Raw genomic sequence first — 56,751 nt, 5'->3', positions numbered from 1 at the left:
TTTTGAGATTGTTAAACCTTTATCTTTTCCGTAAGAGTAAAACTCATAAATAAGCTCACTTGTAGAACTTGATGTCGTATCAACCCACGTAACGTCCCCGTATGGATCTTCATTTGGGTGATGATCAATTTTAATAAGCTTCTTTCCTTTCATATAACGCTGATCACAAACACGCTCTTGGTTCGCTGTATCACAAACGATAACAAGCGCATTTTCATAAGTCTCATCATCAATTTCATCCATTACTCGTAAATACGATAAAGAAGGTTCATTGTATCCAACCATATAAATCTTTTTCTCTGGGAACGATTCTTGAAGAATGGTTCCTAACCCACATTGTGAACCTAATGCATCTGGATCTGGGCGCACATGACGGTGAATAATAATCGTATCAAACTCTTTAATCGCTGTTAAAATTTGTTCGTGCATATGTATAGTCTCCTTTTTATTGATTTCTACCTCTGTAATCAATTTTCTCACTTTATCCTTCATTATAACTGAAAATAATTTATCCATGTGGACAATTGCTTTATAATAATAGTTAGAAAGTTTCGATAATGTTTTTTATTTTCACTTATCATGGGGCTGAAACAGAATCTGACCGCTTCTATGCTCGGGCGGACACTCTCTCCCACCTAAAAAGATGGGGTTTCAGTTCAGTTTTATTCAGTTTATTTTCCCGCCATATCAGTCTCGGCTATGAAAACAAAAGGGATTCTCCACTCGTTCCCTCCCTTTGTTTTCACTTGGCATGGGGCTAAAACAGGCACTGACCGCTTCTATGCTTGGGCGGACACTCTCTCCCACCTAAAAAGATGAGGTTTTATTTTTAAATTTACCTAAATACAAAATAACGGAGGATCATATCATGCCAGTATTAGTCTTTTGTATTATCATCTCATTTATGTTGTATCTCTTCTATAAAACAAAATATTTTCGTACAAATCGTCCGATGGAAAAAGGATGGCTTGCTGGAAAATCCGCAATGGCGCTCGGTGTATTCGTTGCGCTATTTGGTGCAAACCAATTTTTCTTAGAACTCTCTACCGCACGTATTATCGTTGGCGTGTTATTTATCTTATTTGGTGGTGCAAGTATTTTTAATGGATTCCGTCAGTATAAACATTTCTCACCTCTTGCAGTCGAAGAAGCAGAAGCGTATAAAACAATGTAAAAAGCATCAGCATTTATGCTGATGCTTTTTACATTGTTTTATTTTTAAAATCATATATGCAACAAATGCAGGTGGAATATTAAAAGGACTTCCTTGCACGTGAAAATGTAATTGTTCTTCTTCAAAAGACATATTTTTATACAACTCTTGTTGTGAAAGCTTTGTTCGTTGTTTTTGCTCGTTTAGCCCTTCAATGTAAAGATACTGAATAGGTATCATGGCAAGAAAATAAAACAATGCAACACCACCAAAAAAGAGCAACTCTGATGACATAGTGAACACCATCCTTTTTTCTTTTATATACAAATTATCTGATAATTAGATTATACTACATTTCAATTACCAAATGAAGGGAATTATATATATATATATATCCATTTTTAATATCCCAACATATAAGTCGCTGCTATGAAGAACAAAAGGTCATTTTCTCCTTTTGGTTTCACTTGGCATGGGGCTGAAACAGGATCTGACCGCTTCTACGCATGGCAAGATCCTCTCTTCCACCTAAAAAGATAGGCTTTCTTTCGGTTTTTCAATTTGTATTTATACATAAAAAAAGCTGAATGAACCTCCCTATAAAAAAGGATTCTTCATTCAGCTCTTTTCCATACTTATCGATCAATCAGCTGTACCATTAACAGTGCTTTCCCAACAACCTCTCCTCCGTGACGCACTTCCACATCTACCTTTCCAAATTTACGACCGATTTCTAACACCTTTGGATGTACAGAAACAACATTGTCAATTTGAACCGGCTTTACAAAATAAATTGTTAAATTCTCGACAATCGAATCACTTTTTTTCTGCGCACGGATGGCGCGATTTGTTGCTTCTGTGACAACGGTTGTAAATACACCATATGATAATGTTCCAAATGAACTCGTCATTTGTGGTGTCACAGAAAATTGATAACTGTGTTCGTTCTTTGCTTCTTTCGGAGTCACAAATTGATTTGTGACGATATCCTCAATCGTTTCTCCAACTTGCGGTTGACGTTGAATCATTTGCAATGCTTGAAGTACATCTTGACGGCTAATAATCCCTTGCAATCGGTTGCCTTCATCGACAACAGGAAGAAGTTCAATCCCTTCCCATACCATCATGCGCGCTGCCGCTGCAACAGACATTTTCCCATTCACTGTAATCGGTTGCTTTGTCATCACTTTTTCAATTGGTGTTTCTTTTGCGATGCCAATCATATCTTTTGAAGTAACAATCCCTAATACCTTTTTATTTTCATCTACAATTGGATAACGCCCATGCATTGTTTCTTTATTATACGCATGCCATTGCGCTACTTTATCACTAGGTTTTAAATATAACGTTTCTTCAATTGGCGTTAAAATATCTTCAACGAGTACGATTTCCTTTTTGATAAGCTGATCATAAATGGCACGGTTAATAAGCGTTGCCACAGTAAATGTATCATAGCTACTTGAAATAATCGGCAACTTTAATTCATCTGCTAACTTTTTCACATGATCTTCTGTATCAAATCCACCTGTAATTAATACTGCAGCTCCTGCTTCTAATGCTAGTTGATGTGCATTCGTACGGTTACCGATAATTAGCAAGTTTCCTGCTTCTGTATAGCGCATCATCGCTTCTAATTTCATGGCCCCAATCACGAATTTATTTAATGTTTTATGTAATCCTTCTCTTCCGCCAAGCACTTGGCCATCGACGATATTGACCACTTCGGCATATGTTAGTTTTTCAATATTTTCCTTTTTCTTTTGTTCAATTCGGATTGTTCCGACACGTTCAATTGTACTAACATACCCTTTATTCTCTGCATCTTTAATCGCACGATAGGCCGTTCCTTCACTTACACTCAAATCTTTTGCAATTTGGCGCACAGAAATTTTATGCCCTACCGGCAGGCTATTAATATGTTCTAAAATTTGATTATGTTTGGTAGCCAAATGGTTTCACCATACTTTCTTTTCCCTAAATTCTTCATGTGTTGTATTTTTAGTATACTATATTTCCGAAACTGTTACACTGTACTTTTATGTATCTGTACTATTTTTTTTATAACAAAATGACTCTTACATTCCATCGGTCACATTCTTACAACAGTGTAATGCTATTGTCATCTCATTCGATAGTCTGTCCATCATTTCAAATGTACAATAAAGACAAGAAATCAAACAAAGGAGCGAATGAAAATGAAAAAATTTTTAGAAATTGTAGGTGCTGTATTTTTAGCTTTCGTTGATGGAAAAAAGGTTGCAGTGGAATTAAATGAAGCACCAGAACAAATATTACCAGAAAAAGTAAAAGAAACACCAAAACAAGCACCGACTTTCAAACCTATTTTACACACATAAAAAACCCTTCACTTGTCTTTTCAAATGAAGGGTTTTTTTATAGTGTAATGCTTTCTCCAGCTTCTAATACCTTACCTGTACTACATGTTAGTTTTTGGACAAAAAGGTGCGGATTTTGCTGGATGACTGGGAATGTATTATAGTGCATTGGCACAACCGTTTTTGCTCCAATCCATTCCGCAGCTAACACTGCATCCTCTGGTCCCATTGTAAAATTATCACCAATTGGTAAAAATGCTACATCGATATTATTAAGAGAACCGATTAACTTCATATCGGAAAATAAAGCAGTATCTCCCGCATGATACACTGTTTTTTCTTCTGCCGTAAATAAAATTCCAGCTGGCATTCCTGTATATGTAATCGTCTGATTTTCTTCATCAATATAACTTGACCCATGGAATGCTTGTGTAAATTTCACTTTTCCAAAATCAAACACATGTGAACCACCGATATGCATCGGATGTGTATTCACACCTTGCCATCCTAAAAATGTTGCGAGTTCAAACGGTGCCACAACAACCGCATTATTTCTCTTCGCAAGCGCTACTGTATCGCCGACATGATCACCATGACCGTGCGATAAAATAATCGCATCTACCTTGACATCTTCAGCCTTTAAATCTGTTTTCGGATTACCTGTTAAAAACGGATCAATTAAAATAACCTTTCCATTCGTTTCAATCTTTACAACTGAATGCCCGTGATAAGATACTTTCATTATTACATTCCTCCCTTATTCACATTCACACCTTTTATTCTACATGATTTCATAATTCCCTGTCTTTTCAAACAACGATTTACTTGTCATAACGCTTTCATCCGATGTAAAGTTATATATGTAACTCAAATCTCGGAGGTGCAAATCTATGAATACTAGATTAGAAAACTTAATGCAATGGCTACAAGAACAAAACGTGGAAGCTGCATTTTTAACTTCTACACCAAACGTCTTCTATATGACAAACTTCCATTGTGAACCACACGAAAGACTACTCGGTCTATTTGTATTCCAAGAAAAAGAACCGATTTTAATCTGTCCTAAAATGGAAGAAGGTCAAGCTAGAAACGCTGGCTGGGCACATGAAATTATCGGATTTACTGATACAGACAAACCATGGGATATGATTGCAAAAGCAATCGCAGATCGCGGCATTGATGTAAATGCAGTGGCAATTGAAAAAGAACATTTAAATGTAGAGCGCTATGAAGAATTAACAAAATTATTCCCGAAAGCATCTTTCAAATCCGCTGAAGAAAAAGTACGCGAACTTCGTTTAATTAAAGACGAAAAAGAACTTTCTATTTTACGCCAAGCAGCTCACATGGCAGACTACGCTGTTGAAATCGGTGTAAATGCAATTGAAGAAAATCGTAGCGAATTAGAAGTGTTAGCAATCATCGAACATGAAATGAAGAAAAAAGGCATACATAAAATGTCCTTTGACACAATGGTATTAGCAGGCGCAAACTCTGCACTGCCACACGGTATTCCAGGCGGAAACAAAATGAAGCGCGGTGACTTCGTACTGTTTGACTTAGGTGTAATCATTGATGGTTACTGCTCTGACATTACACGTACAGTCGCATTTGGCGATATTTTAGAAGAACAAACACGCATTTACAACACTGTACTAGCTGGCCAATTACAAGCGGTTGAAGCTTGTAAACCAGGTGTTACACTTGGCGAAATTGACAATGCTGCTCGCTCTGTTATCGCAGATGCAGGTTACGGAGAATTCTTCCCGCACCGCCTTGGTCATGGACTTGGAATTAGCGTACACGAATATCCAGATGTAAAAGAAGGCAACGAATCTTCATTAAAAGAAGGTATGGTCTTCACAATTGAACCAGGTATTTACGTACCAAACGTAGGTGGCGTTCGTATTGAAGATGATATTTATATCACAAAAGACGGATCAGAAATTTTAACAAAATTCCCGAAAGAATTACAGTTTGTGAAATAAGAAAAAGGTAGCGACTGCGCTACCTTTTTTAAATATCATTTTTCTCTACTATCTCAAACTTATTAACAGTCATTTTCCCTGGATAACTTTCAAGTATCTGAGAAGACCATACTCTTATTTTATATCCTGATTTCAACTGTTTATATGCATTTTTATCACCCAAACGTAGAATCGTATCCGCTGGGATGTTCATGTGTTTTTGTTGATCCACATACCTCTGCAACTCTTTTTTCGTGTCGAATTTTTTATTGCTAGCGAAATATACAGTCGTATTTTTCACTATAACGTATCCTTCCATAGCACCTTGTTCTGTTTGTTGTTGCACACTCGCCGGCTCATTCTCAGTTTGCTCATTACGTGTACATGCTATTAATATTACGAAAGAAACAGTAAATAAAACATACACACACAACATCCATGTGTTTCTCTTCATTTCATGCCTCCATTATAGAAACTTCATTAATCAATCCTATTTCTAACATTTTTTGTTCGTCTCTAATCGTTTTTTTGAAATCCTCAATAAATGATTGATTTGTTGAAGAAAGGTATTTATTTCTTGTATATTCTCCGTTTCTATCATAATATTAAAATACAGAATTTTCTAAATAAAAAGGAGAGATTACATGCAACAACTTCAAAAACAATTAGAAGAAATAAAAGCTAATCATTACGCTATAGATTCCACTGTAGATATTCATGATTTAAGTTCAAAAATGCTTCAATATATCGGTGTACCAGATGGCTATTTACGAGATAAATTAATCTATACGACCTTTTATCATCTCATCACAAACGATCATATTACACACAGGCATTTACAGAAATTATTGTCCCAAAGTATAAGCGAGCAATATTTATTTTACAAAATTAACACTGACGATACAGACGCTGTATTTACTCGATCATTTACAACACTATTAATTGCTTTAATCATAAACGCCGATACAAAACATAACTTTTTATCACAGTCTGACATATTAGATGTGAAAGACAAATTAATGTTATATATGGACCAAGAACATGATTTCAGAGGTTATGTTAACGATCAAGGCTGGGCTCATAGCATCGCTCATGTTTCCGATACATTCGATGAACTCGTTCAAAATCCAAAACTTGAGGCCTCCTATTACCCTGAAATACTACAAACCTTGTTAGAAAAAATAAATGTACATACAATGTATTACAAGTATGAAGAAGATGAGCGAATTATCACTCCTATCATTGCCATGCTGAAAAATGGTTTAGTTGAAAAAGAACTCATCTCAGCTCTTCATTCTTTAGTAAATCAATTACAAGTTCAAAAACCTGAATTACCTATCGAACCTTATGAAGCGTTATATGGAAATATAAAATCGCTCTTGCGTAGCTTGTTTTTTAGATTACGAACACTTTCTATATGCAAAGAAACCGAAAACGAGGTTGAAAATTTATTAAAGGAATTACGCCAATACTACTAAAAAAGAAGGCCACTCAAAAAGTGCCTTCTTCCATTTCACTAATATTTAGTTGAAACTTTACAATCCAAACTGAGAAAAGATGTACAAAAATCGCGATAGCCATACATGTCCCACTTAAAAAAGTTACAATTGGGTGCGAGTATGAATGTCCTAAATAATAAGATGCTCCTATGAAAAACATTGTTATGTAGATGTAGATTGCTCCATGTATTTGCTTCATATAGGCCCCCTTTTCTCCATATTATACCATAAATTTTCAGATTATTCTAATTAATGTTTTGTAATCAATATTTCTCAACTGTTACACCTCTTACAGCTGCTTTTATATACGGTGAACTTTGTAAATTTTTTAAATTCTCTGTCTTTCCTGTTACGACTACGCCGTAGATTGGTAGGTCCTTTGATGGTGTATTTTTAATTTCTTTATAATATTGATTAAAATAATCGTTTGGTATACCCTCACTATTCTCTGCTAAATACTTCATTTGATCCAGAAATTCTTTTGAATTTCTTGTTAAATCATTTTTAATATTTTCTCGCGCTTTTGCATAACTCCCTTCAAAGCCAAATACTTTTATAGCCATTTCAGCATTTAATACCGCACCACTCTGAGGATCCTTTAATCCTACATACGTATCGGCCTTTTTTTCATTATATGTATCAGCCCAAAACCAAACAGGTTGTATACCTTTTGGTAACATCTCCACAATTTGCTCAGCCGTATATGCTTTATCAAAAGATAACGCTATTTCCGCAACTTTATTTTGCAGCTCTCCAATGTCCTTTAAATCATTCACATAATTTTCATACGTAACGAAAGGCAAGTAAAACCTCATTTCCCTTTGCATTGTTTGAACATTATAATCTGGTAACTTAATAGTCTCTCCCTCTTTATTTACCTCTTCCTCATCTAACCTAACAAGTTCACCATTATAGTGCATCATCCTATAATTCCATACACCTGATTCATACATCTCATTTGCCCATTTCACTGGTTGTCCCGCTATATTTTTATAAGAGTTATATATGATGGTTCGACCTATCATACTATTACTTAAATTAACACTGCCACTAAAGCGTATATTCGGTCCTTGGACAGTATGTAACGCAGCCACTTGTCTTTCCATCCTTTCAAAAGTTTGTTGTGAAAAATATGCTGTTCCTAAAAACAGTCCTACGATAACTACAACAGACGCACAAATAGAAATAATCCAGTTTCGCAAAAGTTGTTTCCGCTTCGCTCTCTTCATCAAAACCTTCATCTGCTTCTCATCCATATCCAGCTCAAAGTCCTTCCGACTCATCATTCTTCCTCCTATACAATTTCTTAAATTGATTCCGCGCACGGTACAAACTTGTTTTCACTGTTTCTTCTTTCATACTTAATAAAACGGCAATTTCTTTATAAGAGAGTTCATACTCATATTTCAGCAATAACATATGCCGATAATCTTCTGTCATCGTCTCTAGTATTTCTTGTACTTCTCCTTGAAGCTCACTTGTCAAAAGAACTTCGTCTAATGATTTTTGACTAATAAGAACAACTGATTCAATCGCAACTGGATTTAATCGTTTTTCTTTCCGGTATAAATCACGATGCTGATTAATCGCAACGCGGAATAACCATGGTGTTAATCGTTCTAACGGTATTTCCTCCATAAGCAGAAGAGCTTTATACAACGTATCTTGTACGATATCTTCTGCTTCCTTTCTTTCTGCGCCGATCTTAATTAAGTATCCATAAACAGCTTTTGACTTTTCTATCAATAATGATTCAAACGTATCATAACTCATTCTGCTCTCCCTTCTACATACTCAACGTTTGAGAGCTTAAAATGTATACAACTTTCCCCAAAAAAATTTTTGCAAACAAAAAAGCCCATCTATTTTGATGCGCTCTTTTCGTTCCATACAAAGAATACCATTCTATTACTTCATCGCTTCTTTGACAACATCTTGAATCATGACAACCTCTGTTTCCATATTAGCAGCGGGCGCTTCCTCATCAATACATTCATACCAAAATTCCAAATGCTTTTTATCAACTTCGTGCCGAGAAGCTTCGACATCTATCCCGCCTTCCCCTTGCACAGAATACCAATATAAATACTCTTCTCCATCTCTTATTTCCCGGAAAATTGTCTCTACATACATTTTCTCGTCGTTTAATGTCAAAAGCACTTCTTTCATATGGTCATTTAACATCTTCATCCATTCATCAACACGGTGACTTTTCCCTGACTTCACTTTGAATCTTGTTAATTCAACATTCATGTTTTATCCCTCTACTTTCTTACGTACATATAAAACATATTCCACTGGATGATCAAAACCTAGTTTACTAGCAAGTCTTTGTGAGGGTATATTATCCACATTACAATCCCAGCACGGCGTAATACCATTTTGTATGCAATGTTCTATAAAATAAGTGGCGACTAATTGAGCAAACCCTTTTCCTTGATAGTTTGGATGTGTTGCGATGTCAATTTCAGCAAAACGATTACTCCTAAAAATCGAGACGCATTCAGCTACTACTTTTTCATCTTGCAGAATACAAAATCCAAAACCAGCCTTCAAGAACGCTTCTTTTGAACCCCAATATTCTGTATAATACTGTTCCGTAAATTCAGTACTTTTTTCGATTATGTTTCTATCAATCCGCATAACCTTGTATGTAGAATCATCTAATTCTCTTTTCCTATCTTCGAAGATATCTCTCTGAAATAGAATTTTTTTTCGAGGAATTTTTCTAAAAGAATCCTTGAAATGATTTTCAATAATGCTTTCCCACTCTATGCTAGAAACAAATAATGAGAATCGCTTCTCCGTTGTTAAAACGTCATTTTCAATATAAGAAAACAAAGTATGTTGAAATTCCTGATCATGTGTATCTCCAAACAGGTAGTAAATTCCATTAACAGTCACAATCATTCCCACTGTTAATCTCTCATTTACAAAAATCTCACCATCTATTATTCGATTGCATACTGCATAGGCAAAAGTAGATGTCTGTTTGTTCTTTTCTAAAACCGGAAGAACCGTATGATATTCTGCTAACGCTAACTTTCTCATACGTTCTCCACAATAACCGTATCCGCATCTAAGTTTTCAAAACAAAGATTAACAGTTCGCTGTAGTGCCCTCGTTCGGTGAATGGTACCTGCTGGAATTAAAATCGAATCATTTGGTTTTAATACAGCTGTATCCTTATCTTGAAAATCGATAAGCAATTCTCCCTCGAGTACCATAAATAGCTCATCCGAATTGGAGTGAAAGTGCCAATCATATTCCCCTGTAAATACCGCAATCCGTAAACAATGATTATTCACATTTGATACAACAAAATTTTTGTGCCCTTCTGTAATATCTTTTGTAAGTTCTAATAGGTTTACCTTCTCCATCGTTATTCCCATCCCCTAATCCATTTACTATTTCCCCCAAAACCATCCAAGTGCAATAATCATCATACAAATCCAAAAGCCGATTGTTCCAAAATCAATATCTTTTTCCTGTTTTTTCTTCCTTACCTTTTTTACTTCTTCTTTTAACTCTTGTACACTTTGTTCTAATTTAACAATTGCTTCTTTCATTTCATTCAGTTCACTTTTCTCTTGTACTTTTTCTTCTGACTCTTTTGCTAAGTTCATTGCTATGCACCCTTTCCGCAACGTTCTATTCCATTCTAGCGCTCTCATTTTTTAATCTATTTTTATCCCGCATTAACTGGAAGCAAGTCCCTCAAAAGTTAGGGGGATGACTGCACGTAAAAAGCCCGATTGGTGAGGAGTAACCATCAGTGGTGGATGAAGTCCCTACTGATTGAAGCTTCATTTTATTAACGTCATTCTTCATCATTCTGAATAGTAAAACATTTCATAGCAAATTAATTTCAGTTTTAATCTCCACCGCCTCCACAATCTCCTCCTCCACTATCACCTGAACTACTACAATCGTTATCGCTATAGTTTACAAATCCACTTGATGAATTGGAGGAATAAGAAGAGCGTTTCCTTTTCTGCTTTCTTTTCTTATCTTTTTCACTTTCACGGCTTGGCCATATTGTATCAAACAGCACAAAAAACATACCCACTGCTACCATTAAAGCAATGACCCCTAAGGTTTCTTCCAAAAATTCAGGTGTTATTTCTAATTGGTAAAATCCCCCTAACAGAAACATGCATACAATTACATAAATGATCATGCTAATATATCTTGCTATTTTCTCTATCCTAAGAGCCAATTTCTTTTCAAACGATATATTCTGTTCCTGCTTTTTCTTTATATATTTCTGCTGTTTTATCTGTTTTTTCTTCCTACTCTTTCTCCCCATGACATCACCTCTTTTATTTTCCGCATACAATTACAAACTACCATATGGAGAGCTCTGCAAACAAGAAAAATATACCAATTAAAAGGTTTTCAAAATAAAAATACTCTCTAAATCTAGCTATGTAACAGTAATGTTCCCTTTACTTTTTGTAAAGTTACATTTACAAATTACCTGAAAAATGGTTAAAATCAATGTAATAAATTTGCACAAAGGAGAAATTGTGGATTTGGCCACAAATAAAGTAAAACAATTCCGCGTTGTTAGAGACATCACCCAAGAGCAACTTGCTTCTGCTGTTAACATCACCAGGCAATCCCTCATCGCCATCTAGAAGAACAAATATAACCCCAGCTTAGAATTAGCCTTAAAACGATGTGAGTTTTTTGATCGTAAAGTGGAGGATTTATTTCAATTAGATAAAACTGGGGAGGAATAATAGTGAAAAATAATTCTACTCAACAAACAGCATCGTATATTACCATTCTTTTATTAGGAACTGTATTCTTTTATTTTGATGCAGGCCTTGAAGTGAGCCTTATGTATGCTGTAGGGTTTATCATCTTCTCATCGGTGTTTGGACTCTTAAGGAAATTATTCTTTAAGAAGAATACAGGAGCAGGAGAGTATCCATTACCAGAGATGGACGAACGAATTGAAAAGTTGAGTTTGAAACTTTATGCTCAAATTTTTGGACTGTCTCACTTGATTGGTGCAGTGATACTATTTGTTTTATATATAACCAATAAGAATACGATGATACGAGTAGAATATGTTCTATATTACGTGATAGGAGTTCTTTTCTTCACAATGATGTTCGGCTTGAAAATTGTAAAGAAACTAGACCAATAAGTGATAAAAAAGGAAGCAATTAAAAAATATTAACAACAATCTCTTGTATTTTTCTTTTTCAGCAAAGACAATCCCGGACTGATAGAACATATTATATGTATGTTCCGCCGCCAAATACAAAAAGACCCTCCTTATACAAGGAAGGCCTCACAATCATTTCTATTATGATAAAGCAGGAGCTTTTTCAAGAAGCTCTTTCGCATCAGCGTATTGTAAGCCGTGAGCTTCTGCAACTGCTTCGAATGTTACATAGCCGTCTAATGTGTTAATACCTTTTAATAATGCAGTATTGCCTAGGCAAGCTTGTTTGTAGCCTTTGTTAGCAATTTGTACTGCATATGGTACTGTTACGTTTGTTAATGCAAGAGTTGATGTACGTGGAACCGCACCTGGCATGTTTGCAACTGCATAATGAACAACACCGTATTTTTCATAAGTTGGGTTATCATGAGTTGTAATGCGGTCAGTTGTTTCGAAAATACCACCTTGGTCGATTGCGATATCTACTACAACAGAACCTGGTTCCATTGATTTAATCATTTCTTCTGTTACAAGTTTTGGAGCTTTTGCACCTGGAATTAATACCGCACCGATAACAAGATCAGATTCTTTTACAGCTTCTGCAATGTTATATGGATTAGACATTAATGTTTTGACTTGATTGCCAAAAATATCATCTAATTGGCGAAGACGTTCTGCACTTAAGTCGATAATTGTTACGTCAGCACCTAAGCCCACCGCGATTTTCGCTGCGTTTGTACCAGCTTGGCCACCGCCGATAATTGTTACTTTACCGCGTTTTACCCCTGGAACGCCTGCAAGTAAGATACCTTTGCCGCCTTTATTTTTTTCAAGGAATTGCGCACCGATTTGTGCAGACATACGACCAGCTACTTCACTCATCGGTGCAAGTAGTGGTAAAGAACGATTGTCTAATTGTACTGTTTCATAAGCGATTGATACTACTTTGTTGTCAATTAATGCTTTTGTTAATTCTGGTTCTGGAGCTAAGTGTAAGTATGTGAATAAAATTAAACCTTCGCGGAAATAACCATATTCGCTTTCTACTGGCTCTTTTACCTTCATAACCATCTCTTGATTCCATGCTTCCTCAGCAGTTTCAACAAGTTTCGCTCCAGCTTGTACGTACTCTTCATCTGTAAAGCCAGATCCTAAACCTGCACCCTTTTGAACAAAAACTTCATGACCATTGTGTATTAAATGTACAGCACCAGCTGGCGTCATTGCCACGCGGTTTTCGTTGTTTTTAATTTCTGTTGGAATACCGATACGCATTATTAATTCCCCCTTGAGTTATGAAATGACCCCTGAATCATTTTTTAAAGCGCTTTCTACGCTCTTATATTCTAACATAATATCTCAATATTTGACAAAAAATAATGCGAGTTTTCCGATAGATTTTGCCCCGCATTAACGGACAGTACTATCCCCCTCTCAAGATGAAAAAGCCCCAAAATTAGGTGGGGGATACACTATCCATAAATGCCTGATTGGTGAGGGCTAACCATCATTGAGGGATAAAACTCCCCAATGATGGAAGTTTCACTTTATCTATTTTGGTCGATATCGGTGAATAACATCAACTGCCCCTGTTACTTCTATAATTGTGCCTGTAATCATATCGGAATCTTCTTCGCATAGAAACGAAATTGTTCGAGCAATATCTTCACCTGTTCCAGATCTACCAATTGGTGTTCTAATGTCTTTCATCGTACGCGCCTGCTTAATTGTCGCCTCTTTCATTTCACCAATAATATCTCCTGGACAAACCATATTCGCTGTAATGCCATATTCCGCTTCTTCATAGGCAACTGTTTTCGTTAACGAAACAAGTCCTACCTTTGCAGCCGCAAATGCAGAACGGTACATCCAGCCAGGTGCACTATCTGCCCCTTGAAATCCGTAATTGATAATGCGACCAAAATGCTGCTTCCTCATAATGGGAACGACAAGTTTTAATAAACGGAACACTGCTGTTAAATTCCCTTGTATCATTTCATTCCATTCATCTTCTTCATAATCAATTAACTTTTTACGTTCAAACACATAAGGACCTGCATTATTAATCAAAAAATCAATTTTGCCAAAACGGCTAATTGCTTCTTCTACTATTTTATGTAAATCTTCTTTTTTCGTGACATCTGCTTGTACGAACTGCAGACGTTCTTCTATATGTTTATACTTTTCTTTCATTGTTTCTACAGCACTTATATCGCTATGATATGTTACAGTTACTGAATATCCTTTAGCTAATAAATTCTCTGTTACTTGCTTTCCTAAACCTTTCGTACCGGCCGTAATGAGCGCGTGTCTCACAAACATGCCTCCTTTTAAATTGCTATACTTCATATGTAACAAGTTCTCCCTACAATTACAACTAAAAAGAATTGGAACAGAGTTTTCAAAATTCTGTAACGTTTCTGGCAAGCACGTTACCATATTTTGTTTTATAATTAAGTTGTAAAAGCTTATAAAAACGAATTGGGAGGAATCTACTATGAATAATACATATACAAATATTTTAATTGCAGTGGACGGTTCCAAAGAAGCAGAAAAAGCCTTTAAAAAAGCAATTCAAGTCGCAAAGCGCAACAACGCAACATTAACAATCGCTCATATCGTTGATGTAAAAGCATACTCTGCTGTAGAGGCATATAGCCGCGCAATCGCTGAGCGTGCAAATCTCTTTGCAGAAGATTTATTAGAAGACTACAAAAAGACTGCAACTGAAGCTGGCCTTGAAAAAGTAGAAACTGTATTAGAATTCGGTAATCCAAAATCTAAAATCTCAAAAGAAATTGCTCCAAAACAAAAAGTAGATTTAATTATGTGTGGTGCAACTGGTTTAAACGCTGTAGAACGATTCTTAATCGGTAGCGTCTCTGAACATATTATTCGCTATGCAAAATGCGATGTCCTTGTTGTTCGTGGTGAAGAAGAGCAAGGTGACATTTAATAAATAACGAAAACACCAAGTCTTATGCAGATTTGGTGTTTTTTATTTTATGTATTTTCCTATGAAGACAAGCTAAGATTACCATAACACTCGCAAATAAAAACAGTGGAAGAAACTTTTACGACCATAATCCCCTCATTAGTGTAGCCACTACCAAATACGCCTCATAATCCATCCCTTTCTTTTACTTATCACCACACTAATCTACATAATTTAGAAATCAAAGGATAGAATATATCCGTTCGGTTACGCTAAGAAAAAGATGAAAAGGGGGATACTACATGGGAGATCACGAACGAATTATTTTAGATGTAAATGATGAAGAACTTGAAATGCTCGATACGATCTGTTCGCATTTTAAAGAAACACATGGCGTTGAGCTGAGCCATGGTGCATTACTCCGTGATTTAATGGATATTGAGTATATTCGTATTACAGAAAACAGACATAAATATGAATAAAAAGCTCCTTTAACATTACACTTATTAGAGGATATACGTTCCATATAAGTGTAGCTTTGAAATAAAGTCGTACTGTTTATAAAAAAGATGTACCGTTTTAAAGAAAGTTATACCGTTTACAAAAAAGTTGCATCGTTTTATTCCTTTTCGATTAAAGAATTCTAAGTGAGTGTTAATCAAACTTTTTTATAAAACGAAATGTTCATTCAAGAAGAAAAGAAGCCATTTTGATTATTCTTTTTTTATTGAAAGTCAAGCAATTGAATGAATATATTTATATTTAAATGATTTTATATAATGTCACACATTTTTAGGCCGAAACAAAAAGGATAGGAAAGCAGAAATAAAAACTGCTATTTCTATCCTTTTTTGTACTACAAATGACCTCATTTACACAACAACATTTTTAGTATGTTGTTCAACTAACGCATGCGTTAGTTCAATAATTACTCGCTAATCGAATCTGCTGTTTTTACAAGGTCTTTAATAGTGTAATCTTTTGTAACATCTGGTGATTTAATTAAAGAAATCCCACGATAAAGTCCATCTTTTTTCCAACGAATAATTTTCGTATTTTTACTATCCTTATCAATAATCACTTTTGTTCCATCTTTTAATTTTGTTGTTTTTTAATCTTCTTATCACTTTTTCATTTCAATCTCAATTCTCTTTGCTAAGTCAGATGATACTTTATTGAAATACTCCATAATTTTCTTTCTAATATCATCAGATATAACTTTCAAATCACTAGTTAAATTTTCGACAAGATGTTCTTTTTCTATTTGAGTTAACCTCGTATAGAATTCACCAGCCTGCCCAAAATCGTCTTGCTTTGTTATAGAAGTTCTTTCTAGTTTGCCTTCAACATATCTTCCATCACCACTTGTAATTTGATTAGTTGATGTCCAATTTTGCTGTTGGTTAACCGGTAATTTACGAAATTCAGCTCCAATTCTTCTTCTTTGAGAATCACTATAAATATTGGCACGGCCCTGCAGTATTTTATCATCAGATAATTCTGCGCCGTCTAGTAAATTAGAAGGGGAGAAGGCGACTTTTTCTACTTGCTCCATATAATTATCAGGATTTTTATTTAATACCATTTTGCCTACTGGTATTAGGGGATACTCTTTTTCATCCCATACTTTTGTATCGTCTAAAGGATCATAAGAAAGATTTGCTTCATCCTTTGGGTCCATGAGCTGGACATATAATCCATATTCCACCAGTTTACCACCCGCAATCGCATCGTATAAATTTTTACCAGCGTAATCAGGATTTTCAGCGGCTAGTCTACTTGCTTCTTCGCGACCAATGTATTGTACACCTTCAAATGGGTACCAATGGTATTTAACGTACTTTCTAATACCTTGAGCATTTCTCCAAACATATGTATTTACACTATGTCCTGGAATGTGGCGAAGACTTTTTACCGTACCAGCATCAGAGTATAAACGTACAACAAAATGAATTGATTCAGGCGCTCTTGCTACAAAGCTCCAAAACCTATCAGGGTCAATTAAATTATTTTTTGGTGAAGGTAAGAATGCTTTAATAAATTCCGGAAATCGTATCGCATCACGAACAGAAAAGACAGGAATGTGATTACATAAAAGGTCAAAAACACCTTCTTCTGTATAAAATTTTGTAGCAAAACCACTTACATTTCTAGATGTATCAGGTGTTCCTTTCGTACTGACAGCTAACGAAAAGCGAACCATAACAGGAACTTTCTGATTAAAATTTTGTAAAAAACTCAGTTTTGTATGTTCGGACATCGAATATATCGTTTGAAAATAACCAAATGCACCAAATCCTTTTACATGAACAGGTCTTTCTAAAATCTTTTCATGAATAAATTCTTGTAAGGTTTCGTGTAGTACACCATCTTGTTCCAGTACAGGTCCCCCAGATCCGATCGTCTGGGAATGAAGTTTAGCTGGCTCATTGGAGAGGTATCGATTCTCATAATGGCTTTCCTCTAATAAGGTTTGCCTCTGTTTATGATGCTTTTCATTCATTATTATAGCCTCCAAAATTTAATTTTCATCAATCGTTACTAAATATGATTTTTAAGGCTCGAATATGTATCTTCTTCTTTTATTTTCAACATTCATTAGAAATATAGTTTCTTAAAGTTAGTAGCATTTTTCAGGGAATTGCAATATAAAGTGAATTTGAACCGATGTGTAAACAGACCGCTAGTTAAAGAAAACTCCTATGCAGTGGACCTTTTTGAACAGGTAGAATTATGAAAAGATGAAGATGAATATGAAGAAGGAAAAGCTTCTTTAAATAGAAGCTTATTTTTGTGTGATAAAAGGAACAGAACTTTTTTAAGCCTTTCAAATAAATGTAAGAGGTTAAGTTACGCCCTGAATTTATTTTCAGAACTTAGATTGCCAGACAATATAGGTTTTGCACTTGACTTTGTTAAGTGTGGATTTAAAATAAAGTCACGATGTTTCTAAAAAAGATGCGATGTTTTGAAGATAGTCGCGATGTTTGCAAAAAAGTTATGATGCTTTGCCCCTTTTGAATATAGCTATCTAAAGGGATGTAACAAATTTGTATTTTAAGATTTATGTTGTTTAGTCTAGCTCACTGATTGTGAAGTAAACAACTTAAATGTGACTTAAAAAACTTAACCGTGACCTAGAATTTTTCTATATAACTGATCTCTTTGAGAAAATATATATATTTGTTCAACCACCGGGCGCGATTTTGGAAGATCGAAGGTAGAAAATGATTAAACTTTTTTATAAAACCATAACTTAAAACTGCTAGAGAATAATCCATTTTGATTAATCTTTTTTCAAAATGGATTATTCTTATTTACCATATAATATGGGTTTGTAGAGTGTTTTTGATTAAACTTTATTTCAAGCCAACAATAAGAACGTATATCCTTTTTTTCATAATAAAAAGACATTCATTACGTGACAAAATCACCTTACTGAACGTCTTTTCAATCACTTTTATATGATTATCTTTATGCCTTTTTAACAAATTCAGATTTTAATTTCATAGCTCCAAAACCGTCAATTTTGCAATCAATATCATGATCTCCATCAACCAAACGGATACTCTTCACTTTTGTACCTATTTTTATAACTGATGAAGTTCCTTTTACTTTCAGGTCTTTGATTACTGTTACAGCATCACCATCGTTTAAGATATTTCCATTTGCATCTTTAACAACCTTTTTACCTTCACTGTTTTCAGTTTCTGATTCTAAAGCCCACTCATGAGCACACTCTGGACAAACAAAAAGACTTCCATCTTCATAAGTATATTCTGAATTGCATTTCGGGCAGTTTGGTAAGTTTTGCATATTTTTTTATTTCCTCCATTATAAAAATCACTTTCAATTCCCTTTCTTATATCCTCGTAAACATAACAATTGCGAACTTGAAATTCACAAAAAACAGGGATGTTCCTTATATACTGCCATAGTATTTCCAGATTGACAAGCCAGCTTTACATGAACATGTTTTCTAAAAAATAAAAGGAGAGTACATCGTATCATGCGCTCTCCTTTCCCCTTTAACACACTTATTATTTTTTCTAGTAATAAAAAAGAGGATACTCTGCTCCTTTATGGAACTTAGTATCCTCTCATCCTTATAAATTTACGGTTTCTCCCACTAGCACCTTCGCTTTTTCCAGCGCTTTTTGAATTTGTTCGAACCCTGTCCCACCTGCACTATTACGACGTTTCACCGCTGCATAAGGAGAAAGAACTTCATATAAATCCTCTTCAAATGACGGACTCATCTCTTGATATGTTTCTAGCGGTACATCTAATAAATAAATTCCTTTTTGCGTGCAATGAAGAACAAGCTTTCCGACAATTTCATGTGCCTGACGGAATGGAAGTCCTTTGCTTGCTAAGTAATCAGCAATTTCTGTTGCATTAGAGAAGTCTTGTTTTACGGCTTGCCCCATTTTTTCTTTGTTTACAGTCATTGTTTCTAGCATACCAGCCATAATGTGCAGGCAGCCTTCTACTGTTTTAACTGTATCAAACATACCTTCTTTGTCTTCTTGTAAATCTTTGTTATAAGCAAGCGGTAAACCTTTCATTACCGTTAATAAACTAAATAGGTTGCCGTATACTCTTCCTGTTTTACCACGGATGAGCTCGGCCATATCAGGATTTTTCTTTTGCGGCATAATGCTGCTTCCTGTTGCGTACTGGTCACTCATCTCAATAAATTGAAACTCCTGACTACTCCATAAAATGAGCTCTTCACAAAAACGTGATAAATGCATCATTAATATGGATGAATTGCTAAGAAACTCTAATATGAAATCACGGTCACTTACCGCATCTAAGCTATTTTCATAGATTCCTTCAAAACCGAGAATCTCTGCGCTATACGCACGGTCAATCGGAAATGTCGTCCCTGCAAGCGCACCTGCGCCAAGCGGAGAAATATTAATGCGTCCCAGTGAATCTTCATAACGATTTACATCGCGCTCTAGCATCCAAAAGTATGCAAGCACATGATGAGCGAACGAAATTGGCTGTGCACGTTGTAAATGTGTATATCCCGGCATAATCGTTTCAATATTCTCTTCTGCTTGATGAACAAGAACCTTCTGCAATTTCTTCGCAGCCTTTATGATGTCCTGCACTTTTTCCTTTAAATATAAGTGCATATCTGTAGCAACTTGATCGTTACGACTTCGGCCTGTATGAAGCTTGCCTCCTACTTCACCAATTTTTTCAATTAACATCTTTTCAATATTTAAATGAATATCCTCAGCTTGGACAGAAAACGCAAGCTTATTTTCTTTTGCTTCATCTAGTAAATGTTGTAAACCTTTTTTTATTTTCTCTGCTTCTTCTTTTGTTACAATTCCCTGTTTCGCCAGCATCGTAACATGCGCAATACTACCTTCAATATCTTGATTCGCTAATTGCTGGTCAAAGGAGATGGAAGCTCCAAACTCCTCGACCCACGCTTCTGCTTCTGCTGTAAAGCGACCTCCCCAAAGTTTGCTCACGCTTCCACCTTCTTTTGATTCACTTGGCTGTATACTTTTGTTGGAAGACCAAATAAAGAAATAAAGCCAACTGCTGCATCATGGTTAAATTCATCATCCACTGTATATGTCGCTAATTTTTCATCATATAGAGAGTATTCTGATTTACGTCCTTCTACAATTGCATGACCTTTAAACAATTTCACACGTACTGTGCCTGTTACGGATTTTTGTGTTTCTTGTAAGAAAGCAGCAAGTGCTTGTTTTAAAGGTGAGAACCATAAACCGTTATAAATTAATTCTGTTAATTTTTGTTCAATCATCGGTTTAAAATGAGCGACTTCTTTTACAAGTGTTAAATCTTCTAATTCTTTATGCGCTGTAAGTAACGTCATTGCCGCTGGACATTCATACACTTCACGTGATTTAATCCCAACAAGACGGTTTTCTACATGATCAATACGTCCAACACCGTGTTTTCCAGCAAGCGAATTTAACGTTTTGATAAGTTCTGAAAGTGAATAAGAAGTGCCGTTTAATGTTGTTGGTACCCCTGATTCAAATCCAATTTCTACAAACTCTGGTTTATTCGGTGTATCTTCTAATGCTAATGTCATTTCATATGCATCTTCTGGAGGTGCTGCCCATGGATCTTCTAAAATTCCACATTCATTGCTACGTCCCCATAAGTTTTGGTCAATGGAAAACGGACTATCTAAATTGATTGGAATCGGTACATCATTTTCTTTTGCATACGCAATCTCTTCTTCACGTGACCATTTCCATTCACGTACTGGCGCAATCACTTCTAAATACGGATTTAATGCTTGGATAGAAACTTCAAAGCGAACTTGGTCGTTCCCTTTTCCTGTACATCCATGTGCAACAGCACTTGCCCCTTCCTGCTCCGCGATTTCTACTAGTTTTTTCGCAATTAACGGACGTGATAACGCTGAAACAAGTGGATATTTTCCTTCGTATAATGTATGACCTTGCAATGCCGTCAATGCATATTCATTCGCGAATTCTTCTTGAACATCAATCATGTAAGATTTAGTAGCACCTACTGAAATGGCTTTTTCTTTTACAAACTCTAAATCTTTACCTTCCCCTAAATCTAAACAAAGTGCAATGATATCATAATTTTTCTCTTGTAACCATTTAATTGCAACGGAAGTATCAAGACCTCCGGAATATGCTAACACAACTTTTTTCTTCTCCATTTTCATATCCCCCTAAAGAATAAATATTCATTATCATTAATATTAATTCACACTTTAACACCTTTCACAAAATGAATCAAGGGATATTAGCAAAAAAAATTCTAACAATTCCATCGAACTTCTTTCTTTTTTTCGATACAATGAAAACAGAAAATGGGGGTGTCTATATGGAACAATATTTTATATACGATGAACACCTAGGAATAGAAGTACCTGACTTACAAGTAGAATGGGAAGATATCCCTGAAAAAATGCAGCATGCTATTTTATTAAAGTGGGAACAAATTCGCGGGAAAATACCTGATCGTATAAAAGAACTTGAATATCATATTAATCAAAAACAACATCGTTTAAATAACGAAGAAAACTTTGAAATTTCCTGTAGCCTCAATTCTGAAATCGCTGATCTTGCCTCCATCATTAACGATTTATGGCTTTGGTATCGCCTTACTCAAAATGTATCTGAGGGGAAAGCGCATCAATAATAAGCCAAATAAAAAAGCATCTACAAATAGATGCTTTTTTATTTGTAATTCCATCCTTTTTCATATGAGTCTAATAAATTCGGTTGATTCAAACGATTAACCGATAAATCTCTTCTTTTCTTTCATAAAAAATTTCTCGCATTCAAAAGTTTTTTATTGTATCATGATGCACATGTACAGGAATAGGAAAAACGTTCCAAATTAGATGTATATTAAAAACTAGTAATTTAATAAAACTAGCTATCTATTTATCAGGTAAATACAGAAAGGATTGTAAATATGAAAAAAAAGCTTCCAATTATCATTTTATCTAGTGCTTTATTGTTATCTCCCATACATAGTTATGCAAACACAGAAATAAGTAAAACTCCCCTTCATACAGAAGACCATTCCAAAGCAACCGAACAAACAAAAACATTAAAAACAGATGAATTCATAGACGATATTTCAAAAAAAAACGATGTCTCAACTGACAAAAAAGAGCAAACTCAAGAAAATAATGTAACTACCGATAAAAAGGAACAAACTCAAAAAAATAATGTAACTACCGATAAAAAGGAGCAAACTCAAGAAAATAATGTAACTACCGATAAAAAGGAACAAACTCAAGAAAATAATGTAACTACCGATAAAAAAGAGCAAGCTCAAGAAAATAATGTAACTACCGATAAAAAAGAGCAAGCTCAAGAAAATAATGTAACTACCGATAAAAAAGAGCAAGCTCAAGAAAACAGTCTAGCTCCCGCTACAAAAGAACAAACTCAAGAAAGTAAAACTGAATTAAATACAAACAAGGAAGAGAAAAACAAAAAAGAAGGATGGATTAAAGAAGGAAATGCTTGGTACTATTACTCAAATAATGAGAAAGTAACAGGATGGAAATATGACCAAGGTAGCTGGTATTACCTACATGGCAATGGTGCTATGGCTACTGGATGGACAAAAATTAACGGCTCTTGGTATCTCCTTCAACCTAATGGTGTAATGACCACTGGGTGGTATTTCGATGGCGTTAACTGGTTCTATCTTCATAATGCCGGGAATATGGCTACTGGATGGACAAAAATTAACGGCTCTTGGTACCTTCTTCAGCCTAATGGTGTAATGACTACTGGGTGGTATTTCGATGGCGTTAACTGGTTCTATCTTCATAATGCCGGGAATATGGCTACTGGATGGACAAAAATTAACGGCTCTTGGTACCTTCTTCAATCTAATGGCGTAATGACTACTGGATGGTATTTTGATGGAGTTGACTGGTATTATCTTCATAATGCCGGGAATATGGCTACTGGATGGACGAAGATTAACGGCTCTTGGTACCTTCTTCAATCTAATGGCGTAATGACTACTGGATGGTATTTTGATGGAGTTGACTGGTATTATCTTCATAATGCCGGAAATATGGCTACTGGATGGATCCAAGATAGCGGAAAATGGTATTACTTATATGAAGATGGAGTAATGAAAAAAGAATCTGTGTATTTAGATGCTCCGATGATTTTCCAACTACCTGAGCTACATAATGGATGCGAAGTTGTTTCAATGACAATGATGCTAAAATATCACGGACATAATGTAGACAAGCTAACACTAGCTAAACAATTACCTGTTGATTCTACACCCATGATAAAAAGTGCTGGATCTATTTTAACGTGGGGAGATCCTTCAGTTGGATTTGTTGGAGATGTAACAGGCGCATCTCCTGGTTATTCTATTGACCCCGCACCATTAAAAAGATTATTAGATCGTTATACAAACAGCGGTATCGATTTATCAGGCTCTGATTTTTCTAAAATTGAGCGTTTATTAGCACAAGGAAAACCGGTTGTAACTTGGATTACAGCATCTTTTTCACATCCGGTATCCCCTCAGAGTTGGAAAACCTTATCAGGGAAAGTTATACAAGCTGACTTTGATATGCACGTAGTATTAGTCACTGGGTATGATAATGATTATGTATATATTAATGATCCTCTTAGACGTGGCAAAGGGGCTAAAATTCTAAAAAGTAAATTTATCAGCAGCTACAATTATATGGGTAAAAAAGCATTAAGTATGTAGTGAATACAAACAAAAAGAGATAAAATGAAATTCATTTTATCTCTTTTATTTTGTAAATTTACTCATTTATACCATATAATGAATAAAATAGATTTTGAAAGGAGCATCAAATTCATGAATGCTTTTGTCATTATTATTCTCACTTTTCTTAGTGTAATTAGTTGGGAGGCTTTTTTTAAAGACAAAACAGATAAAAGCAATACAAATCAGCAAAAAGAATAATTTTGTCTCGCCATGATTCAAAATTCCACCTTATGTTCACCCCCTATTCCTTATTCATAACTTGTCGTCACTCTCACGATTACTACCTACTTATTACTTATGAATCCTGAACAAACAAGACTATTCTACAAAAATATATAAGAATGAAAATTCAATCGCTATAAAACCGCAAATTATGTAGGTTTTTCTTCGTTTATTGTCGGTTTCCATCCGCATACATTTTTTGAAAGTATGATATAATAATATAAAATCTTTTACAGAAAGGATTTAGATATCATGATCGCTCGAAGGAGCATGTGGCATCGAATTGACGAATCTTACACGTAGCGTATTTTTTCAGCTCAGATCCTTTAGTCTAGCGAAAAAAATACGAGAGTGGGGAAATTATGATTGCCCGAAGGATAATTTGGCAACGAAAAGACTCTTCTTACACATAGCGTTTTGTTTAAGTCCCATTGATAATTGCTAAACAAAACAAAGAAGAGGGCAGGATTGCTAAATAACAAATCCTACTCCAAGTTTTGTTTAGTCGTTTTTAGACTTAAACTAAAACGAAAGTAGGGAGAATTGATGGACGAGAGGATTATTCGTTATTTCTTCAGCGACATATAGCATAGTTAGTTTGATGTAAACTAACTAAAGGCTACATGGGCTCGTAGTTAGTTTACAAGATGAAAAGAACTACTAACTACGGAAAGAAGGAATAACGATGAGGAACATCCAAAGTCGACAAATTATTAAAGAAATTTTTATGGTTTTAATCGGTTCATTTATTTTATCAGCAGCACTATATCACATTCATTTCCAAAACCACTTAACTGAAGGTGGCTTTGTAGGAATTGCGCTATTTATCCAAAACTTTTTTGATATTTCACCGTCAATTTCAACTGTATTGATGGATATCCCGGTCATTTTATTATGTGCTACATTTTTAGGTAAGAAGATGGTTGGTTATTCATTTATGGGTTCGATTTCATTCGGAGTGTTCTATTCTTTAATGGAAAATTTCTCTCCATTTACAGTAGATTTGTCAAATCATTTATGGATAGCCGCAGTACTTGGCGGCGCGCTAGCTGGGATTGGACTCGGTTTTATATTACGATTTGGTGGTGCAACCGGCGGAGACGATATTTTAACAATTGTACTAAGTAAAAGAACTCACTTTACAATTGGGCAGATTTTCTTCGTCTTTGATGCGATCGTACTTGCACTTTCATTATATTATTTAAATTGGACAGAAATTGCTTTTACTATTCTTTCAATTGCCGTGCAGGCAAAAACATTGGATTTAATTTATTATCCAAAAACAGAAAAGAAAACAGTATCTATTCCAATGTCAAAACAACATGCAACAAACTAAAAAGCGAAAGGCCTCTGCCTCTCGCTTTTTTCATGCTCTTTTTTCTTTCTCTAATATGTAACGAACTTGGTAGAATCTATTTGCAAACTCTGTTACATTCCGCGTTAGACGATAATTCACCGTAGAGCCAATCGCTATTCCTAACACAGGAATACCTTGAAAGAGTTTACGACGAAGCGCATAAATAGAAAAAGTCTTCAAAATTTGTTTTAACACCACTTCTGTAGAAGCTGGTTTTAACACTTTTTCTTCCCCTTCATAAAAGAACAAATCTTCTTGTTCTAACTCCTGAAGCAAGTTATACCAAGCATATTGCTGAAGCCTTGTTGGCAACAACGCAGCATGGAATACTTTTAAAGCGAGCATCATTTCATAAGGCTTGTTCACATCATGACCAAACGATGTTGCAATAAGCTGAACCGCCTTTACATTTAACGCAATCATGACAGGGAAATCAGCTGTCAATAATAACAAACCACCTACTCCGGTTGCTCCTCCCTGCACGAAAGAATATAAACGATGACGCGCCGTCTGCTGCTCGGCTATATATGTTAATTGATCTATGGATAACTCTTTCAATTCTTCCAACTGTTCAATCGATTCATCAAACAATCGTGCCGTTCCTAAAATACGATTCCGTGCATCAAGTTGTGATTGTGAGCTTTGAATCAATGCATGGAGATGGAATAACCCTCCGTCCGCTTTTGCAAAAAACTCTTTTCGCTTTTTCTCTGGAACTTTCGCAACTGAAGCATGCAACCACTTATCAAACATCTTTTGAAAATCGGTAGACTCCTGTTCTAACAATTGCGTTTCCCAATTTTTAACCTCTTGTAAAATGGCTTGTTCTCGCTTTGATCGCATCGTAACAACCACCTCGCTCAATTTTTTTCTATTGTAACATATTTCCGGTTTCTCTTTGTAAATCTGATAGACTAAACATATATTTATCCAGTACATGGGGGGATTATATGTACCCACGCGCAAAGGCATTTGGAATTGTACTTCACAACGAACGAATTCTCGTTCAAGAGTATCTTACGGAAAGCGAAACGTATTACAGACCACTCGGCGGTTCTATTGAATTTGGAGAGAAATCAGATGAAACAGTGATTCGTGAATTTAAGGAAGAACTTAATGCACAAGTAGAAATTACAACTTACTTAGGATGTCTTGAAAATATCTTTTACTCAAACGAAGAAATCGGCCATGAGATCATTCAATTGTATTCTCTTCATTTTGTAGATACATCGCTTTATGAGATCAAAACAATTCCTATTATAGACGGAGAACCCAATACATATGCGACGTGGATTCCGATTACAGCATTTCTGAACCAAGAAAAAGTATTGTATCCAAATGGACTAACAAAATTTGTTGCCACAAAAAGAAAAGACGGAATCCTATAGGATCCCGTCTTTTTTACATATATTAACCAATGTTTCCAAGACGTAATACGTCACGAGCAATCATAACTTCTTCGTCAGTTGGAATTACGATAATTTTTACTGGAGAGTGTGGGAAGTTGATGAATGCTTCTTCGCCATGAATGTTGTTACGTTTTGGATCGAAGTATACTCCCATAAACTCAAGGCCTTCTAATACACGTTCACGAATTAGAGCACTGTTTTCTCCAATACCAGCTGTAAAGATGATTGCGTCTACACCTTTCATACGAGCTGCATAAGAACCGATATATTTATGAATACGTCCTACGAATACATCTAACGCTACTTCTGCACGGTGGTTTCCTTCTTTTTCCGCTTGTTCGATGTCACGTAAGTCACTAGAGAATCCAGAAAGACCTAGCATACCACTTTTCTTGTTTAATACATTCAGAACTTCTTCTACAGATTGTCCTGTTTTTTCCATAATGTATGGAATTAACGCAGGGTCAATGTTACCAGAACGTGTACCCATTGTTACACCAGCAAGTGGAGTGAAGCCCATAGAAGTATCGATAGATTTTCCGCCTTCTACAGCAGCAATACTTGCACCGTTACCTAAGTGGCAAGAAAGTAAACGTAAGCTTTCAAGTGGACGACCTAATAATTCAGCTGCGCGCTGTGTTACATATTTATGAGAAGTTCCGTGGAAACCGTATTTACGAACGCCGTATTTCTCATAGTATTCATATGGTAAGCTGTATAAGAAAGATTCTTCCGGCATTGTTTGATGGAATGCTGTATCAAATACTGCAACTGCTGGTACGTTCGGAAGTACTGCTTGGAACGCTTTAATACCAACAACGTGTGCTGGATTATGAAGTGGTGCTAATTCGCTTAAATTTTCAATTTCTGCTAATACTTCGTCAGTAATTACAGCAGAATCATCAAATTTTTCACCGCCGTGTACAACACGATGACCAATACCACTAATTTCATCAAGAGATTTCAAAATTCCATTTTCAGTTAATTTGTTAAGAAGCATATTAACTGCTACTCCATGATCTGGAATATTTGTAACTTCTGTTTGTTTTTCACCGTTCACAGTAATTGTGAAGATACTATCTTCTAAACCGATACGTTCTACTAAACCTTTTGTTAATACTTTCTCACTTGGCATTTCAAACAATTGGAATTTTAATGAAGAGCTTCCTGCATTAATCGCGATGATTTTTGACATCTAGTCTTTCGCCCCTTTTTCTCTTGGTAGTTGTGTGGATGAGACCACAAACCGCTCGATTTTATCTGATTAAATTTACCAAATATGAAAACGTTTCATTCTCAGTAAATTTTATACTCACGAGTTTAATTTAAACATCGTCCGACATATATTTCAAGTGAAAAAATTGTAACACCAAGAAAAAATATATATTACAGATTTCAAAAAAATTCAGTTTTATCTTGTATACATTAAAAGTTCCTACACATAACACAAAACTGTATTACATTAATCAATACCTCTGTTACATATGTTATGACTTATGTGTTGCAAACCAGCTATTTAATTGAGTCATTATATTCTCCATCGCCTTCATATTGGAAAACTTAGGTAATTCCACTAATAACGCCTGTTTTGGCATCGTTACATCCGGCCCCTTCTTTTGGAGAACAAGTATACTTTTTGCATTTTTCTCGTTTTTAAACATGGAAACAGGAAGCTGTAATAGCCCTTGAATAAAGCTTGTTTCTTTAATAAAAGCATGAAGTTTTGGTGCTTGATCACTTTCAAAAATGAAGTTTGGTACTAAGAAGAATAAATAGCCGCCTTCTTTTGTATGCTTCACACTTTGTTCAATAAATAAGTGATGTGCATAAGACATGCCTTCATCTGCTTTTAAAGTATATTCACTTGCACCGATTTCGTTTGGATAATAACCGATCGGTAAATCGCAAACAACAGCATCTACTGGGTCAATATAAAGCGGCGCTAGTCCATCTTGATTGAACAACTCAATTGCTTGCTTTTGTAAATTCGCATTCACTAAAGCAAGTCTAACAAGTAAATCATCCACATCTACACCAAATCCGCTTATCGTTGTACCTTCTTGGGCACCATTAAAAATTGTCGTCATTAAGTTCCCTGTTCCAATAGCAGGATCTAAAACAATAATTTCTTTTTGATCCTTCATAAATTTCTGGAACAAATAGTTCATAAACATCCCAACTGCATCAGGCGTCATTTCATGATTGGCTTGTATGCCATCTTTCATTCCTTTTAAAATGGCAAGCTGAAATGCTTTGCGAATTTCCTCGCTTTTATATGTTTCTTCATTAAACTTACTATATTCACGATTCAACCGTTCAATTGTTGATTCAGATAATTCTTCTTGCAGAATCGCCCCTTCAAACAGGTTATCCCCTGTTTCCACAAGCGCTTCTAAATATGTTACATCCAATTCTTTACGTAAAATTACGGTAGAAGAATCAAAAATAGAAAATAATGTTTCTACTGTCTGACTCACATACATTCCTCCTTCTGTCAATTACACATAACTTATATCATACCATAAAGTGAAACTTTAATCAGTGAGGAGGTTTCTTCATCCCCACTGATTATTAGCCTCACCAATCGGGCATTTACGGACAGTTTATCTCCAACTAGCTTCTTTGTGTTACTGCACCTTAAGGTAGGAGATTTACTGCCCGTTAATGCGGGGTAATCTAATTTTCCCCCAATAGAAAAAGCAGCCTCTATGTCATGAGACCGCTAAATTATATCAACGCTTTTTCAAATATATCGACCGTTCGACAATATACAACACGCCTGACAAGAAAAAACGACCTCTATAAGAGGTCGTCTTCATTACTTCGCAGCTTTTGCTGCTTCTAATGCTGCTTCATAATTTGGATGACTTGTACCTTCGCTTACGTATTCTACGTAAACTACTTTGTCGTTGCTGTCTACTACGAATACTGCACGAGCAAGTAAACGAAGCTCTTTCATTACTACGCCGTAAGCTTCACCGAATGAAAGGTCACGGTGATCAGAAAGTGTTGCTACGTTTTCTAAGCCGTTTGCTGCACACCAGCGTTTTTGAGCGAATGGTAAGTCCACACTAATTGTTAGTACTTTTGCGTTCTCAATACCAGCTGCATCTTGGTTAAAACGACGAGTTTGTGCATCGCATACACCTGTATCGATAGATGGTACAACACTAATTAATTTCACTTCACCTTTGTATGTTTCTAAACTTACTGGAGATAAGTCATTTGCTAATACTTGGAAGTTTGGCGCTTGATCGCCAACTTTAACTTCTGTTCCAACTAAAGTGATTGGGTTACCTTTAAAAGTTACGTTTGCCACTTGAAAATCCTCCCTTATTTAAACAAAATATGTACACTGTAAATGATAGTTTGTCCCTATACAGAATGCAAACAAAATCGCTTTATTTACAAAAAAATAAAAAAGCTAATCAACCGATTAGCTTCTTTTCGCTGTTAGATTTCAAATTCTGGTTCATCGCCTTTTCGCTTCTCCATCATTTCCTTCACTTTATCAACAGCTTGTGGTGCTAACTCAATGATTTTATCAATCACATGTGTCTGTTTATCTAAATGTAACACTTTTACGCCTTGTCCATTTATAACGAGAAAAGCAACAGGGTTAATTGAAACACCGCCACCACTCCCGCCTCCAAATGGATGACGACCAGAGCTCTCTACTTTTCCAAATTCGCTCCCACCAGCAGCAAACCCAAAACTTACTTTAGAAACTGTTAAAATGACGCTTCCGTCAGCTGCTTTAATTGGGTCGCCAATAATTGTATTTACATCAGTCATTTGTTTTAAATGCTGCATTGCAGTTGTCATTAAACCTTGAATTGGATGGTCCATTTTATCCCCCTATGCTTGTACGGATTTTTCTGTTATACCAGATCTTTGTTTTCTCATAAACAAGAGTAATTTCACTCCTGTTGTTACGGCACGATATATACGAAAGGAAGCTGTTAATTCACCTTTCGATGCAAATCCCTTCCCTTGAAACACAGGTGTAATCTCAAACTCCGGTATATCAATAACATGCGTATATTGTCCCAAGACCCCGGCTGTCATTCCTTTTATTCCCCATGCGTATCCAGTGACAATTCCGGTGCTAGCTGCATCACCCGTTCCAATTTGTGAATGCCATTTCCAGCTATTGATTTTCACTTTTTTAAGAAAACCTTTAATGATAGTATGGATCTCTTGAAGCCTTTTTATCAGTTCCCCGATACTATCAAGCTGCGCCATGATTTTATTTTCCATACCGCCATCTTTCTCTGCCTTTTCAATTTTTTGTCCAGTCTTTTTTTGCTGTTTTTCAATTCTTTCCAGCACATCAAATGTATATCGAATCATCCATATTTTCACTTGAAATAGACATTGTTTCTCCATTTCTGAATATAAAAACGTCACTTTAAGCGATAGTTTCGACAATAGTATAAATAAAATGAGCAAGAGAAAAATGCCAATTCCAATTACAAGCCATTTCATACGTACCATCCTTTCACTCCATATCCATTATCGACAGGTTCAAACAGGATTAAACAATTCGCAATAAAATTGAATATAGGAATTTTTCTAAAAACAAAGAGGGATTTTGACATTTTATATCGAAATATATTATTTGAGCATACCATCAGAATTTTTTCTAGTGGAGCACAACGCTAAATTTGACTGCAATGGAGGGATACACAATGGCAGATCGTCGCAATTTATTTTTCTTTTATGGTGATGACAAAGCTACGCTTGTCGAAAAAATGAAGCCAATATATCGTATTTTAGAGGGAAATGGATTTACCATATTAGATCATCCAAAAAATGCAAACGCTATCGTCAGTGTTGGAGATGACGGCACCTTCTTACAAGCCGTTCGTAAAACAGGGTTCAGGGAAGATTGCTTATATGCAGGAGTTTCTACGAAAGATGAAATTTCTTTCTACTGTGATTTCCATATTGACCATGTCGATACAGCCCTTCAAGAAATTACACAAAATGAAATTGAAGTGCGAAAATATCCAACAATCCAAATAGATGTTGATCAGGGGACATCTTTCCATTGTTTAAATGAGTTTTCTTTACGCTCTAGTATCATTAAAACATTTGTAGTGGATGTGCATGTTGATGATTTATATTTCGAGACATTTAGAGGAGACGGTCTAGTTATTTCTACACCGACAGGAAGTACAGCATATAATAAGTCATTGCATGGTGCGGTTGTTGACCCATTAATTCCATGCTTCCAAATAAGCGAACTTGCTTCTTTAAATAACAACACATACCGTACACTTGGATCACCGTTTATCTTAAACCATGAACGTACATTAACATTAAAGCTTACTCCGGGCGGTAATGATTACCCTGTTATCGGCATGGATAACGAAGCGCTTAGCATTAAACAAGTGGAAAAAGCGGTCGTTCGTTTAAGTGATAAACAAATTAAAACAGTAAAACTAAAAAATAATTCGTTCTGGGAAAAAGTACAGAGAACGTTTTTATAGAAAAAAGAGTGCTGAGGGGTTTCCCAGCACTCTTTTTTCATGATTCACATGTCGTTTTTTTGCAGAAACATTCATATCTTGTGTCGAAACACCAATATTATTTCTGATATACAATTCGACCATCTATTATAGTTATAGTAACTTGAATATCCTTTATTTCCTCTGCTTCAACTTCAAATATGTCACGGTCCATGATAGTAAAATCAGCTTCATATCCTTTAACAATTTTACCACGCTTATTTTCCTTACCAATCGCATAAGCACTTCCAGCCGTAAATAAGGAAACTGCTTCATATACCGTTAATCTCTCTTCAGGTATGTAACATGTTCCATCAATAAAACTTCGCCGCGTGACTGCACTATAGATTCCTAAAAACGGATTTACTTGTTCAATTGGCGCGTCTGATCCACCGCAACAATGTAATCCCACGCCGAGTAACGTTTTCCAAGCATACGCATAACGAAGACGATGCTCTCCTAATTTTTCAATAACAGATGGAAAATCAGATGAGACAAATACAGGCTGAATATCAATAATAGCTTGCAAATGCTTCATCCGCTGTATTAACTCTTCACGAGCAAGCTGACAATGAATAATACGATCACGCAGCCCCTCTGCCGGAGGATATAACTCCAGTGCATCAATTACATATTCAAGGGATAAATCACCGATTGTATGAATCGCAACTGGCATCCGTAAATTACGTGCTTTCTTCACTAATTCCGCGAGCTCTTCACGAGAAAAAATAGCTACTCCATTTGTTTCCTTCGCATCTTCATATGGCTCGCTTAATAGTGCTGTTCGTCCGCCAAAGGAACCGTCTGAAAAAATTTTCATTGCGCCAAATTCAATATAGTGCTCGGTCCCATAATATTTGCGTTCATGTGCGACTTCATGGTGTACAAGCAAATGAGCTTTAAATGGCATTTCCTTTATTACGTGTAAAAATGCATTATACGTTTTTTGAAAACCACCGTAATAATTTAAGTCTTCTGTATGCCCACCTACTAATCCATATTTCCAGCAATCTTGAATGGCTGTTTGTAGCGCTCTTTGCAAATAAGCTTCATCAATTTCCGGCTGGACATGCTTAATTAATTCTTGCGCTTGTTCATACAACAGGCCTGTTAGTTCTCCGGATACTCCACGCCCAATCTTTCCACCTTTTGGGTCTGACGTTTCTGCTGTTATATTTGCTTTTTCGAGTATGTAAGAATTCACCCATGTCACATGACGACAAACACGCTTTAATAAAATGGGATGCTCCTTAGAAAGGGCATCTAAATCACGAACGTGGACGCTTTTGGTATCTGTGAAATTATTTTCATTCCAGCCTTCGCCAATAATCCATGTACCTAATCTTGTTTCTTTCACTCGTTCAGCTACAAGCTCAATCATTTCCTTATAAGACGTACAAGCGGATAAGTCTAAACGGAGCAGTCGTTCTCCATGCCCAATAAGATGCATATGACTATCCACAAGGCCTGGAATCATCGTTCTCCCCTCTAGATTCCGCACCTTCTCAGACTCATAACGACTCTCTAAGTCCTTTTTATTACCCGTATCTATAATCACCCCATCTTCTACATAAACAGCTTCAACCATTTCGTTCTCTTCATTCATTGTATAAATATGTCCGCCGAACCAAATCTCCCCCATCTTCTCACCCCTTTTCTTTTAGTCTACGAAATTTAAGTGTAGAAAAAAAGCACCACTGTACAAACATGGTGCTTTTCCAAAAATTAATTATGATCAGCTGGAACTGTTGATACTTGCCATTCTACATTAAATTTATCTTTTACTTGCCCATACGCCGGGCTCCAGAAAGTTTCTTGAATTGGCATGATTACTTGACCGCCATCTTGCAATTTTTCAAATACTTCTTTTGCTTTTTCTGCATCACTTATTCTAATAGCTACAGTTACTTGTGATCCAATTTGGTACGGTTGTCCTGGGAATGTATCAGAAATCATAAGGTCCGTATTACCGATTTTTAAATGTGCATGTAAAACGCGGTCTTTCACTTCATCTGGAACAGCGAATTCTGGATTTTCAGGCATTTCTCCAAAAGTCTGAATGACTTCAACTTTTGCATCCAATGCATGTTCATAAAACTTCACTGCTTCTTGTCCATTACCATCCAAAACTAAATACGGATTAATACCTAAAATCATAAAAGGCACCTCTTTTTCCAATTTTTTAGTAGTCATTTCACACTACAAACAGAACGTACGTTCCTATAAATAATATCATAATCTTACATGTACTTGCAACAATCTAATTCCATTTTTTCTTACTTTAGCCCTAATCCCATTTCTTGTTTTCTAAGTTCGACGCGTCTAATTTTTCCGGAAATTGTTTTTGGTAGTTCGTCTACAAATTCAATTTTGCGAGGGTATTTATATGGTGCTGTTAATTCTTTAACATGTTCTTGAAGTAAAGGAATCAGTGTGTCTTCTTTTTCTTGTACATTTTCTCTTAAAACGATAAATGCCTTTACGACACTTCCGCGGATTTCATCTGGACTTGCCACAACAGCACACTCTCTTACATACGGATGTTTCACAAGTGCATCTTCAACTTCAAATGGTCCAATTGTATAGCCAGAGCTAATGATAATATCATCCCCGCGCCCCTCGAACCAAAAATAGCCTTCTTCGTCTTTTTTCGCTTTATCACCTGTAATATAATAATCACCGCGAAATTGCATAGCTGTCCGCTCATCATCTTTATAATATTGTTTAAAAAGTGCTGGCGTTTCAATATGAACAGCAATATCACCGACTTCTCCTACAGATACAGGTTGTCCTTCTTCATTTACAATATCTACATGATTACCTGGCGTCGGTTTTCCCATTGATCCTGGCTTAATTTCCATTCCTTTCATAACGCCAACGAGCAACGTATTTTCTGTTTGTCCATACCCATCCCTGACTGTAACGTTAAAATGATTTTGAAATGTTTCTATTACCTCTCGGTTCAGTGGCTCTCCTGCAGATACAGCACTATGTAAAGCTGTTAAATTATATTGCTGTAAGTTCTCTACTTTTGCCATTAAACGATATTCTGTCGGCGTACAGCAAAGCACATTCACTTTATTATCATCTAATAATTGCAAATATGTTTTCGGTTCGAATTTACCGTGATATACAAATCCTGTTGCGCCTGAACCGAGTGTTGCTAAAAACGGGCTCCAAATCCACTTTTGCCATCCTGGACTTGCCGTTGCCCATACAACATCATTCTCCTCTATTCCAAGCCAATTCGGAGCGCTTGTACGCAAATGTGCATATGCCCAAGCGTGTGTATGTACAACGCCCTTTGGATTCCCTGTCGTTCCTGATGTATAGGATAAAAAGACCATATCTTCTCGGTCTGTCTTTGCGATTTCTAATTCATCACTTTCTGTTTCTAACGCATCTTTTAAATTAATCCAACCATCTACTGACTGCTCGCTCAGTACAAATTTTCGAAGGGACTCCATCATCTCTACATCTTCAAATTGTTCGATATACGGTTCATAACTGACAATTGCCTTTACTTCTCCATGCCGTAAACGATATTCAATATCTTTTTTCCGAAGCATTTCTGAACTTGGAATAACCACAAACCCTGCTTTAATTGCCGCAATGTACGTCATATACGCCTCAATTAAGCGTGGCATCATAATGAGAAGCTTATCCCCTTTTTGCAAACCACTCTTTATAAAAGCGTTTCCAATTTTATTCGCACCTTGTATTAATTCAAGGTATGTAACCTCTCGTCTATTCCCTTCGTCATCTTGCCAAATTAAAGCCAGCTTCTCTTTTTCATTTGTATATTTTTCTATCTCCGCAACTAAGTTATAAGACGTTGGTGCTAACAATTCTTCTCTATTCATAATTTCATCCTCCTTTATCTATGCCTCCCTTATATAATAAAGAATTTTCAGTAAATTTTGAACCCTCTTCTTTTGACAAATTTTTTAATAACTTTTCGACAAAAAGAAGGAGCGGGAAAACCCGCTCCTTCTAAGCCATCGTATATGGGATTATTTATGGAAACCGCCTAATTGTTGTTCAGCTAGTGAAACTAGACGTTTTGTAATTTCGCCACCAACAGATCCGTTAGCGCGAGATGTTGAATCAGCTCCAAGTTGAACACCAAACTCTTGAGCGATTTCGTATTTCATTTGATCTAATGCTGCTTGAGCACCAGACACTGCTAATTTGTTTGTGCTTGCCATATGGTATCACCTCCTTGTGAGTATAGAGTGTGATAAACCATAGGACTTCATACATATCTAATGATGGTAATTTATGGTTTTAGAAAAGATCTTCAAATTGTTCTTCTTCAGCCACTTCTACTGTTTGTAATACCATCTTTTCTGTATTCGCAACAACGGATTCAATAAGTGGTGTAAAGTCATATTTTGATTCAAAGCGATTTGCTTTTTCACGCTTCGGTTTTGTCGATGGACTTGCTGGTGTGAATACTGTACAGCAGTCTTCATACGGACGAATCGAAATATCATATGTTCCAATTTCATTTGCAATTTTAATAATTTCTAGTTTATCCATCGTAATAAGCGGGCGAATTACTGGATAGTTTGTAACCTCATTAATCGTATGCATACTATCTAACGTTTGGCTCGCTACTTGTCCAAGACTTTCACCCGTTGTTATCGCAAGTGCATTACGCTCCTCTGCAATACGTTCTGTAATACGCATCATCATACGGCGCATAACTGTCATAGAATAACTAGATGGAATTTCCTTATTAATTGTTTTTTGCACTTCAGTAAACGGAACAAGGTGAAGCGTTACACGTTTACAATACTTCGTTAACTCTTGTGCTAAATCGATTACTTTTTGTTTTGCACGCTCACTTGTAAATGGCGGACTATGGAAGTGAACGGCCTCCACTGATACACCGCGCTTCATTGTTAAGAAAGCAGCTACTGGGCTATCGATTCCACCAGAAAGAAGTACCATTACTTTTCCGCCAACGCCAACTGGTAATCCGCCAGCTCCCATGCGCTCACCACACATAATATAGCTATAACCGCTGCGAATTTCTACACGAACATTTACATCTGGATTATGAACATCTACTGTAATGTCTTCTGTATTATCTAAAATATAGCCGCCAATCTCCGGAAGCAACTCCATCGTCTGCATCGGGAAGTGTTTATAAGAACGGTGTACTGTAATTTTAAATGTTTTAACATCGCCTTTTACTTGTAAGAAAGCAGCAAGCGCTCCTTTTTTAATGTCTTCTAATTCTGACGGTACTTTCATTGCTAAGTTAAACTTATGAATACCAAATACATCTTTCAACTTCTCTGCAATCGCCTCATGATCTTCACCATTTAACTGAATGTACATGCGATCGTGTGTTGCATCGATTTTGATATTTGGGAATTTCTTTAATTTAAATTTAACGTTATCTTTTAACGTGTTTACAAACTTAGAACGGTTTTTTCCTTTTGTCGTCATTTCTCCATAACGAACTAAAATATATTCATATGTCATCATATTTCTTTACCTCATCACTTCATATAATTTTGGCAATGTTTCTTTTATAATTTCTTCAAATTGTGTTACTTCTTCCATCGTATTTTCAGGTGCTAAACTAATGCGAATCGCACTCGCTGCTGCAGCATGTGGTATTCCCATTGATACTAACACACGACTCACTTCATTTGCTTTTGAGGAACAAGCTGATTTGGTTGATACATATACGTCACGTTCTTCTAGAGCATGAACCACTACTTCTGGTTTCAACCCAACGAACGATACATTTAAAATATGCGGCGCCGCATACGCAAGCGATGTATTAATTGTTACATCTTCCATTCCCTCTAAGAAACGTACGAGTTCTGCTTGCAATTTCTGTAAGTGGTCACTCTTTTCTCTCATATGTTCCATTGTCATACGTAGTGCCTTTACCATCGCGACAATACCAGGTAGGTTCTCTGTACCCGAGCGATAACGCAGCTCCTGCTGACCACCTGATAAAATTGGATCTAATCTTACACCATCGCGTACATATAAAAGCCCTGTTCCCTTTACGCTATGAAATTTATGTCCAGATATCGAACAGAGATCAATATGAGAAGCATATAAATCAAGTGGTACTTTTCCAATTCCTTGTACATGATCCACATGGAATCTTATTTTTGGATAGTTCGCTAGCAATTCACCAACTTCAGAAACAGGTTGAATCGCCCCTGTTTCATTATTCACATGGATCATGGAAACAAGGATTGTATCCTCACGAAGCGCTCGTTTTACATTTTCTACTGATACAATACCATGTTCGTTTACAGGTAAATAGGTAACATCAAAGCCGAGCCCTTCTAATTGTTTATATGCTTCAAACACAGACGCGTGTTCAATATTTGTTGTAATAATATGCTTACCACGAGAGCGATTCTTCATCGCTATTCCTTTAATCGCAAGGTTATTCCCTTCCGTTCCACCCGATGTGAAAATAATCTCGGCAGGCTTAACATGAAGAAGCTGCGCTGCAATCGTTCTCGATTGTGTTAATAAACGCTCCGCTTCTCCCCCGAGCGAATGAATAGAAGAAGGATTCCCAAAATATTTCCCTGCAACCGTTACGTAAGATTGAAGGACTTCTGGATATGGTTTCGTCGTCGCACTATTATCAAAATAGATCATCGTTCTTCCCCTTTCAGCGCTGTCACATCGTATAATCATATCACAAATACGTGCAATTACGCTAAACATACTCAAAGGTTCCATTTTTCAATACAGAAGTATACTTCTATATTTTGAAACGAAAAACACTGCTGTATTCCGCTATTCATTATAGCAATATCGCTCTAGAATTTACACAGATCCAGTGCAAAAAAAACAAACCCCTTTTTCATCAAGGGGTTTGTTCATTATCAACAAATTCAGCAATTTTTTGTACAACACCAGGTTCAAGTTGTTCCAAAACAGAAGCTGCTTGTTCTAAAGCTGCATCATATTCATATTCGCGGAACAATCTCTCTGCATTCTCTAAGCTTTGCGCCAAATCCACATCATGACTACGGTAGCGATTACCATATTGGATTAGCTTTTCTACTAAGTACGCTTGTCCAATTAACTCCTGCGTCTTTTCATATACACCGTTTACCATTGTATATGCTTCTTCTAACATACTATTTACAACATTCATATTTAGTGGTTTTAATTCTAACTGTTCATATACACCTTGTATTGCCTCTTGTCCTCTTTGTAAATCTTCCATAATGCTTTCTGGAAGACCTGGTAAGTTAGACTTTTGCATAAAACGTTTCGCTTCTATGATCATATTGCGCATTTCATTTAATTTCTCACGCGCTTCAAATTCTTCTTTACGCATCATTTGCAACATATCTTTATACTCTACATGAAGTACCTTCAATGTTTCACATTGCTCATAAATCTCTTCCAGTTCTTCACGAATAACAGAGAATGCAATATCTTGCTCTGCAACACGTAATTGCAATACTTCAAAGCGTTTCATTAAAATATGCATTTGTTTTTCAATCAACTTTTGTGATTCAATGTCTTTGTCTTGCAGCTGATAGCTTTGTTTCACAAATTGCGTTTCGGATTTTGTCTCAATTGCTTTTTCATGAATTTCCTCTAAATCTTCGTAAATACTAACTGACGTTTTCTCTACATAATGCTTCGCATGTACTTCTTGTTCTAATTGATCATACAACATATCCAAACGCTTTTTTAAGCCTTCTATTTTCTCGTTTACTTCTGTTATATGAAGCTCTTCTAAATCAATCAGACATGTTTGTAGTTGTTTGTTCATATCCCGTACTTCTTTAGGGATTTCTAAATGATTTAATACATACCCTTGTTTTTTCATATCATCGTGACCTTGTAATAAATCATCCAATTGTACCAGTAATGTTGCTTGACACTCCACTAATAAATCAGGAATTTCATGAACGATAATTTCTAAGTTCGCCAATCCATCTTCCAAACTTTTTACAATATCACGTGCCTTTAAATAATCACCGTTTGCCGTTGTCTCGTCAAACTCTTGAAACTTCGCTGATTCTATATCAAGTAACTCTTCAATTTTCTGTTCGGATTGTCCAAACATATGACGATGAGCCAGTACACTCTTTTTCATACTACGATATGTATCACGTAAACCTTCAATTTCCGAACTATTTTTCTCATAGCTCTCTAATAATTGCTGCAGCTCATTTAAAATCTCCGTAATGCGGTTATCCGCTTCATCTAAATCACGAATGGATTCACTCATCAAACGCTTTGCTTTTCGGAAGGAAAATTGTGAGGCTGACTTTTGGGCATTTTCTAATGTTTTATCAGCTTTTGGCAGAAGGTTTGCAACAATTTCATCCCATTCTTCACGCCACTTTCCAAACAGTTCCTCTGTTTGTCCAGTCATATTTAAATCCTTAACCCGTTTCAATTCATCTGCAACAGGTTTATCTTTGACTTCTTGTTTCCACTGCTCAAGTGCTTCAATATCTTTATATAAACGATTTCTTATCACGAGCTCTATCATGAGCAGCACTAGAATAGAGCTTACTACGATGATAACGATCGTCAGAATAGAATCCATGCAAAATAGCCTCCTACTTATATCTCTTTTTTTGTCCGTTCCGTTTATGAAATGGAAGGCATTATGTATAAAAAGGGAAATCCCCTATATTTAACAACTAACAATGTACTAATCATACCATGTAATGACGTGTTTTTGGCCTAATTTTTTTTAAAATTTCTTGTTTCTTTTGTTGCGTTTGTAATATTCCTTCTAAAAATTTCTCGATTTTCTTTTTCCATACTCCGCTGCATTTATAGACATTTACTGTAAAGACTGTAATAAAGATGCATCTTCTCTATGGGATATAAAATAAACCACTCTCGTTAACGTTGGCTCCACATGTATAATACGAATCCCATCTCGCACTGCCTGCTCCACTGCAATTTCTGGCAACAACGTAATACCCAGGCCAGCCCGAACCATCGCAAGCATCGGCTCAGCGTAGGATGGCGATAGTAGGCGTAACGCCCATTCCTTTGAACATTGTCATAATCATTTTTCTAATGTCACAAATTTCCGGATAAATAATGAGCTTTTCATGCTGCAAATCTTTTATTTGAATCGTATGTTCATCTTTATAGGCATGTTCATTCGAAACAACACAAACAATATTTTCTCTTCTTACCTCTTTTACAAGCTTTGCTAACGTATACAAACTTGATTTCTGTACCACCTCTCCATACAATCGTCACAGTTCGCTTTGAGCTATTTTATATGTCGATTATCGCAGGAGTTATCGCCGTCTTTTGTTGGAATACGGGCAATCGATATATTTCATCCATTAACGGTATTTTATTTATGAATTTAGTTCCTGTACTGGCACTTATCGGATCGATTTTTCGAGGCTATAAAGTTGAAGTAATTGGAGCGATGATTACCATTATCGCTTTACTATGCAACAACTTATGGCAACGAAAGCAAGAGCGTATTCAAGAAGAAATCACTTCTTGAAAAACACGTCAAAAAATATCCCCACCTAAAATATGGCGGGGGTACTTTACATATGGACTGCTCTCGGTAACGGATAATACATATGCGTTAAACATAATATTTGTTCCATCCATTGCTCTACTTCTTTCGTATACATTTCCAAAAAGAATGTTTCTGATGGAAACGAATGCAGTACCTCCGATATATATTGTGGATATAAATACGGCATGTTTATCATGCCCTTTAATTGCGTCATAAACATTGTAAAAGACACCTTTTGAAACTCTTGCTGCATTTGTCCCTGCTTAATGATTTGCTCTATATAATATCTTTCTTTAGAAAAATAAACAGTCATCACTTCCCGGATTAACGTTGTATCAATTGAAAGCTCTCGGTAAAAAAATCGAGTAAGTTCCCTATGCTCAAACTGATAGCGTAAAATCCCTCGTACAATTTGATTCATCACTTCTTTAGCTGGCAAATACTCTCTTTGTTCAAATGACCTTTCAATTACCTCGATATAGCCTTCTAAAAAATCAGTTATAAGCTGCTCTAATAAACCTTGCTTTCCAGCAAAATAATATGAAATATTAGCCACATTCACATCCGCCCGCTTTGCAATATCTCGCACCGATGTTCCATCGTACCCTTTCGTATAAAACAATGAAATTGCCGCATCAATTACCTTTTGTTTCGTCTGCTTCATGCGCTCACTTCCTCTCACCCTGAACAGCTATAATGTAAATTTCTTGACTTTTAAGACAAATTCCTTTAATTTTCTATCGACAAAGTCATATGAAATACAGCGTGTTTTGCTATGATTTTACATTTCTCGATAGAAAGGGTGATGTTTCCATGTTTACAAAAAAAAGTTATGCAGGATCACGTGAGCAGCAATATGAAACAGTAATTAAACAACTTGATGCATTATTAACTGGTGAACCAAATGTAGTCGCTAATTTCTCCAACGCTTCGGCTCTTCTAAACCAATTTTTAGAGCGTGTTAATTGGGTTGGCTTTTATGTAACAGAAGGAACTCAACTTGTACTTGGACCATTTCAAGGAATGCCAGCGTGCGTTCGTATTCCTTTTGGACGCGGTGTTTGCGGCGTAGCAGCTGAAACAAAAACAACGCAGCTTGTTGCAGATGTTCATCAGTTCCCTGGGCACATCGCTTGTGACAGCGCTTCTAATTCTGAAATTGTTGTACCGATTATAAAAGAAGACAACGTCATTGGTGTACTCGATATTGATAGTCCCGAAAAAAATCGTTTCGACGAAGTGGATCAGCACTACTTAGAGAAATTTGTGGAAACGCTCCTAAAACATATGTAAAAGATGCGAGCCATCGATTTCGTAAATCGATGGCTCATTTTTTCATTCCCCATTCACATGAGAAAATGCATTCGATTGCTTCAGGAACGCGTACGCTAAATCCGAGACAATATCCTCCCATGATTCTAATCCAACAGATAAGCGTATTAAATTATCAGAAATGCCCATTTCATGGCGTACTGCCGCTGGAATGACAGCGTGCGTCATCGTTGCTGGATGTTGCACTAACGTCTCTGTGTCACCAAGACTCACCGCAATTGTAATAAATTGCAATTCATTCATGAATGCCTGTGCTTCTTCTTTTCCACCTTTAATCGTAAATGAAATCACACCGCCTCCGCGCTTCATTTGAGACGATGCTATTTCTCCTTCTGGATACCAAACTGCCTCAACACTTTCGTGATTTTTCAAAAAGGCCACGACTTTTTCCGCATTATCACAGTGCCGGTCCATTCGTACAGCTAACGTCTTTAAACCACGCAGCAAGAGCCATGCATCAAAAGATGCCATAATTCCCCCGATATCTTTTCGAATCGGCCGAATTTGTTCAGTTAGCTCCTTCGTTTTACAAACCGTCACACCAGCAACAACATCGCCGTGACCGCCAATATATTTTGTAGCACTATGAAGAACAACATCACAGCCTAGTGTAAGAGGCGTTTGTAAATATGGCGAGCAAAATGTATTATCGACAATGACAAGCAGTTCATTTTGTTTTGCAACTTTGATAACCTTCTCTAAATTGATAAGCCTCATTGTTGGATTAATTGGTGTTTCAACAAATATCAATTTTGTATTCGAACGAATTGTCTCTTCAATCTCTTCTTCTGTTTCCATATCACATAATGAATGAGTAATCATAAATTTCTCTTCTAGTACTTCTAAAAAACCATACGTACACCCATATAATCCATTCGAACAAATGATATGATCTCCAGCACGTAAAAATGCAAGGAGCGTCGCCGAGATTGCTGCCATCCCAGAACCAAATGCTAGTGCCGATTCACCCCCTTCTAAAACAGCCATACGCTCTTCGAACAATTCCACAGTCGGATTTCCAAGTCTCGAATAAATATAAGATGGATCCTGCCCAGCAAAACTCGCTTCTCCTTGCTGCGCTGTTTCAAATGTATAAGTTGAAGTTTGAAATAGCGGCGGCGTTAAACTTCCTTTATGCATCTTAGACTCATACCCGTGATGAATAAGCGCTGTTTCTATATGTTTCTTTTTCATACAAACATCCCCCTTATATTTCTATTTTATGTAAGCGTTTTCTATCTGTTGCTATCCTTTCTTTCATGTTGTTTTAAATTCCTTCTTGTAATTTCCAAACTTTACATGTATAAAACAAAATGGAAACTCGCTTGACGAAATCCCATTCAAAAGATATAATAGCGTTTGTGTAAAATAAAAAGGCAGCCTTGTAATGTGAGTTTATTGTTTGTATTTTGTTCCTCTTGTGTGAGGTGTATCTCGTAACTCCCTGCTGCTGGAGCGAAGGTACATGAAAACAAAATGCGCATAAATGTCGATTACGTCTGTTTTTATTTTACGAAAATAAAAACACTTAAAGGAGGAGTCAACTATGGCTCGTTATACAGGTCCAGCTTGGAAACTGTCTCGTCGTCTTGGAATCTCTCTAAGCGGCACAGGTAAAGAATTAGAAAAACGCCCTTACGCACCAGGTCCTCACGGTCCTAACCAACGTAAGAAACTTTCAGAATACGGTTTACAATTACAAGAGAAACAAAAACTTCGTCACATGTACGGCATGACTGAGCGTCAATTCCGTCGCACATTTGACCAAGCAGGTAAAATGCCAGGTAAACACGGCGAAAACTTCATGATCCTTCTTGAAGCTCGTCTTGACAACCTAGTTTACCGCATGGGCTTAGCTCGCACTCGTCGTGCAGCTCGCCAATTAGTAAACCACGGTCACATCATGGTTGATGGTGCTCGCGTAGACATCCCATCTTACCGTGTAAAACCTAGTCAAACTATCAGCGTTCGCGAAAAATCTAACAACCTTGTTGTTGTTAAAGAAGCGATCGAAGTTAACAACTTCGTACCAGAATACTTAACTTTCGATGCTGACAAATTAGAAGCTACTTACACTCGTCACGCTGAGCGCGCTGAGTTACCAGCTGAAATCAACGAAGCGTTAATCGTAGAGTTCTACTCTCGTTAATGACGTAAAGCCGATCCTTTGGATCGGCTTTTTTCGTTCTTATAGCACTTATTAAAAAAGGATGATAACGAAAGCGAACGCTATCTTTATCATCCTTTTTTTAACTTACTCTTATATATAAAATAAAGTTTATTTATCTTCTTGTTTCTCCACATACACATAAGCATCTTTAGGATTTTTATGTACATCACTTTGTGTATTCTCCGCAAGCTGACTAGCATTTAGCAAAGAAAAGATGATGAGCGCTTCTAGTGACATTTTCTTTTACCACTCCTTTCTTTTATCTTATACATATATCATACTCCTCACTTGTGATTTCCGTATGAACATAGAAAGAAGATTAAAACAAAAAGGCTTTGAGGAGTATGTCTCCCCAAAGCCTTTTTTTATAAACCTGTATTGATTAGTAACGAATTAAGAAATATTTCTTTTTACCGCGGCGGATAATTGTAAATTTACTTTCAATACGGTCTTTTTCTGTTATAACATAATCTAATGCTTGTGTACGCTCACCGTTTACGTAAATTGCACCATTTGTTACATCTTCACGCGCTTGGCGTTTTGATGGTGAAATTTTGCTTTCAACAAGCAAGTCGATTAATACTGTATCTTCTGCACTGCGTTCTACAGATGGTACATCTTTGAAACCTTGCTCAATTTCGTTTGCAGTTAGTTCAGCTACAGAACCGCTAAATAATGCTGCAGAAATTTTAATTGCTTGCTCTAATGCTTCAGCGCCATGAACAAGTTTTGTCATTTCAGAAGCTAATGCTTTTTGTGCTGCACGTTTTTCTGGTGCTTCAGATACTTGTTTTTCTAGCTCAAGAATTTCTTCATGAGATAAGAACGTGAAGTATTTCAAGTATTTTACAACATCGCGGTCGTCTGTGTTGATCCAGAATTGGTAGAACTCGTAAGGAGTTGTTTTCTCTGGATCTAACCAAATTGCGCCGCCTTCTGTTTTACCAAACTTCGTACCATCAGATTTCGTAACAAGCGGAATTGTTAAACCGAATGCTTTCGCATCTTCTTCTGATTTACGAATTAATTCAAGACCAGCTGTAATGTTACCCCATTGGTCACTACCACCGATTTGCAGACGGCAATCGTGTTGTTGATATAAGTTTAAGAAGTCGTATGATTGTAAAATCATGTAACTAAATTCCGTAAATGAAATACCAGTCTCTAAACGAGATGCTACTGTATCTTTTGCTAACATATAGTTTAAACCGAAGTTTTTACCGATGTCGCGTAAGAATGTAATTACATCTAAGTTACCAAGCCAATCATAGTTATTAGCCATCGTTGCTGGGTTTTCTACATTTTCAAACTCTAAGAAGTTTGAAAGCTGATTTTTAATACTTTCCGTGTAGTAAGCAACTGTATCTTTCGTATTTAATGTACGCTCTGCTTTTTTACCACTTGGGTCACCGATCATACCAGTACCGCCACCTACAAGTGCGATTGGTTGATGACCAGCTAATTGGAAACGACGTAGCATTAATACCGGTAACATATGACCAATGTGTAAGCTATCTGCTGTCGGATCAAAACCACAGTATAATTTAACGCTTTCTTTTTCTAATAATTGTTGTAAACCTTCAGCATCTGTTTGCTGATTAATTAGCCCGCGAAACTCAAGATCTTGTAAAATACCCATATTCTACATACTCTCCTTTAAATTAAATAGAGCGTGAAATGTGAAAACATAAAAAAATCGCCCCTCAAATAAGGGACGATTTTGATCATCGCGTTACCACCCTAGTTGCAGGCAAAAACCTGCCACCTCATTCACATAACGGCTCAGCACCGTCTTTTCCCTTTTGAATACGATTCAATCGAAAAAAGATGCTCTAGGGGCGTAATTCGCGATCATCTATGTGCTGATTTCCACCGACCATCAGCTCTCTAAAACAGGGAAATGATCACTACTTCTCCCTTTCCACGCTCAGTTATTTATATACTTTTCTTTATACCATCATTTATATAGGCATGTCAAATAGAGGCGTGAGTTTCTTAGTCTTCCATTCCTTTACAAAGTCGCAATGAATATTGTAATAAGGGAGAGGATTGGAACACCAACTAATAGTGAAACATGAAACACAATCGATAAATCATTTCCAATAGTCGCTTCCACAGGATCTTTTGCTGGGGAGGCAAGGAATCCAAGTAATCGATCGAAGCGACTTACCGTTTTTGGAAAATTCAGTATTTCTACATGGTCGCTATCTAAATGCTGCTTTAATTTATACTCTTTTTTTAAGGGATTTTCACTCAATTTCATCCACCTCCAGCAATTGTTTCAATTTCTTTATACCATTATGAAGTCTCGATTTCACTGTTCCTACAGAAATACCTAAAACCTCTGCAATTTCCTTTTGCGGCATATCATGATAATAAGAAAGAATAAGGACCGCCCTTTGCTCTTCAGGAACTTTCAAAATCGCCTCTCTTACGGTGAGCCGGTCTTCTTCTGAAAATTCCTTCTCCTGTATTGGTACTAAAAACGGTAAAAGAGAGCGCCACTTTTTTCTTCGATTCAATTTATTAATCATAAGGCGATAACCGATTTGAAACAAATACGTTTTAATTTTCCCCTTTTCAATCTCATACATATGCTTCTTACGTTCTAACGATAAAAATGTATCTTGAACGAGATCTATACTCAATTGCTCATCACGGTTAAATCGATACAAAAATGTATATAGCGCTGGTTTCATTAAAACATATAGTTTTTCTCCAGCTTGCTTATCCCCATTTTGATACGCAAGCATGAGCTCTTCCTCACTCCCAATCTGCGCCATGTTTTTTAATCTCCTTTATTCCTTTTAAGGTTAAAGAAATTCGGCTAATTAAGTACCCACTTGCTACAAGTGTCCACACTTGTGATTGATTCGTAAAAAACTGGACGTATGGATTTTGAACCGTAAATCCGCTCGAGACTAAAATATTTAATACTTGTACGCATATGCACGCATACACCGCAAGACAGACAGAAATTGTATCAAATACATTCCAGCGAAAATATATTTTTGTTTTTGTAAAATCAATTTTATATCCGTTTGTTCGAACGATATATTTCCTATCAAAAGGTATCACAATTCCAAGAATAACAATCATCATAATAACTACTACAGCACCTGAAACAATAAATCCAATTAGCATGTAGGTCGCCTCCTAATCTATCATGTCATAAACTTATACAACCGACAGAGGCAAATGGTTCAAAAGAATTTATTTTATTTTTTTAATTATTCTCGCAGGATTCCCACCAACTACAACGTTATCAGGAACTTCCTTCGTTACAACTGCACCAGAAGCAATCACCGCATTATCTCCAATCGTAACCCCTGGGTTAATAATAGCTCTTCCACCAATCCAAACGTTATTCCCAATTGTTACTGGTTTCCCAAATTCCTTGCCACTGATACGTTCAATGGGATCAAGTGGGTGTGTTGCGGTGTAAATGTGAACTCCTGGAGCTAACATACAGTTCTCACCGACTGTGACTGGACAGACATCTAAAATGACGCAATCAAAATTAGCATAAAAGTTTTCTCCAACATGAATGTTATAGCCGTAATCACATTTGAAAGAAGATTCAATATGAATGTTGTCTCCTATGGATCCAAACAATTCTTTTACTAGCAAACTACGTTCTTCAGATTTTGTTTCCGGTGTTTCATTTAATTTTCTTGTTAATATACGAGCCAGCTCCCTGTCTTGTACTAATACTGGATCAGCCGGTACGTACATTTCACCTTGTATCATTTTTTCTTTTTCTGTTTTCATAATAGCATCCCCTTTAACACGTATATATAAGTTATTTTTCTTATGATAACACAAAAAAGAAAGGTCTGAACGAAATAATACGTTCAGACCTTTCTCTGTTAATCTTCCATTGTTGATAAATCGCCTGTTGGCAAGTTTAACTCCCATGCTTTTAACACGCGTCGCATAATTTTACCACTTCTCGTTTTCGGTAGTTTATCTCGGAATTCAATTTGTCTTGGCGCTGCATGAGCTGCTAAGCCTTTTTTCACAAATTGACGAATCTCTTCTTTTAATTCATCAGATGCTTCATAACCTGCGCGCAGTGCGATAAACGCTTTAATAATCTCACCGCGCACTGGGTCTGGAATACCGATTACACCAGCTTCTGCTACCGCAGCGTGTTCAATTAATTTACTTTCTACTTCAAATGGACCAACGCGCTCACCAGAAGTCATAATGACATCATCAATACGCCCTTGGAACCAGAAATATCCATCTTCATCCATATAAGCAGAGTCACCTGATACATACCAATCTCCTGGCATGAAGTAAGATTCATATTTTTGCGGATTGTTCCAAACTGCGCGCATCATCGATGGCCAGCCCTTAGCAATCGCTAAGTTCCCCATTGTATATGGCGGTACTTCATTTCCTTCGTTATCAACAATCGCTGCTTTCACACCTGGAATTGGTTTCCCCATTGATCCGGGGCGAATTTCCATACAAGGATAGTTACAAATAACTTGTGCCCCTGTTTCTGTCATCCACCATGTATCGTGAATACGAAGGCCAAATGCGTTCATTCCCCAGCGAATTACTTCTGGATTTAACGGCTCACCAACACTTAGTACGTGACGGAGTGCTGATAAATCGTATTTCTTAATCGCTTCTTCGCCAGCTCCCATTAACATGCGGAATGCTGTTGGCGCACTATACCAAACTGTTACACCGTAATCTTGCAGTGCTTCGTACCATGCCTCTGGACTAAAACGCCCTCCTAAAACGACATTTGATCCACCTACTAACCACGGTGCAAAAATCCCGTAAGCAGTTCCTGTTACCCAACCTGGATCAGCTGTGCACCAATATACATCGTCCTCTTTTAAATCGAGCACCCATTTTGCAGTTTGATAATGCTGCACCATTGCATTTTGCGCATGAAGAACACCTTTTGGCTTCCCTGTAGAACCGGACGTATAATGAAGAATTAATCCATCTTCACGGTCTAACCATTCGATTTGTAGTTTGTTAGAAGCTTGTTCAAATAATGGATTAAACGCAACAAGTTTTCCGCCTTCTTCTACATTCTCTCCAACAAGAAAGACTGTTTTTAACGCTGGTAAATCATTAAGCGGAACACGCTCTAACAATTCAGGCGTTGTAATTAACACTTTCGCTTCGCTATCTTCTAAACGATCGCGCACCGCTCCTTCCATAAATGCTTCAAATAACGGACCAACAATTGCTCCTAATTTCACTGCACCAAGAAGTGCGAAATATAATTCTGGTGAACGCGGCATGAAAATAAAAACGCGATCTCCTTTTTCTACATCACCATAGTTTTTCAGGACATTTCCCGCTTTGTTGGAAAACTCCTTCATTTCTTTAAATGTATATTTCTCTTTGCGCACTCCATCTTGATAATAAAGTGCCACTTTATTTTTTCGATCAGATTTCGCATGTTTATCAATTGTCTCATATGCCATATTTACTCGGCCTGTTTCATACCAAGAAAAGTTTTTATTAACCTCCTCCCAGTTGAAACCTGCATATGTTTCTTCATAATCGGGCAAATTATTTTCTCCTTTAATAACTGGAAGCGTTTCTACTTTCATACTTTACATCCCCCTCCTATGTATTCTATTATCTATTATAATGATATTATTTAAAATTTTCAGTATATTTGTTGATTTTTAGACAAATTTTTACTGACAAAATTCGATTCACATCGCATATATTATAAAGTACGATAATATATAGTAGATTCACAAACCCTCAAGGTGGTGAGCAAAACATTGATTCATAAAAAAATATATAATGCAAGAAACTTAAAAACAACGCAAGGAACCTTAATCATTGAAGGTCCTGTATCTACCCATAATCTTGAAATGTGTGAATTTCATCCAGACTTAGTTGCCTTTCGTCCCGCTGATCAACAATATAAAGCGATTGTCGAAATTTCTAAATTACCAGAAGCTCGTCTCATTATCGCAAGACATGACCAAACAATTGTCGGATATGTTACATATTTATATCCTGATCCGCTAGAACGATGGTCAGAAGGAAACATGGAAAACTTAATTGAACTCGGAGCAATTGAAGTCATTCCCGCATTCCGCGGATGCTCGGTTGGAAAAAATCTATTAGAGGTTTCGATGATGGATGATCATATGGAAGATTATATTATATTAACGACTGAATATTATTGGCACTGGGATTTAAAACAAACTGGTTTAAATGTTTGGGAATACCGTAAAGTAATGGAAAAGATGATGAATGCCGGCGGACTAGAGTGGATGGCAACAGATGATCCAGAAATTTGTTCCCACCCAGCTAACTGTTTAATGGTTCGTATCGGCAACCGCGTCGATACAAATTCCATCCAAGATTTTGACCGTTTACGCTTTAAAAATCGTTTTATGTATTAAGAAAGGGGCATATGGAATGATTGTAGAAGAAATTATGAATCATGATGTAATCGCACTGCACCCAGATGATACGATAGAAACAGCACTGCGCACATTAAATGCGAAAAGCATTCGGCACATTCCCATTGTTAATCATGAGAACAATGTAGTCGGTATTATTTCTGATCGCGACGTACGCGATGCGAGTCCGTCGATTCTTGATGAACAAGTTTCAATGGATACACTTAAGCAACCGATTAAGCTAATTATGAAACAACCGGTAATGACATGCCATCCTCTTGACTTTGTAGAGGAAATTGCAACACTATTTTTTGAAAATAAAATTGGCTGTCTTCCTGTTACAAAGGGCGGAAAGCTTGTTGGAATCATATCAGAATCCACAGTATTACATACACTCGTGAAACTAACAGGTGCCCATCAGCCAAGTTCACAAATTGAAATTCAAGTGAAAAATGAACCTGGTATTCTCGGAAAGGTAGTTGCTATTTTTAGTGATTTACATATTAATATTGTGAGCGTTCTCGTCTATCCAGCAAGAGATGAGAATGATAAAGTACTCGTTTTCCGCATTCAAACGATGAATCCTCTAAGAGTGATCGAAACATTAGAGCAAAAAGGTTATCATGTCTTATGGCCAAACATAATGGGGATGCAGGCATGAAGAGTGCCTTCATTTATTCAGATGATTTTCGGGGCTATTCCTTTAGCCCTGAACATCCCTTTAATCAGCTTCGTGTTACACTCACCTACGATTTACTAGAAAAGAGTGGGCTGATTCACCCTTCTCAAGTTATTCCACCGCGAATGGCAACAGATGAGGAGATTGCTTTCATTCATACAGAGGAATACATAAATGCGGTAAAACGTGCTGGAGAAGGAAAATTAGAAAGATCAATCGCCATGTCATATGGTCTTGGAACAGAAGATACACCGATGTTTCCAAATATGCATGAAGCGAGCGCATTACTTGTTGGCGGTACATTAACGGCTGTAGATGCCGTTCTTTCAGGTCAAGTAAAGCACGCATTAAATTTAGGTGGTGGCCTGCACCACGGATTTCGCGGTAAAGCATCTGGTTTTTGCATTTATAACGATAGCTCGATTGCTATAAAATATATGCAAAAAAAATATGGATTGCGTGTTTTATACATTGACACAGATGCCCATCATGGTGATGGTGTACAATGGTCCTTTTATGATGACCCTAACGTCTGCACCATCTCACTACATGAAACTGGGCGCTATTTATTTCCTGGAACCGGCGCTGTAAACGAGCGCGGTCAAGGTGTTGGCTATAGTTATTCTTTTAACGTTCCACTCGATGCCTTTACAGAAGACGAATCTTTTTTACAATCTTATCGTACCGTGGTAAAAGAAGTCGCAGCTTACTTTAAACCGGATATCATTTTAACGCAAAACGGAGCCGATGCACATTATTACGATCCTCTTACTCACCTTTGTGCAACGATGCAAATTTATCGTGAAATTCCAAAGCTTGCTCATGAAATCGCTAATGAATACTGCGACGGACGCTGGATCGCCGTTGGTGGTGGCGGCTATGATATATGGCGCGTCGTTCCAAGAGCATGGGCACTCATTTGGCTCGAAATGAACAATATCCAAAACATCTCAGGTTATCTTCCCCCAGAATGGATTGAAGCTTGGAAAGGACAAGCACCTATTGAACTTCCCCTCACATGGGAAGACCCTAACAACATGTATAGCCCTATCCCTCGAAAGCCAGAAATTGAAGAAAAAAATGCATTAACAGTGGCAAAATCCCTTGAAATTATTCGGAATAATACGAAAAAGGCTTTATATTAAATGATAAGAATAGGGGACTTTCTCCTATTCTTTTTTATGAAAGGTGATATTTATGTGGGAACAAAAACGCTTACATACAAAGCGTGGTACTTTTGAAGTATTTATAAAAGGCGATGGTGAACCACTTTGTGTTACACATCATTATTCACAGTTTAATGAAACTGGTGATTATTTTGCAGAGAGCTTTACTCGTACTCACCGTGTATTTCTTATTAATTTAAAAGATGCTGGTCATTCTGTAAAAGCTACACAGGAAACTGAATTGAGCTTGAGCGAAGCAATTGAAGATTTAGAAGCACTAAAAGACGCATTGCAATTTTCATCATGGCATTTCGCTGGTCATTCTACAGGCGGTATGCTTGGACTCCTATATGCCGTGACTTATCCAAATTCTTTACAATCCTTAATCGTTGTAGGTGCTGCTGCTAGTAACTATACAGAAACATCCGATTGCATTTACCATCCGAATCATCCACAATTTCAATACATGCAAGACATTATGGAAGAATTGAAACTCCCTAATCTTACTCCAAAAGAGCGAAGTGTATTATCAGCTGAACGAACAAAATTATCTTTATATGAGCCAGAACGCTATAAAACATACTTCTCGAAACCGATTTATAAAACAATGGCTGTAAGTCGGATGAACGCTTTCGCTAACGAATACCCACAATTCGACTTAAGAGATCAGCTTTCATCTATTACAGCAAAAACATTAATCATTTGTGGAAATCATGACGTTCAATGTCCAGTGCAATATTCTATCGAGATGCACAAAGGTATACCTGGTTCTATCTTTATTCCGTTTGAGCATAGCAACCATTATCCTTTTTTAGAAGAAAGCGATTATTTTTCGTCTATTATTAAAACTTTCTATAAACCATTACAGCATGAAAGCAGCAAGTACTAAATCACTTGCTGCTTGATCATATTTCCAGATAATCGTTCATAACGAGCGATATGTGCTTTTACTCTTGCAACTAATTCACTTGAACTGAACGGCTTTTTAATATAATCATCCGAAGTGCTTGCAGTAAAAGAGTACTTCGGGTATATCAAAACTTTAATCTTTGTTTCCTTCTAATACGTATGCTACAGTATAGTTGCTATACAACTATACAACTTATAAAAATCCATAGCAGGGTGGGAAACTATATGAATAAACCTCGAATTGGTATGATAGGGCTAGGTAGCATCGCACAAAAAGCTTATCTTCCAACTCTTACAAAAGAAACAGATTGGATATTTACAGGAGCGTTTACACCAAATGCTGAAAAACGCAAACAAATCTGTAAGCAATATCGTATTCAAGACTTCACTAGCTTACAAACTCTCGCTTCAGAATGCGATGCAATGTTTGTCCATAGTTCCACTGCAACACATTATGAAATCGTTTCCGAACTTCTTCAAAAAGGAATCGATGTTTACGTTGACAAACCATTAGCTGCTACGGTCGAGCAAGCAGAAAGATTAGTGGAACTGAGTGAAAAACATAATCGTAAACTAATGGTTGGTTTTAACCGTCGATTTGTCCCTATGTATGTTACAGCAAAAGAACAAGCAAATGATATTTCATGGATTCGTATTGAAAAACATCGCACAAACAAAGTTGGTCCATATACATATGACTTTACAATGCTTGATGATTATTTACACATCGTCGATACAGCACGCTGGTTAGCAAATGGTAATCTTCGCGTTGTTCATAATATGCTGCAAACAAACGAAAAAAATGAACTCCTTTATGGCCATCATACGTATACAAGTTCAGCTGGTACATTACTCTCTACCGCTATGCATCGCCATGCTGGTACAAATCTAGAACAAATCGAACTTGTCACAACAGGGAAAATCATTCGTGTAAAAAACATGAATGCGCTAGAGGTTGAACAAGATAATCGCATTACACAAAGCGGTTCACCTTCATGGGGAACGACATTAAAGCAGCGTGGTTTTGAAGATGCTGTGCAGCATTTCATCAATTGTGTACAAGGGGATACAAAGCCACTAGTTGATGGAGTAGAAGGATTAAAATCCCAACAAATGCTAGATTCATTACTACAATCTACCGAAATGAAAATCACATAATTTGGATTTTATAGAAGGAAACGGATACATTTTTCAGAATTTACTTTCATTCCCATTTCCCCTTTATTTCTATCAAAAACTTCTATAGAATATGTTGATAGGAATTATAAGTTTCATACTGAATCGTGGAAAGGATGGAAATTATAAATGTGGAACGAGTTTAAAAAGTTCGCTTTAAAAGGGAATGTTATGGATTTAGCTGTCGGGGTTGTAATCGGAGCTGCTTTCGGGAAAATCGTAAGTTCTTTAGTAAAAGACATTATCATACCATTAATCGGTATGTTAATGGGTGGTATCGACTTTACAGGTTTAAAAATTACATTTGGTAAAACAGCTATTATGTATGGTAACTTCATCCAAACTATCTTTGACTTCCTAATCATCGCAGCTGCTATCTTTGCATTTATTAAAGTTTTCAACAAGCTAACATTCAAAAAAGAAGAAGAAAAGAAAGAAGAAATTCCAGAACCAACAAAAGAAGAAGTACTTCTTGGCGAAATTCGCGACTTATTGAAACAACAAAACGCTTCAAAAGACAACGCATAATTGAACGGATAAAAAGCATGCCCACAT

62 protein-coding genes, 4 pseudogenes and 1 other annotated feature (1 of these 67 only partly in view) are annotated in these 56,751 nt (G+C 36.5%); of the genes and pseudogenes, 22 read left to right on the top strand and 44 right to left on the bottom strand.

From position 1 onward, the window contains the following. Window positions 1-429, bottom strand: partial view of a DHH family phosphoesterase gene (locus ACM6HU_RS23305; protein WP_016116598.1) — the beginning only. 504 nt of this gene lie to the left of the window's left edge; 429 of the gene's 933 nt are visible here — the first part of the coding sequence; its start codon is at window positions 427-429; its stop codon lies beyond the left edge, outside the window. A gap of 439 nt (window positions 430-868) precedes the next feature. Between ACM6HU_RS23305 and ACM6HU_RS23300 the strand changes: the two genes are divergently transcribed. Next, complete coding sequence (locus ACM6HU_RS23300; protein ID WP_006096165.1) at window positions 869-1,174, top strand: YtpI family protein; 306 nt, start codon at window positions 869-871, stop codon at window positions 1,172-1,174. A 6-nt stretch (window positions 1,175-1,180) separates the two neighbouring features. Here the strand turns inward: ACM6HU_RS23300 and ACM6HU_RS23295 are convergent, their stop codons facing one another. Further along, on the bottom strand, window positions 1,181-1,447 hold the full coding sequence (locus ACM6HU_RS23295) for a DUF3949 domain-containing protein (RefSeq protein WP_016116599.1): 267 nt from the start codon (window positions 1,445-1,447) through the stop codon (window positions 1,181-1,183). A 341-nt stretch (window positions 1,448-1,788) separates the two neighbouring features. Then, a complete protein-coding gene (locus ACM6HU_RS23290; protein ID WP_016116600.1) occupies window positions 1,789-3,102 on the bottom strand; it encodes a DRTGG domain-containing protein in 1,314 nt (437 codons plus the stop codon). 246 nt (window positions 3,103-3,348) lie between these two features. Here ACM6HU_RS23290 and ACM6HU_RS23285 point away from each other — a divergent pair, with 246 nt between their 5' ends. Beyond that, window positions 3,349-3,510: a hypothetical protein gene (locus ACM6HU_RS23285; protein ID WP_016116601.1), complete on the top strand. Its 162-nt coding sequence runs from the start codon at window positions 3,349-3,351 to the stop codon at window positions 3,508-3,510. Window positions 3,511-3,547: 37 nt separating this feature from the next. Here ACM6HU_RS23285 and ACM6HU_RS23280 read toward each other — a convergent pair whose 3' ends face one another. Then, window positions 3,548-4,231, bottom strand: coding sequence for a metal-dependent hydrolase (locus tag ACM6HU_RS23280; protein ID WP_016116602.1), 684 nt, complete (start codon window positions 4,229-4,231; stop codon window positions 3,548-3,550). A 148-nt stretch (window positions 4,232-4,379) separates the two neighbouring features. Here ACM6HU_RS23280 and pepQ point away from each other — a divergent pair, with 148 nt between their 5' ends. Next, window positions 4,380-5,477 (top strand): Xaa-Pro dipeptidase, encoded by a 1,098-nt coding sequence (gene pepQ / locus ACM6HU_RS23275; RefSeq protein WP_016116603.1) that lies wholly within the window; start codon window positions 4,380-4,382, stop codon window positions 5,475-5,477. Window positions 5,478-5,505: 28 nt separating this feature from the next. Here the strand turns inward: pepQ and ACM6HU_RS23270 are convergent, their stop codons facing one another. Further along, complete coding sequence (locus ACM6HU_RS23270; RefSeq protein WP_016116604.1) at window positions 5,506-5,910, bottom strand: DUF3221 domain-containing protein; 405 nt, start codon at window positions 5,908-5,910, stop codon at window positions 5,506-5,508. Window positions 5,911-6,100: 190 nt separating this feature from the next. Here ACM6HU_RS23270 and ACM6HU_RS23265 point away from each other — a divergent pair, with 190 nt between their 5' ends. After that, on the top strand, window positions 6,101-6,934 hold the full coding sequence (locus ACM6HU_RS23265) for a DUF2785 domain-containing protein (protein ID WP_016116605.1): 834 nt from the start codon (window positions 6,101-6,103) through the stop codon (window positions 6,932-6,934). Between the two features lie 13 nt (window positions 6,935-6,947). Here the strand turns inward: ACM6HU_RS23265 and ACM6HU_RS23260 are convergent, their stop codons facing one another. The 8 genes from ACM6HU_RS23260 to ACM6HU_RS23225 form a co-directional block, all read right to left on the bottom strand. Next, window positions 6,948-7,154, bottom strand: coding sequence for a hypothetical protein (locus ACM6HU_RS23260; protein WP_016116606.1), 207 nt, complete (start codon window positions 7,152-7,154; stop codon window positions 6,948-6,950). Window positions 7,155-7,218: 64 nt separating this feature from the next. Beyond that, a complete protein-coding gene (locus ACM6HU_RS23255) occupies window positions 7,219-8,238 on the bottom strand; it encodes an anti sigma factor C-terminal domain-containing protein (RefSeq protein WP_016116607.1) in 1,020 nt (339 codons plus the stop codon). After that, window positions 8,219-8,728 carry an RNA polymerase sigma factor gene (locus tag ACM6HU_RS23250; RefSeq protein WP_016116608.1) on the bottom strand — a complete coding sequence of 170 codons (510 nt, stop codon included), beginning with the start codon at window positions 8,726-8,728 and terminating at the stop codon, window positions 8,219-8,221. Before ACM6HU_RS23250 ends, ACM6HU_RS23255 begins: the two co-directional genes overlap by 20 nt. A 135-nt stretch (window positions 8,729-8,863) precedes the next feature. Next, window positions 8,864-9,208 carry a DUF6176 family protein gene (locus ACM6HU_RS23245; RefSeq protein WP_016116609.1) on the bottom strand — a complete coding sequence of 115 codons (345 nt, stop codon included), beginning with the start codon at window positions 9,206-9,208 and terminating at the stop codon, window positions 8,864-8,866. Window positions 9,209-9,211: 3 nt separating this feature from the next. Next, window positions 9,212-10,006 carry a GNAT family N-acetyltransferase gene (locus ACM6HU_RS23240; protein ID WP_016116610.1) on the bottom strand — a complete coding sequence of 265 codons (795 nt, stop codon included), beginning with the start codon at window positions 10,004-10,006 and terminating at the stop codon, window positions 9,212-9,214. Then, the gene (locus ACM6HU_RS23235) at window positions 10,003-10,335 is read right to left on the bottom strand and encodes a cupin domain-containing protein (RefSeq protein WP_016116611.1); all 333 of its coding nucleotides are present in this window, start codon (window positions 10,333-10,335) and stop codon (window positions 10,003-10,005) included. The genes ACM6HU_RS23240 and ACM6HU_RS23235 overlap by 4 nt, the downstream gene beginning before the upstream one ends. 27 nt (window positions 10,336-10,362) lie before the next feature. Continuing rightward, the gene (locus ACM6HU_RS23230) at window positions 10,363-10,581 is read right to left on the bottom strand and encodes a hypothetical protein (RefSeq protein ID WP_016116612.1); all 219 of its coding nucleotides are present in this window, start codon (window positions 10,579-10,581) and stop codon (window positions 10,363-10,365) included. Window positions 10,582-10,829: 248 nt separating this feature from the next. After that, window positions 10,830-11,264: a hypothetical protein gene (locus ACM6HU_RS23225; RefSeq protein WP_016116613.1), complete on the bottom strand. Its 435-nt coding sequence runs from the start codon at window positions 11,262-11,264 to the stop codon at window positions 10,830-10,832. A 178-nt stretch (window positions 11,265-11,442) separates the two neighbouring features. Between ACM6HU_RS23225 and ACM6HU_RS23220 the strand changes: the two are divergent. Next, window positions 11,443-11,700, top strand: a pseudogene (locus ACM6HU_RS23220) (helix-turn-helix transcriptional regulator). A 2-nt stretch (window positions 11,701-11,702) separates the two neighbouring features. Continuing rightward, window positions 11,703-12,113, top strand: a complete 411-nt coding sequence (locus ACM6HU_RS23215; protein WP_016116614.1) for a hypothetical protein — start codon at window positions 11,703-11,705, stop codon at window positions 12,111-12,113. A gap of 162 nt (window positions 12,114-12,275) precedes the next feature. On the opposite strand, the gene ald is transcribed toward ACM6HU_RS23215, so the two are convergent. Both ald and ACM6HU_RS23205 read right to left on the bottom strand, forming a co-directional pair. Beyond that, entirely contained in the window at window positions 12,276-13,409 is a 1,134-nt protein-coding gene (ald, locus tag ACM6HU_RS23210; RefSeq protein ID WP_016116615.1) for an alanine dehydrogenase, read from the bottom strand. A gap of 276 nt (window positions 13,410-13,685) precedes the next feature. After that, window positions 13,686-14,483 carry an SDR family oxidoreductase gene (locus ACM6HU_RS23205; protein ID WP_016116616.1) on the bottom strand — a complete coding sequence of 266 codons (798 nt, stop codon included), beginning with the start codon at window positions 14,481-14,483 and terminating at the stop codon, window positions 13,686-13,688. A 148-nt stretch (window positions 14,484-14,631) separates the two neighbouring features. Between ACM6HU_RS23205 and ACM6HU_RS23200 the strand changes: the two genes are divergently transcribed. After that, window positions 14,632-15,090, top strand: coding sequence for a universal stress protein (locus tag ACM6HU_RS23200; RefSeq protein WP_006096151.1), 459 nt, complete (start codon window positions 14,632-14,634; stop codon window positions 15,088-15,090). A 281-nt stretch (window positions 15,091-15,371) separates the two neighbouring features. Then, a complete protein-coding gene (locus ACM6HU_RS23195; protein ID WP_097835692.1) occupies window positions 15,372-15,551 on the top strand; it encodes a ProA domain protein in 180 nt (59 codons plus the stop codon). Between the two features lie 446 nt (window positions 15,552-15,997). Here ACM6HU_RS23195 and ACM6HU_RS23190 read toward each other — a convergent pair whose 3' ends face one another. From ACM6HU_RS23190 to ACM6HU_RS23170, 5 genes are all read right to left on the bottom strand, one after another. Further along, window positions 15,998-16,150 carry a hypothetical protein gene (locus ACM6HU_RS23190; protein ID WP_016116617.1) on the bottom strand — a complete coding sequence of 51 codons (153 nt, stop codon included), beginning with the start codon at window positions 16,148-16,150 and terminating at the stop codon, window positions 15,998-16,000. Window positions 16,151-16,192: 42 nt separating this feature from the next. Next, window positions 16,193-17,572 carry a catalase gene (locus ACM6HU_RS23185; protein ID WP_016116618.1) on the bottom strand — a complete coding sequence of 460 codons (1,380 nt, stop codon included), beginning with the start codon at window positions 17,570-17,572 and terminating at the stop codon, window positions 16,193-16,195. 971 nt (window positions 17,573-18,543) lie between these two features. Beyond that, window positions 18,544-18,885 (bottom strand): zinc ribbon domain-containing protein YjdM, encoded by a 342-nt coding sequence (locus ACM6HU_RS23180; RefSeq protein ID WP_003201064.1) that lies wholly within the window; start codon window positions 18,883-18,885, stop codon window positions 18,544-18,546. Between the two features lie 290 nt (window positions 18,886-19,175). After that, a complete protein-coding gene (gene argH / locus ACM6HU_RS23175; RefSeq protein WP_016133279.1) occupies window positions 19,176-20,564 on the bottom strand; it encodes an argininosuccinate lyase in 1,389 nt (462 codons plus the stop codon). After that, window positions 20,561-21,766 carry an argininosuccinate synthase gene (locus ACM6HU_RS23170; protein WP_016132103.1) on the bottom strand — a complete coding sequence of 402 codons (1,206 nt, stop codon included), beginning with the start codon at window positions 21,764-21,766 and terminating at the stop codon, window positions 20,561-20,563. The genes argH and ACM6HU_RS23170 overlap by 4 nt, the downstream gene beginning before the upstream one ends. Before the next feature lie 167 nt (window positions 21,767-21,933). Between ACM6HU_RS23170 and ACM6HU_RS23165 the strand changes: the two genes are divergently transcribed. The 3 genes from ACM6HU_RS23165 (at window position 21,934) to ACM6HU_RS23155 (ending at window position 25,897) form a co-directional block, all read left to right on the top strand. Continuing rightward, window positions 21,934-22,251 carry a hypothetical protein gene (locus ACM6HU_RS23165; RefSeq protein WP_016116621.1) on the top strand — a complete coding sequence of 106 codons (318 nt, stop codon included), beginning with the start codon at window positions 21,934-21,936 and terminating at the stop codon, window positions 22,249-22,251. Between the two features lie 279 nt (window positions 22,252-22,530). Then, entirely contained in the window at window positions 22,531-24,315 is a 1,785-nt protein-coding gene (locus tag ACM6HU_RS23160; RefSeq protein WP_414848479.1) for a C39 family peptidase, read from the top strand. A gap of 931 nt (window positions 24,316-25,246) precedes the next feature. Next, on the top strand, window positions 25,247-25,897 hold the full coding sequence (locus ACM6HU_RS23155) for a YitT family protein (RefSeq protein ID WP_016133280.1): 651 nt from the start codon (window positions 25,247-25,249) through the stop codon (window positions 25,895-25,897). A 30-nt stretch (window positions 25,898-25,927) separates the two neighbouring features. Here ACM6HU_RS23155 and ACM6HU_RS23150 read toward each other — a convergent pair whose 3' ends face one another. Further along, the gene (locus ACM6HU_RS23150; protein WP_016116626.1) at window positions 25,928-26,761 is read right to left on the bottom strand and encodes an EcsC family protein; all 834 of its coding nucleotides are present in this window, start codon (window positions 26,759-26,761) and stop codon (window positions 25,928-25,930) included. A 107-nt stretch (window positions 26,762-26,868) separates the two neighbouring features. Here ACM6HU_RS23150 and ACM6HU_RS23145 point away from each other — a divergent pair, with 107 nt between their 5' ends. Then, window positions 26,869-27,306: an NUDIX hydrolase gene (locus ACM6HU_RS23145; RefSeq protein WP_016116627.1), complete on the top strand. Its 438-nt coding sequence runs from the start codon at window positions 26,869-26,871 to the stop codon at window positions 27,304-27,306. A 22-nt stretch (window positions 27,307-27,328) separates the two neighbouring features. Here the strand turns inward: ACM6HU_RS23145 and ACM6HU_RS23140 are convergent, their stop codons facing one another. The 5 genes from ACM6HU_RS23140 to ACM6HU_RS23120 form a co-directional block, all read right to left on the bottom strand. After that, window positions 27,329-28,522, bottom strand: coding sequence for an acetate kinase (locus ACM6HU_RS23140; protein ID WP_016116628.1), 1,194 nt, complete (start codon window positions 28,520-28,522; stop codon window positions 27,329-27,331). A 292-nt stretch (window positions 28,523-28,814) separates the two neighbouring features. Continuing rightward, window positions 28,815-29,804 carry a class I SAM-dependent methyltransferase gene (locus ACM6HU_RS23135; protein ID WP_016116629.1) on the bottom strand — a complete coding sequence of 330 codons (990 nt, stop codon included), beginning with the start codon at window positions 29,802-29,804 and terminating at the stop codon, window positions 28,815-28,817. Window positions 29,805-30,145: 341 nt separating this feature from the next. Continuing rightward, a complete protein-coding gene (tpx, locus tag ACM6HU_RS23130; RefSeq protein ID WP_003201032.1) occupies window positions 30,146-30,646 on the bottom strand; it encodes a thiol peroxidase in 501 nt (166 codons plus the stop codon). 134 nt (window positions 30,647-30,780) lie between these two features. Continuing rightward, window positions 30,781-31,176 carry a GerW family sporulation protein gene (gene ytfJ / locus ACM6HU_RS23125; RefSeq protein ID WP_006096135.1) on the bottom strand — a complete coding sequence of 132 codons (396 nt, stop codon included), beginning with the start codon at window positions 31,174-31,176 and terminating at the stop codon, window positions 30,781-30,783. Window positions 31,177-31,185: 9 nt separating this feature from the next. After that, window positions 31,186-31,824, bottom strand: a complete 639-nt coding sequence (locus ACM6HU_RS23120; protein ID WP_016116630.1) for a DUF2953 domain-containing protein — start codon at window positions 31,822-31,824, stop codon at window positions 31,186-31,188. A 194-nt stretch (window positions 31,825-32,018) separates the two neighbouring features. On the opposite strand from ACM6HU_RS23120, the gene ACM6HU_RS23115 reads away from it, so the two are divergent. Then, window positions 32,019-32,822, top strand: a complete 804-nt coding sequence (locus ACM6HU_RS23115; RefSeq protein WP_016116631.1) for an NAD kinase — start codon at window positions 32,019-32,021, stop codon at window positions 32,820-32,822. 97 nt (window positions 32,823-32,919) lie between these two features. On the opposite strand, the gene ACM6HU_RS23110 is transcribed toward ACM6HU_RS23115, so the two are convergent. The 8 genes and pseudogenes from ACM6HU_RS23110 to ACM6HU_RS23075 form a co-directional block, all read right to left on the bottom strand. Next, window positions 32,920-34,482 carry an amidohydrolase gene (locus tag ACM6HU_RS23110; RefSeq protein WP_016116632.1) on the bottom strand — a complete coding sequence of 521 codons (1,563 nt, stop codon included), beginning with the start codon at window positions 34,480-34,482 and terminating at the stop codon, window positions 32,920-32,922. A gap of 83 nt (window positions 34,483-34,565) precedes the next feature. Continuing rightward, the gene (locus ACM6HU_RS23105; RefSeq protein WP_016116633.1) at window positions 34,566-34,997 is read right to left on the bottom strand and encodes a VOC family protein; all 432 of its coding nucleotides are present in this window, start codon (window positions 34,995-34,997) and stop codon (window positions 34,566-34,568) included. A 119-nt stretch (window positions 34,998-35,116) separates the two neighbouring features. After that, window positions 35,117-36,703 carry an acyl-CoA synthetase MbcS gene (gene mbcS, locus ACM6HU_RS23100; RefSeq protein WP_016116634.1) on the bottom strand — a complete coding sequence of 529 codons (1,587 nt, stop codon included), beginning with the start codon at window positions 36,701-36,703 and terminating at the stop codon, window positions 35,117-35,119. A 150-nt stretch (window positions 36,704-36,853) separates the two neighbouring features. After that, window positions 36,854-37,048: a small, acid-soluble spore protein, alpha/beta type gene (locus ACM6HU_RS23095; protein WP_000168892.1), complete on the bottom strand. Its 195-nt coding sequence runs from the start codon at window positions 37,046-37,048 to the stop codon at window positions 36,854-36,856. Between the two features lie 79 nt (window positions 37,049-37,127). Then, window positions 37,128-38,339, bottom strand: a complete 1,212-nt coding sequence (gene thiI, locus ACM6HU_RS23090) for a tRNA uracil 4-sulfurtransferase ThiI (protein ID WP_016116635.1) — start codon at window positions 38,337-38,339, stop codon at window positions 37,128-37,130. A gap of 6 nt (window positions 38,340-38,345) precedes the next feature. Beyond that, window positions 38,346-39,488, bottom strand: coding sequence for a cysteine desulfurase family protein (locus ACM6HU_RS23085; protein ID WP_033671530.1), 1,143 nt, complete (start codon window positions 39,486-39,488; stop codon window positions 38,346-38,348). Between the two features lie 211 nt (window positions 39,489-39,699). Beyond that, on the bottom strand, window positions 39,700-41,409 hold the full coding sequence (gene ezrA, locus ACM6HU_RS23080) for a septation ring formation regulator EzrA (RefSeq protein ID WP_016116637.1): 1,710 nt from the start codon (window positions 41,407-41,409) through the stop codon (window positions 39,700-39,702). Window positions 41,410-41,652: 243 nt separating this feature from the next. Further along, window positions 41,653-42,034, bottom strand: a pseudogene (locus tag ACM6HU_RS23075) (LysR family transcriptional regulator substrate-binding protein); the annotation flags it as partial. Between ACM6HU_RS23075 and ACM6HU_RS23070 the strand changes: the two are divergent. Beyond that, window positions 42,031-42,342: pseudogene (locus tag ACM6HU_RS23070) on the top strand (EamA family transporter); the annotation flags it as partial. The pseudogenes ACM6HU_RS23075 and ACM6HU_RS23070 overlap by 4 nt on opposite strands. Before the next feature lie 46 nt (window positions 42,343-42,388). On the opposite strand, the gene refZ reads toward ACM6HU_RS23070, so the two are convergent. Continuing rightward, window positions 42,389-43,027, bottom strand: a complete 639-nt coding sequence (gene refZ, locus ACM6HU_RS23065; protein ID WP_016116640.1) for a forespore capture DNA-binding protein RefZ — start codon at window positions 43,025-43,027, stop codon at window positions 42,389-42,391. A gap of 149 nt (window positions 43,028-43,176) precedes the next feature. Between refZ and ACM6HU_RS23060 the strand changes: the two genes are divergently transcribed. Next, entirely contained in the window at window positions 43,177-43,656 is a 480-nt protein-coding gene (locus ACM6HU_RS23060; RefSeq protein WP_016116641.1) for a GAF domain-containing protein, read from the top strand. 42 nt (window positions 43,657-43,698) lie between these two features. Here ACM6HU_RS23060 and megL read toward each other — a convergent pair whose 3' ends face one another. After that, window positions 43,699-44,889 carry a methionine gamma-lyase gene (megL, locus tag ACM6HU_RS23055; protein WP_414848478.1) on the bottom strand — a complete coding sequence of 397 codons (1,191 nt, stop codon included), beginning with the start codon at window positions 44,887-44,889 and terminating at the stop codon, window positions 43,699-43,701. Between the two features lie 352 nt (window positions 44,890-45,241). Between megL and rpsD the strand changes: the two genes are divergently transcribed. After that, window positions 45,242-45,844 (top strand): 30S ribosomal protein S4, encoded by a 603-nt coding sequence (gene rpsD / locus ACM6HU_RS23050; protein ID WP_016116643.1) that lies wholly within the window; start codon window positions 45,242-45,244, stop codon window positions 45,842-45,844. Window positions 45,845-45,973: 129 nt separating this feature from the next. Here rpsD and ACM6HU_RS23045 read toward each other — a convergent pair whose 3' ends face one another. The 7 genes from ACM6HU_RS23045 to acsA form a co-directional block, all read right to left on the bottom strand. Beyond that, window positions 45,974-46,102: a hypothetical protein gene (locus tag ACM6HU_RS23045; RefSeq protein ID WP_016116644.1), complete on the bottom strand. Its 129-nt coding sequence runs from the start codon at window positions 46,100-46,102 to the stop codon at window positions 45,974-45,976. A 145-nt stretch (window positions 46,103-46,247) separates the two neighbouring features. Next, a complete protein-coding gene (tyrS, locus tag ACM6HU_RS23040) occupies window positions 46,248-47,504 on the bottom strand; it encodes a tyrosine--tRNA ligase (protein ID WP_016116645.1) in 1,257 nt (418 codons plus the stop codon). Between the two features lie 68 nt (window positions 47,505-47,572). Then, window positions 47,573-47,798, bottom strand: a binding site (T-box leader). A gap of 78 nt (window positions 47,799-47,876) precedes the next feature. Further along, entirely contained in the window at window positions 47,877-48,122 is a 246-nt protein-coding gene (locus ACM6HU_RS23035) for a hypothetical protein (protein ID WP_414848477.1), read from the bottom strand. Beyond that, window positions 48,115-48,648: an RNA polymerase sigma factor gene (locus ACM6HU_RS23030; RefSeq protein WP_016116647.1), complete on the bottom strand. Its 534-nt coding sequence runs from the start codon at window positions 48,646-48,648 to the stop codon at window positions 48,115-48,117. The genes ACM6HU_RS23035 and ACM6HU_RS23030 overlap by 8 nt, the downstream gene beginning before the upstream one ends. Continuing rightward, entirely contained in the window at window positions 48,629-49,009 is a 381-nt protein-coding gene (locus tag ACM6HU_RS23025) for a hypothetical protein (protein WP_016116648.1), read from the bottom strand. The genes ACM6HU_RS23030 and ACM6HU_RS23025 overlap by 20 nt, the downstream gene beginning before the upstream one ends. A 69-nt stretch (window positions 49,010-49,078) precedes the next feature. Further along, entirely contained in the window at window positions 49,079-49,636 is a 558-nt protein-coding gene (locus ACM6HU_RS23020) for a maltose acetyltransferase domain-containing protein (protein ID WP_033671531.1), read from the bottom strand. 98 nt (window positions 49,637-49,734) lie between these two features. After that, window positions 49,735-51,453 (bottom strand): acetate--CoA ligase, encoded by a 1,719-nt coding sequence (gene acsA / locus ACM6HU_RS23015; protein WP_016116650.1) that lies wholly within the window; start codon window positions 51,451-51,453, stop codon window positions 49,735-49,737. 180 nt (window positions 51,454-51,633) lie between these two features. Between acsA and ACM6HU_RS23010 the strand changes: the two genes are divergently transcribed. Genes ACM6HU_RS23010 through ACM6HU_RS22995 form a run of 4 tightly spaced genes read left to right on the top strand, consistent with a single transcriptional unit; the run spans window position 51,634 to window position 55,000 of the window. Further along, complete coding sequence (locus tag ACM6HU_RS23010) at window positions 51,634-52,266, top strand: GNAT family N-acetyltransferase (protein ID WP_016116651.1); 633 nt, start codon at window positions 51,634-51,636, stop codon at window positions 52,264-52,266. A 16-nt stretch (window positions 52,267-52,282) separates the two neighbouring features. Further along, the gene (locus tag ACM6HU_RS23005; protein WP_016116652.1) at window positions 52,283-52,927 is read left to right on the top strand and encodes an acetoin utilization AcuB family protein; all 645 of its coding nucleotides are present in this window, start codon (window positions 52,283-52,285) and stop codon (window positions 52,925-52,927) included. Then, entirely contained in the window at window positions 52,924-54,090 is a 1,167-nt protein-coding gene (locus tag ACM6HU_RS23000) for an acetoin utilization protein AcuC (protein ID WP_018764514.1), read from the top strand. Before ACM6HU_RS23005 ends, ACM6HU_RS23000 begins: the two co-directional genes overlap by 4 nt. A gap of 52 nt (window positions 54,091-54,142) precedes the next feature. Further along, window positions 54,143-55,000 carry an alpha/beta fold hydrolase gene (locus ACM6HU_RS22995; protein WP_016116654.1) on the top strand — a complete coding sequence of 286 codons (858 nt, stop codon included), beginning with the start codon at window positions 54,143-54,145 and terminating at the stop codon, window positions 54,998-55,000. Window positions 55,001-55,005: 5 nt separating this feature from the next. Here the strand turns inward: ACM6HU_RS22995 and ACM6HU_RS22990 are convergent. Continuing rightward, window positions 55,006-55,113 (bottom strand): annotated as a pseudogene (locus ACM6HU_RS22990) (DNA-binding response regulator); the annotation flags it as partial. A gap of 132 nt (window positions 55,114-55,245) precedes the next feature. Here ACM6HU_RS22990 and ACM6HU_RS22985 point away from each other — a divergent pair. Continuing rightward, window positions 55,246-56,178 (top strand): Gfo/Idh/MocA family protein, encoded by a 933-nt coding sequence (locus tag ACM6HU_RS22985; RefSeq protein WP_016116655.1) that lies wholly within the window; start codon window positions 55,246-55,248, stop codon window positions 56,176-56,178. Between the two features lie 147 nt (window positions 56,179-56,325). Then, window positions 56,326-56,724 carry a large conductance mechanosensitive channel protein MscL gene (mscL, locus tag ACM6HU_RS22980; protein ID WP_016116656.1) on the top strand — a complete coding sequence of 133 codons (399 nt, stop codon included), beginning with the start codon at window positions 56,326-56,328 and terminating at the stop codon, window positions 56,722-56,724. The last annotated feature ends 27 nt before the right edge of the window (window positions 56,725-56,751 follow it).

The sequence above is a fragment of the Bacillus sp. IT-79MI2 genome, from assembly GCF_949768135.1.
Lineage (GTDB): Bacteria > Bacillota > Bacilli > Bacillales > Bacillaceae_G > Bacillus_A > Bacillus_A pseudomycoides.
The sequence above is the reverse complement of the archived record's forward strand: the minus strand, read 5'-3'. Positions and strand labels throughout refer to the sequence as shown.

What these genes read in the sequence shown, in the direction of transcription:
- ald (WP_016116615.1), bottom strand. Translation starts at nt 13,409, where the DNA reads ATGCGTATCGGTATTCCAACAGAAATTAAAAACAACGAAAACCGCGTG.
- ACM6HU_RS22985 (WP_016116655.1), top strand. Translation starts at nt 55,246, where the DNA reads ATGAATAAACCTCGAATTGGTATGATAGGGCTAGGTAGCATCGCACAA.
- ACM6HU_RS23295 (WP_016116599.1), bottom strand. Translation starts at nt 1,447, where the DNA reads ATGTCATCAGAGTTGCTCTTTTTTGGTGGTGTTGCATTGTTTTATTTT.
- thiI (WP_016116635.1), bottom strand. Translation starts at nt 38,339, where the DNA reads ATGATGACATATGAATATATTTTAGTTCGTTATGGAGAAATGACGACA.
- ACM6HU_RS23265 (WP_016116605.1), top strand. Translation starts at nt 6,101, where the DNA reads ATGCAACAACTTCAAAAACAATTAGAAGAAATAAAAGCTAATCATTAC.
- ACM6HU_RS23185 (WP_016116618.1), bottom strand. Translation starts at nt 17,572, where the DNA reads ATGAATGAAAAGCATCATAAACAGAGGCAAACCTTATTAGAGGAAAGC.
- ACM6HU_RS23165 (WP_016116621.1), top strand. Translation starts at nt 21,934, where the DNA reads ATGGAACAATATTTTATATACGATGAACACCTAGGAATAGAAGTACCT.
- ACM6HU_RS23120 (WP_016116630.1), bottom strand. Translation starts at nt 31,824, where the DNA reads ATGGTACGTATGAAATGGCTTGTAATTGGAATTGGCATTTTTCTCTTG.
- ACM6HU_RS23025 (WP_016116648.1), bottom strand. Translation starts at nt 49,009, where the DNA reads ATGCTAATTGGATTTATTGTTTCAGGTGCTGTAGTAGTTATTATGATG.
- ACM6HU_RS23005 (WP_016116652.1), top strand. Translation starts at nt 52,283, where the DNA reads ATGATTGTAGAAGAAATTATGAATCATGATGTAATCGCACTGCACCCA.
- ezrA (WP_016116637.1), bottom strand. Translation starts at nt 41,409, where the DNA reads ATGGATTCTATTCTGACGATCGTTATCATCGTAGTAAGCTCTATTCTA.
- ACM6HU_RS23240 (WP_016116610.1), bottom strand. Translation starts at nt 10,006, where the DNA reads ATGAGAAAGTTAGCGTTAGCAGAATATCATACGGTTCTTCCGGTTTTA.
- ACM6HU_RS23180 (WP_003201064.1), bottom strand. Translation starts at nt 18,885, where the DNA reads ATGCAAAACTTACCAAACTGCCCGAAATGCAATTCAGAATATACTTAT.
- ACM6HU_RS23140 (WP_016116628.1), bottom strand. Translation starts at nt 28,522, where the DNA reads ATGTCAAAAATCATCGCGATTAATGCAGGAAGCTCTTCATTAAAATTC.
- ACM6HU_RS23250 (WP_016116608.1), bottom strand. Translation starts at nt 8,728, where the DNA reads ATGAGTTATGATACGTTTGAATCATTATTGATAGAAAAGTCAAAAGCT.
- ytfJ (WP_006096135.1), bottom strand. Translation starts at nt 31,176, where the DNA reads ATGGACCATCCAATTCAAGGTTTAATGACAACTGCAATGCAGCATTTA.
- ACM6HU_RS23280 (WP_016116602.1), bottom strand. Translation starts at nt 4,231, where the DNA reads ATGAAAGTATCTTATCACGGGCATTCAGTTGTAAAGATTGAAACGAAT.
- ACM6HU_RS23085 (WP_033671530.1), bottom strand. Translation starts at nt 39,488, where the DNA reads ATGATCTATTTTGATAATAGTGCGACGACGAAACCATATCCAGAAGTC.
- ACM6HU_RS23300 (WP_006096165.1), top strand. Translation starts at nt 869, where the DNA reads ATGCCAGTATTAGTCTTTTGTATTATCATCTCATTTATGTTGTATCTC.
- ACM6HU_RS23150 (WP_016116626.1), bottom strand. Translation starts at nt 26,761, where the DNA reads ATGCGATCAAAGCGAGAACAAGCCATTTTACAAGAGGTTAAAAATTGG.
- ACM6HU_RS23000 (WP_018764514.1), top strand. Translation starts at nt 52,924, where the DNA reads ATGAAGAGTGCCTTCATTTATTCAGATGATTTTCGGGGCTATTCCTTT.
- ACM6HU_RS23060 (WP_016116641.1), top strand. Translation starts at nt 43,177, where the DNA reads ATGTTTACAAAAAAAAGTTATGCAGGATCACGTGAGCAGCAATATGAA.
- ACM6HU_RS23260 (WP_016116606.1), bottom strand. Translation starts at nt 7,154, where the DNA reads ATGAAGCAAATACATGGAGCAATCTACATCTACATAACAATGTTTTTC.
- tyrS (WP_016116645.1), bottom strand. Translation starts at nt 47,504, where the DNA reads ATGGGTATTTTACAAGATCTTGAGTTTCGCGGGCTAATTAATCAGCAA.
- rpsD (WP_016116643.1), top strand. Translation starts at nt 45,242, where the DNA reads ATGGCTCGTTATACAGGTCCAGCTTGGAAACTGTCTCGTCGTCTTGGA.
- ACM6HU_RS23245 (WP_016116609.1), bottom strand. Translation starts at nt 9,208, where the DNA reads ATGAATGTTGAATTAACAAGATTCAAAGTGAAGTCAGGGAAAAGTCAC.
- ACM6HU_RS22995 (WP_016116654.1), top strand. Translation starts at nt 54,143, where the DNA reads ATGTGGGAACAAAAACGCTTACATACAAAGCGTGGTACTTTTGAAGTA.
- ACM6HU_RS23105 (WP_016116633.1), bottom strand. Translation starts at nt 34,997, where the DNA reads ATGATTTTAGGTATTAATCCGTATTTAGTTTTGGATGGTAATGGACAA.
- ACM6HU_RS23285 (WP_016116601.1), top strand. Translation starts at nt 3,349, where the DNA reads ATGAAAAAATTTTTAGAAATTGTAGGTGCTGTATTTTTAGCTTTCGTT.
- mscL (WP_016116656.1), top strand. Translation starts at nt 56,326, where the DNA reads ATGTGGAACGAGTTTAAAAAGTTCGCTTTAAAAGGGAATGTTATGGAT.
- refZ (WP_016116640.1), bottom strand. Translation starts at nt 43,027, where the DNA reads ATGAAGCAGACGAAACAAAAGGTAATTGATGCGGCAATTTCATTGTTT.
- ACM6HU_RS23235 (WP_016116611.1), bottom strand. Translation starts at nt 10,335, where the DNA reads ATGGAGAAGGTAAACCTATTAGAACTTACAAAAGATATTACAGAAGGG.
- ACM6HU_RS23170 (WP_016132103.1), bottom strand. Translation starts at nt 21,766, where the DNA reads ATGGAGAAGAAAAAAGTTGTGTTAGCATATTCCGGAGGTCTTGATACT.
- ACM6HU_RS23110 (WP_016116632.1), bottom strand. Translation starts at nt 34,482, where the DNA reads ATGGGGGAGATTTGGTTCGGCGGACATATTTATACAATGAATGAAGAG.
- ACM6HU_RS23255 (WP_016116607.1), bottom strand. Translation starts at nt 8,238, where the DNA reads ATGAGTCGGAAGGACTTTGAGCTGGATATGGATGAGAAGCAGATGAAG.
- ACM6HU_RS23145 (WP_016116627.1), top strand. Translation starts at nt 26,869, where the DNA reads ATGTACCCACGCGCAAAGGCATTTGGAATTGTACTTCACAACGAACGA.
- megL (WP_414848478.1), bottom strand. Translation starts at nt 44,889, where the DNA reads ATGAAAAAGAAACATATAGAAACAGCGCTTATTCATCACGGGTATGAG.
- pepQ (WP_016116603.1), top strand. Translation starts at nt 4,380, where the DNA reads ATGAATACTAGATTAGAAAACTTAATGCAATGGCTACAAGAACAAAAC.
- ACM6HU_RS23200 (WP_006096151.1), top strand. Translation starts at nt 14,632, where the DNA reads ATGAATAATACATATACAAATATTTTAATTGCAGTGGACGGTTCCAAA.
- ACM6HU_RS23045 (WP_016116644.1), bottom strand. Translation starts at nt 46,102, where the DNA reads ATGTCACTAGAAGCGCTCATCATCTTTTCTTTGCTAAATGCTAGTCAG.
- ACM6HU_RS23030 (WP_016116647.1), bottom strand. Translation starts at nt 48,648, where the DNA reads ATGGCGCAGATTGGGAGTGAGGAAGAGCTCATGCTTGCGTATCAAAAT.
- mbcS (WP_016116634.1), bottom strand. Translation starts at nt 36,703, where the DNA reads ATGAATAGAGAAGAATTGTTAGCACCAACGTCTTATAACTTAGTTGCG.
- ACM6HU_RS23115 (WP_016116631.1), top strand. Translation starts at nt 32,019, where the DNA reads ATGGCAGATCGTCGCAATTTATTTTTCTTTTATGGTGATGACAAAGCT.
- ACM6HU_RS23195 (WP_097835692.1), top strand. Translation starts at nt 15,372, where the DNA reads ATGGGAGATCACGAACGAATTATTTTAGATGTAAATGATGAAGAACTT.
- ACM6HU_RS23270 (WP_016116604.1), bottom strand. Translation starts at nt 5,910, where the DNA reads ATGAAGAGAAACACATGGATGTTGTGTGTGTATGTTTTATTTACTGTT.
- ACM6HU_RS23225 (WP_016116613.1), bottom strand. Translation starts at nt 11,264, where the DNA reads ATGGGGAGAAAGAGTAGGAAGAAAAAACAGATAAAACAGCAGAAATAT.
- ACM6HU_RS23020 (WP_033671531.1), bottom strand. Translation starts at nt 49,636, where the DNA reads ATGAAAACAGAAAAAGAAAAAATGATACAAGGTGAAATGTACGTACCG.
- ACM6HU_RS23230 (WP_016116612.1), bottom strand. Translation starts at nt 10,581, where the DNA reads ATGAACTTAGCAAAAGAGTCAGAAGAAAAAGTACAAGAGAAAAGTGAA.
- ACM6HU_RS23155 (WP_016133280.1), top strand. Translation starts at nt 25,247, where the DNA reads ATGAGGAACATCCAAAGTCGACAAATTATTAAAGAAATTTTTATGGTT.
- acsA (WP_016116650.1), bottom strand. Translation starts at nt 51,453, where the DNA reads ATGAAAGTAGAAACGCTTCCAGTTATTAAAGGAGAAAATAATTTGCCC.
- ACM6HU_RS23205 (WP_016116616.1), bottom strand. Translation starts at nt 14,483, where the DNA reads ATGAAGTATAGCAATTTAAAAGGAGGCATGTTTGTGAGACACGCGCTC.
- ACM6HU_RS23095 (WP_000168892.1), bottom strand. Translation starts at nt 37,048, where the DNA reads ATGGCAAGCACAAACAAATTAGCAGTGTCTGGTGCTCAAGCAGCATTA.
- ACM6HU_RS23160 (WP_414848479.1), top strand. Translation starts at nt 22,531, where the DNA reads ATGAAAAAAAAGCTTCCAATTATCATTTTATCTAGTGCTTTATTGTTA.